This window comes from Leisingera sp. JC1, assembly GCF_001679925.1.
Taxonomy (GTDB): Bacteria; Pseudomonadota; Alphaproteobacteria; order Rhodobacterales; family Rhodobacteraceae; genus Leisingera.
In genome coordinates this window covers 1-57,010 of sequence record NZ_LYUZ01000035.1, presented here as the reverse complement: position 1 = coordinate 57,010, position 57,010 = coordinate 1, and the positions used below count along the sequence as shown (strand labels likewise).

Below are 57,010 nucleotides of genomic sequence, written 5' to 3'. Positions count from 1 at the left end.
GGCGAGCTCGCCGGGCGTTTCCACGTCCCAGACCGCCAGATCGGCACGCATGCCGGCAGCAATCTGGCCGCGGTCCGTCAGACCCAGCGCGCGGGCCGCGTTGCGGGTGACGCCTGCCAGCGCTTCCTCCGGCGTCATCCGGAACAGGGTGCAGCCCATGTTCATCGTCAGCAGCAGCGAGGTCAGCGGCGAAGAGCCGGGATTGCAGTCGGTCGCCAATGCCATCGGCACGCCATGGGTGCGGAAGTGGTCAATCGGCGGCATCTGTGTTTCGCGGATGGTGTAGAACGCACCGGGCAGGATCACCGCAACGGAGCCAGCGGCCGCCATCGCCCTGGCGTCGTCTTCGGTGGCGTATTCCACGTGATCGATCGACAGCGCGCCGTACTGCGCCGCCAGTGCGGTGCCGCCTTGATGGCTCAGCTGCTCGGCATGCAGTTTCACCGGCAAGCCCAGCTCCTGCGCGACCTTGAACACCCGTTCGATCTGCGCAGGCGCAAAGGCGATGTTTTCGCAGAAGCCATCGACCGCATCCACCAGCCCCTCCGCATGGGCCGCGCGCAGGGCGGGAATGCAGACTTCGTCGATGTATTCATCGTCGCGGCCCTTGTATTCTCCGGGGGTGGCATGGGCGCCGAGGAAGGTGGTTTTCACCGTCACCGGGCGCAGTTCACCGAGGCGGCGGGCAGCGCGCAGCATGTTCAGCTCGGTATTCAGATCCAGCCCGTAGCCGGATTTCACCTCCACAACCGTTGCGCCCTCGGCGATCAGCGCATCCAGGCGCTGCAGCGCATCCTGCACCAGCTGTTCAAGCGATGCCTGGCGGGTGGCCGACACGGTGGAGACGATGCCGCCCCCTGCCCTAGCGACTTCCTCATATGACGCGCCATTGAGGCGCATCTCGAACTCCATCGCCCGGTTACCGCCGAATACGATATGGGTGTGGCAGTCGATCAGGCCCGGCGTGACCAGCCGCCCGTTCAGATCAACATGCTTCCAGGGAAAATTGTCAGCTGACAATTTCTGCCGCAGCCCGGCCCAGACGATTTTCCCGTCGGAAACCGCAACAGCGCCGTCTTCAATCAGCCCGTAAGGCGTGTCCGTTCCGGCCATCGTGGCCAGCCGCGCGCCTGTCAGAACATAGTTTCCCGTCACGGAATCCCCCCGAGTCGCTTCATTACCGGTTTGGCAATAAGCTACTCATTTAGGCGATTATGTCTAGTCATAAAATGAATAAGCTGCGGCTTGGCCCAGGGCCCCTAGATCCCCTCTTTCCGCGGGATCCGGGGGTGCAGATCGTCGATGATGATCGGATGCGCATGCGGGTGGCCGCCCTGCAAATGCGGATGATCCGGCGGCAAGTCCGGGTGGCTGTGTGCCACCGGCGCGGCACTGTCCGCGGGCCACAGGCGCTGCGCCACGATCAGCCCGGCAGCAGCCAGCAGCGCCAGCACCAGCATCGCCGGCCCTGCCCCCCAGACCGCCATCAGCCAGGCCGACAGCGGATAGAAGACCAGCCAGCAGGCATGCGAAAGGGTGAACTGCGCAGCAAAGACTGCAGGCCGGTCCTCTGCATGGGCCGAGCGCGCCAGCAGCCGCCCCGAGGGCGTCATCACGGCGGAATAGCCGAGGCCGATAACAAACCAGGCAATTGCCAGCCGTGCAAAGCTCAGCGGCAGTGCCAGTGCTGCCAGCGCCAGCAGCCCCAATGCGGCAGTCCCCAGCACGCCGCCCGCCAGCATCACGCTGCGGTCAGGAGCACGCTCCAGCAGCCGCGGCAGCAGCATCGCCGACAGCATCGAGCCACCGCCGAAACAGGCCAAGGCCAGCGCCACTGCGCTTTCGCCCCGCCCCAGCCCGGCGCGCACCAGCACCACTGTATTGACCAGCACCATCGCCGCCATCGCCGAGACCACCCAGTTCATTGCCAGCAGCCCGCGCAGCCGCGGTGTGCGCAGATAATTCCGGATGCCGCGGGTGGTGCGCTGCCAGATCGGCCGCGGCGCCTTGGGCGCTGGCGACGGCAGAACGATGGAGACGAGCAGCAAGGCTGAGGCTGCAAACCCCGCCGCAGTGCCCCAGAACAGTGTCGAGGAGCTGACCAGAACCAGCAGAGCCGCGGCCAGCATTGGGCTGATGAGGCTTTCCAGTTCATACGCCATCCGCGACAGCGACAAAGCCTGGGTATAATCCTTCTCCTCCGTCAGCACGTCGGGGATCGAGGCCTGGAAGGCAGGCGTGAAACCAGCTGAGGCCGATTGCAGCACGAAGATCAGCAGATAGACTTGCCAGACCTCCGTGACGAACGGCAGGCAAACCGCAACCGCCATCCGCACCATGTCCAGCGCGATCAGCATCCTGCCCCGGTCCACCTGTTCGGCCCAGGCGGCGGCAATCGGGGACACGGTGACATAGGCCACCATCTTGATCGTCAATGCGGTGCCCAGCACCACACCGGCACGCTCCCCGGCCAGATCATAGGCCAGAAGGCCAAGCGCCACTGTCGCCAGTCCGGTGCCGCTGAGCGCCACGATCTGGGCTAGGAACAGATGCCGGTAGGTCCGGTTCTTGAGGATGGAGAGCATGAAAACCTTGCCTTCTGGCTGGGAATCTTTCCGCCACTGTGGCCGCGGCGTGGCGCTGAAAGCAATGGTCCAATGCGGCCGGAGCCCCAGGCAAAAGAAAGAATTGTCAGCTGACAATTTCAGTCAAAAGAGGCCTTTGCCGGGAGGTGCCGCGGGTGATTTTCAGCCTCAAACTCTGCGCCGGTCCACATCCGTTTCCCGATGGAAACCGGCTTCATGCACAGGGCGGGTTTCGCTGTGTTCCTAATAGTTGCCAGCTGACAATTCACCTCTGGACCCTGTTTTGAAGAAGCTGAAGTCCAGTGCTCACCGGGCCAAACTGGTCTCTGAAACCCGGCAGCTTGCTAAAATTGGCAGCTGACAATCTCCGCCCGGTTCCCCGCCTGCAGCAGTGCGTTCAGCATCGGTGCCGTGGAAAACTGGCCCGCACGCGCCTTCTGCGCCAAGCGTCTGAGGTAAGCGCCGGGGCTGCGGATGGAGCCGAGTTTCTCCAGCATGCACATGACAGCCGTTGCCGCCTCCTTGCGGCCCATGGCAGCACGTGCATCGCTCAGAACCGGCATTTCGATCCCCATCATCGGTGACAGGGTTTCGGCAATGCGGTCGGCATCCTGCCAGCTGCGCAGCGCACCGGGGTAATAGGTTTGCACTTCGGGGCAGGCGCGCAAGACGGTGGCGAGATCACCGGCATTCTCTGCATTGCCAGACGTTGCACCTGAATGCTGAGGTTCGGGGCAGGGCGTTTTGGGCTGCGCCTCTTCAGAGTCAGAATCTTTTTTTACTGAATCCTGTATGTGCCGCTCATTCTGGCTGTCAGGGGCGCTCAGTTTGGGTGCAGAGGGCAGGGAGCCTTGCGGGGGCTCCTCTGGTGTCCGGCTGGCAATTTCCGCGCGCAGCAGATTGCTCATCGCGGACAATTCGGCTTCGCAGGGTTTGCGGCGCAGCAGTTTACGGGCGGTTTCCAGCAGCGTTTCGCAGGGCTCATCCGCCAGCTCCAGCAATTCCTGCCGCAGCACGGCAACCCGGTCGCGCAGCACCGCCAGACGCTCGGCACGGGCCTTGGCTTCCAGCGCGGCATCAAAGATCTGGCTTGCGTGGCGGGCGAGGGGAGAGAGGTCAAAACCGAAGGCCAGGGCCATGTCATTACCGCTGCGGCGCGCGTAACGCTTGCGGTTGGGGCTGTTCTTCCGGCTGACAATACCGATGCGGGTGAGGGCGGCCAGATGGCGGCGCAGGGTGCTTTCGGGCATCCCGTTCAGCCGTTCCATCAGCTTGCGGTTCGACGGGAACACAATGGCGCTGTCCGGTTCGGCTGGCAATGCGCGCTCCGGGAAAAACGTCAGCAGCGCCTTCAGGACGCCGAGGGTGCGGTGGCTCAGTTCAAATTCCGCGGCGGCGTGCGTCAGTGCAGCCAGAAGGTCCCACTTGTCGTGAGTACCCGCCAGCCGGCCGCACGGATCCTGCCGCCCAAATGCGATTTGGGACGCCTGTTCCATGATTTTTTCACGAAAGACAAAAATACCCGCCCCTGTGCGGCGCACAGAGTTGACACTGACGAGTCTGAGAGGCTATTCCAAAGGTGCTAAATCTGAGAACGGCCTTCTGGGATGTAATGTCCTGGGGGGCTTTTCTTTTGCCTGCTTACGTGCCTCCTGTCCTGTTTTCTCTGCTCTTGCTCAGTCTTCCGGCTGCTCGGGCTGGTCTTGCTGCCAGCGGCCGTGAAGCTCTGCCATGATCTCTTCGGCGTTTTCGTCGAACCAGGCGTCAAAGCCGGGCGCGTGCTTGCCGGAGATCGTCAGGGTGATGCCCTTGGCGGTTGTCTTGATGCCTGCGACCTCAGCGCCGTTGCTGCCGGGCAGGGCGCGGGTCTTTGGCGGGGCAGGGGGGGCTTTCACCTCCTGGCTCACGCCCTGAGCATGGGTCAGAACCGCCTCGAACCGCCCGTCGGAGTCAAAAGTGGTGAAATCGGGCCGGTTGGTCCGGGTGATTGCCCGGGCCCGAGCGGCGGGGTCCTGAAACAGCTTGACCAGCAGCATCCAGCGGTCGCGGCCGATCCCGGGGGCGGAGCCGATTGCCCGCAGGAACGGCAGTTCAAACGCCGTGCCGACCTTCAGCATCCGTGAGACCATCGGCAGGTCGATTGACAGCGCCGCGGCAATTGTCTGCCGGTCATAGCCGCCGTCCTGCAGTTGTGCCGCAAAGGACGCCTTTTCGATAAAGCTGAGGTCCAGGCGCGAGGTATTTTCCTGCCCCTGCGCCATCACCAGCGCGTGGTCGTCCAGCTGCCGCACCATCGCCTTTACGGCCATGCCAAGTTCCCGCAGCGCCATCAGGCGGCGGCGTCCGTAGACGATTTCGAACCGCCCCGGCGCCTTGGGGTGGGGGCGCAGCAGCACCGGCACCTGCTGGCCATAGGTCCGCAGGCTCTCCTTCAACTGGTTATGCGCGGCGCCGTCCAGACCCAGCCGGTCTTCGTAGCCCGCGTCATCGATCAGCGCGGCGTCAATTTCCTGCACCGCGCTTTCCTGCAGCTTGCTGAGCGAGGATTGCAGCGCCCCGACCGCACCGCGGGGCATCATTTTGGGTTTCGGCCCGCCAGCGGATGCTGCCGGGCTGCTGAGTGCCGTGCTGAGAATGCCTTTGCGTGCCATCAACGCCTCCATGCTTGTTGAAGGAGCGATTCTATTTCATCGTTAACTTGATTCAGTGAATCGACCGCACGGTCGTAGGTTGACCTGTGAAACATGGACCTTTCGACCTCATAGACGGTTTGCTGGGTCAGGCCCGCGTCGGAAATCGCGGTGGATTTCAGCATCGGGGCGACCATCACTTCCTCGCCGAACAGCTGCCGCAGAAATGCAACCACTTGTTGCTGCGGGCCGTCGTTTGGCTCGTAACGGTTGATGAGGAAGCGCAGGAAATCGAATTCCAGCGCGGCGCCTGCGTTGGAGACCACGTCCAGAAGTTCGGCTGACATCTGCAGGAACTGCGACATCGAGGCGATGTCGAGCATGTTCGGCACCACGGTGATGATCACCCCGGTGGAGGCGCAGAGCGCCGACATCGTCAGATAGCCCAGCTGCGGCGGGCAGTCGAAGATGATGACGTCGTAATCCTTCTCGACCTCCTCCAGCGCCGCCGCCATGCGCGAGAAAAACGCGGGCTGCACGTTGTTGATCAGCGCCTGCGGGGTCTCGTGTTCGAATTCCTGCAGGATCAGCCCGCCGGGAGCGAGGTCCAGATTGGCGAAATAGGTTTCCTGGATGATGTCGCGCAGGGGCAGGGGGTCATCATAGCGGATTGCGTCATAAATCGTCCCTGTTTCGAGGAAATCGACCTCTGGACGGTAGCCGAAAAGCGTCGTCAGCGAGGCCTGCGGGTCGATATCCACCGCCAGCACCCGGTAGCCCTTGAGCGCCAGCCGCTGCGCGGTGTGAATGGACGAGGTGGTCTTGCCCGATCCGCCCTTGAAGTTCAGGAACGACAGCACCTGCACCTTGTCGCCCTCACGGCGGCCGCGCAGGTAGGTGCCGGGGGTTTTGGCCGCGGCATCCAGGATCTTGCGCATCTCCATCAGGTCGGCGGCGGAATAATGGCGGCGGCCGCCCGGCGTGGTGTGCACCTCGGGGAATTTGCCGTCAAAATGCAGCTTGCGCAGGAAGCTGGGAGAGATCCCCAGCATCTCGGCCGCTTCGCCCGCGCTGAACAGGCGCAATTCCTTCCTTGCATCCGGCGCAAAACTGGCCAGCATGTGGCTGTTGAGGGCCGCACTGAGGTTCTCCGCGTTCTCGCGGATACGCTGATTGATGTGGAGTGCTACTGCCACCTGCTGCCCTCTCGATAGTAACGCTGTTTTGCGTCAGCGCTTTATTTATCGTTTCTATACGCAATGCGAACGCAGTTGTGCAATAGATTCCTTCAGTTAGAGGTTGCAGACGGGCTAGCCGGTTCCCCGCCTTGCATGGTGTTTTTCGAATGAAACTACCGCAAGTCATTGAAATTGCAAGTAGTGTGATCCTTCGGACGAGGTTTCACGGCCTGTGGATAATTTTTCGCTGCGGTATGCATGATGCGCAAGACCGGTGCGGCCGGCGAGTCGTTAAGGCAGGGAGATTCCCGGAAAATCTGCAGGTTTAGGGTCTGTTTGCATGTTCTGCGCCTTGTGCGGGATTCACGGGTCCTGACCTAAGGCCGGTTCCGCCGGACAGAGTGTCGGTTTCTGCAACCGGATTTCGCAATCCTGCAGGTGAAACCCGATTCATTTGGTGAAACTCACTGTCAAAGGAGACCCCTGCCATGACTGAGCAAGCCACTGCCACCCGCGCACGCTCCGGCGGACGCAACGCCCGCCGCGCCCTGCGCACCGCCCCCAAGTTCGACATGCTGCCGGGCCTGACCCGCAACATCCCGCTGTGCGAGGTGATGGACGGCGGCCAGGTCGAAAAGATCGACAATGCCTCGATGGATATCCTGGAGAACGTCGGCGTCCAGTTCCGCGACCCCATCGCGCTGGAGGACTGGAAACGCGCCGGCGCCAAGGTCGTGGGCGAACTGGTTTACCTCGACCGCGGCCTGGTGCGGGAATTGATCAAAACCATTCCCAGCGATTTCACTTATCACGCGCGTGATCCGAAAAAGAACGTGCGCCTGGGCGGCAAGCATTCGATCTTTGTGCCGATGACCGGCGCGCCGTTCCTGCGCGACCTGGACGATGTGCGCCGCAACCCGATGCTGGACGACCTGGCGATGTTCCACAAGCTGGCGCATATGATGCCGGCCCTGCATTCCTCGGCACACCACATCGTCGAGCCGTATGACCATCCGATCAGCCAGCGCCACCTGCGGATCACCTATTCGTCGATGAAATACTCCGACAAGACGTTCATGGGCATGACCACCAGCCCCAAGAACGCCGAGGACGTGATGGACATGTGCGCCATCCTGTTCGGGGAAGAGTTCATCATGAACAATCCCGTAACCACCGGTAACTGCAACGGCAACTCGCCGCTGGTCTGGGATGAGACCATGCTGGGCGCCATGCGTGCCTTTGGCGCCCGCCGCCAGCCGGTGCTGTGCTCACCCTTTGTTCTGGGCGGCGCCAATACCCCCGCTTCTGTTGCAGCCTCGGTTGCGCAGCTGAACGCAGAGGCGCTGTCGGCGCTGGCCTATACCCAGGTCTGCAACCCGGGCACCCCGGCGATCTATGGCCACTACCTGTCGACCGTCAGCATGAAGTCCGGCGCGCCGATGGCGGGCACGCCCGAGATCAGCCTGATGAACTTCATGATCGGCCAGATGGCGCGCTACTACGATGTGCCGTGGCGGACCTCCAACACGCTGGGCGGTGCCAAGACGTTCGACGCGCAGGCGGGGTATGAATCCGCCACCACCCTGTCGGCAGTGATCCATGCGGGCGCAAACTACATCTGGCACTCGGCGGGCTGGAACGAGGCCGGGATGCATTGCTCTGTCGCCAAGTTCATCGTCGATGCAGAGCAATGCGCGATGGCCTACCGGATGGCGGAAGGCCCCAAGTGGGACGATTTCGACCAGGCCATTGCCGCGGTGCCGGATGTCGGCCCCGGCGGCCACTACCTAGGCCACCCGCATACGCAGGAGAACTTCCAGGAGGCGTTCTTCATGCCGGAGCTGTTCGACAACAACTCAATCGAGCAATGGCAGGCCGAAGGCAGCGTCGAGATCACCGAACGCGCCCTGACCCGCGCCAAGAAGCTGCTGGCGGAATACCAGGAACCGAAGCTGGACGAGGCCAAGAACGAAGAATTGCTGGATTACATCGCACGGCGCGAGAGGGAAATTCCTGCCGCCGACGAGTTGAACCAGAGCTATTGATCTCTCCTCCCCGACTGGCCCGCCCCAATGAATATGGGCGGGCCTTTTTTCTTCAGGTGCATAAATGAAAATCGCGGAAATCCATATCTACAAGCACGATCTGCCGGTGAAAAACGGCCCCTATACCATGGCAAATGCCGAGGTCTGGGCCTTGGACACGACGCTGGTGAAGCTGGTGGCGGAGAACGGCCAGGCGGGCTGGGGCGAGACCTGCCCGGTTGGCCCCACCTATGCCGAGGCCCATGCCGCCGGCGCCCGTGCGGCGCTGATTGCGATGGCGGAGGGGCTGATTGGCGCCGAGGTGGCGCCCGTGACCCTGCACCGGCGCATGGACGGGCTGCTGAACGGTCACAACTATGCCAAGGCCGCCATTGATATTGCCGCGCATGACCTTCTGGGCAGGCAGCTGGGCGTCAGCGTCTCAACCCTGCTGGGCGGCGCGGCCACAGACAGGGTGCCGTCCTACTATGCCACCGGTGTTGGAGCGCCGGATGAGATCGCGCGGCTGGCGGCAGAGAAGCTGGCGGAGGGCTATCCCCGCCTGCAAGTGAAGGTCGGCGGGCGGCCGGTGGAGCTGGACATCGAAACCATCCGCAAGGTCTGGGAGAAGATCGGCGGCTCGGGAATGCGTCTGGCGGTGGACGGCAACCGCGGCTGGACCACGCGCGATGCGCTGCGCGTCAGCCGGGAATGCCTCGATGTGCCCTTTATCATGGAGCAGCCCTGCAACACGCTGGAAGATTTGCAAAAAATCCGGCCGCAGATCAGCCACGGCCTGTATATGGATGAAAACAGCACCAGCCTGAACACGGTGATCACCGCGGCGGGCACCGGGCTGGTGGATGGTTTCGGGATGAAGGTCACCCGGATCGGCGGGCTGCATCCGATGCGCGCCTTTCGCGACATCTGCGAGGCCCGCAACCTGCCGCATACTTGCGATGACAGCTGGGGCGGCGACATCATCGCGGCGGCCTGCACCCAGATCGGCGCCACCGTGAAGCCGGGCCTTTTGGAGGGCGTCTGGCTGGCGGCGCCATACATCGAGGGCAACTACGACACGCAAAACGGCATCCGCATCGAGGGCGGCCATATCGCGGTTCCGCAGGGGCCGGGCCTGGGCATCACCCCGGATGAAAGCCGGTTCGGCGCGCCGGTGGCATCATTCTGATTTCGGGAGGAAATATGGATTTTCAGGGAAAATGCGCGCTGGTCACCGGCGCGGCGGGAGGTATTGGTGCCTCTATCGTTCAGCGCCTGCAGGCAGCGGGGGCAAAGGTGGCGGTTGCCGACCGGGATACCAGCGCAATCGAGGCTGAGGCGCATCTGCCCGGCGATCTGCTGGATGCCGAATACGCCAACGCACTGCCGCAAGCCGCGCATCTGGCGCTTGGGCGTTTGGACATCGTCATCAACAACGCAGGCGTCATCACCCGCGGCCCGGTGACCGAGACCTCGGACGCTGATTGGGACCTGTCGATGGGAGTGAACGTGGAGGCGCCGTTCCGCATCTGCCGCGCGGCGATCCCGATCATGGCGCGCAATGGCGGCGGCGCCATCGTCAACACCGCGTCCTGCTGGGGCGGCAGGAACCCGGGGCCGAACCATGCGCTTTACTGCATGACCAAGGCGGCAATTGCCTCGCTGACGCAGTGCATGGGGATGGACCACGCGCATCAGGGCATCCGCATCAACGCGGTTTGCCCGAATGAGGTGAACACGCCGATGCTGCGGACCGGTTTTGCCAAGCGGGGCTTTGATCCGGAGACCGCGGTGGCGGAGCTGGGCAGGAGCGTTCCGCTGGGCCGGATCGCCGAGCCGGAGGATATCGCCGATGTGGTGATGTTCCTGGCCTCGGACGCGGCGCGCTACATGTGCGGCGCGCTGGTGGAGGTGAATGGCGGGAAACCGGTGTCATGATGCGGTTTCAGGGCAAGGTTGCGCTGGTCACCGGCGGGCGCAGCGGCATCGGTTTGGCGATTGCCCGGCGGCTGCGGGACGAGGGCGCGCGGGTGTTCACCGCGCAGCGCGGCGCGGATGCGGAGTTCGAGGCAATCCCGGCGGATTTCACCGGCCCGGACAGCCCGGCGCAGGTGGTGGCGGAGGTTGCCGGCAGGGCAGGGGGGCTGGATGTGCTGGTCAACAACGCCGGCATGATGCAGGAGGCGCGCGTCGAGGACATGACCCTCGCCGACTGGCAGCGCAATCTGACGGTGAACCTGACCGCGCCGTTCCTGATGATCCAGGCAGCGCTGCCGCATCTGCGTATTTCCCGCGGCAGCATCGTCAACACAGGCTCTATCGAGGGGCTGGGCTGCAACCCCGGCCACGCCGCCTATTGCGCCTCCAAGGCTGGGCTGCACGGGCTCACCCGCGCGGTGGCGGTGGATCACGGGCACGAGGGCATTCGTTGCAACGCGGTGGCGCCGGGCTGGATCGACACCGAGCTCAACATGGATTTCATCGAAGGGATGCCGGATCCGGAGGCCTTCCGCCGCGATATTGCCGGCATTCACCCGGTGGCGCGCACCGGCAAGCCGGAAGAGGTGGCGGCGCTGGTGGCCTTCCTGGCGTCAGAGGATGCGGGCTTCATAACCGGCCAGGTCTATACCGTCGACGGCGGGCGGATGGCCAAGCTGAGCCTGCCCTGAACCGAAGGTGGCTGGAGATAGAAAGCCGGCCCCCCTGTTCACCTTTGCAAAAATACTCCGGGGGAGCCGCCGCAGGCGGGGGGGGCAGAGCCCCCAGCCATTATTCCTTGCCGGACCGCCATTCCTTCCACATCAGGTAGGTATTGGCGCCGAGCGAGGCAAAGGGCTCAGGCGGCAGTTTGGGCGGCATCGGCTGGGCCAGGAAATGGCTGGCGATCTGTGATCCGCCCTGCAGCACCAATTCGGCAATGCCCATGCCTTGCAGCGTGCCGCGGGCGATGCCGAGGCCGTTCTGGCAGCAGGCGGAGTAGACGCCCTGGTCCAGCTCGCCGAACGCGGCGGAGCCGTTACGGCTGAGGCAGAGCATCCCGGCCCAGCGGTGTTCCATCTTGACACCTTGCAGCTGCGGGAAGCGTTCTTTGAACTTGCGGTCCTGCACCCAGCCGGCGTTGCGCAGGCGCATGTCGCTGGTCTCGATTGTCGGGTGGAAGCTGGAGCAGGTGCGGACCAGGATGCGGTCGCCGTAAGAGCCGGAAATCCGCCGGACGGAGGTGCCCATCGGGTCCGCAGGCGTGACCGACCAGCGCGGTGTGCCTCCCAGGCGTTTGATCTGCTCCGGCGTCAGCCGCTCGGTCATCGAGGCATAAAGGCAGATGTGCATCAGGCGGCGCTGGTAGAAGCCGAAGCTTTCCAGGTGGCCGTTGTTGGCGAGGATAATTCTGCCGGTGCTGATGCGCCCCTTGGGGGTGCTGACGCACCAGCCATCCGCCTGTTTTTCAAACCCGGTGGCGGGGGTGTTTTCAAAGACGCTGATCTGCCCGGCCAGATGTGCCGAAAGGGCGCGGATATAGGCGGCGGGCTGGATCATCACCGTGCCGGGCGCATAGAGGCCGGAGGTGTAGTGCGGGCTGCCTGTGCGCTCCTGCATGTCCTGCTGGCTGAGCAGCTGATGCGGCTCGCCCAGCCGCTCCAGATGGGCGGCGAAATCACGGTTGTGCTGGTCGCCGGCGCGGGTGGCGGCGGCGTTGATCTTGCCTGCGGGGTCGAACATCTCCTGCGGCAGGGCGCAGTCCTCCGCCACGCCCTTGGCGAACCCGATGGCCCTGCGGTTAAAGGCAATCGCGGCCTTGTCCGCCTCCAGCCCCGATCCGGCGTAATTGTCGGAGGCCAGATCATGCGGCAGGTCGATCATGAAACCGGAATTGCGCCCGGCGGAGCTCTCGGCAAAGCGCCCGGCCTCCAGCAAAGCCACCTTCAGCGAGGGGTCCAGCTGGTGCAGGCGGCGGGCGGCGGACAGGCCCGCAAATCCGCCGCCGATGATGGTCACATCGGCGGTCAGATCACTTTCCAGCACCGGCAGCGCGGCCTGCGGCGGCAGGATGGCATTCCATCCCGCCGCGCCGGTCTGCCGGGGCAGGCGTTTGGCGGTGTAGGCGGTCAATCCACGGCCTCGTCTGCGTCGTCGGCCAGGTCGATCCAGATGGTTTTCAGCTGGGTGTACTGGTCGTGGGCGTGAACCGAGTTGTCGCGGCCGCCAAAGCCCGACTGTTTGTAGCCGCCGAAGGGGGTGGAGATGTCGCCCTCGCCAAAGCTGTTCACGGTCACCGTGCCTGCCCGGATGGCGCGGGCGCCGCGGATGGCGCGTTTGGCGTTGGCGGTGAAGATCGACGCGCAGAGGCCGTACTCGGTGTCATTGGCGATGCGGATGGCCTCGTCAAAGCCGGTAATCTCGATCACCGACAGGACGGGGCCGAAGATTTCCTCGCGCGCCAGCACCGCGTCATTGCCCGGCACTTCGACCACGGTTGCCTCGACAAAGGCGCCGTCATGCGCCTTGCCGCCCAGCACCACGTTTTCGGCCTGCTCCAGATAGCTGCAGACCTTGTCGAAATGCGCCTTGGACACCAGTGCGCCCATGCGGGTTTCCGGGTCCAGCGGATCGCCCACGTTCCAAGCCTTGGCGTGATGGGCGATGCGCTCCAGCAGCTCTGCCTTGACGTCCTTGTGCACGATCAGGCGGGAGGAGGCGGAGCAGTTTTCGCCCATGTTCCAGAAGGCGCCGTTGACGATATGCGATGCCACCCGGTCCAGGTTCTCGGCGTCGTCCATGACGATGGCGGGGTTCTTGCCGCCCATCTCCAGCACCACTTCCTTGGCGTTCGACTCCGCCGAATAGGTGAGGAAGCGCTTGCCGGTCACGGTGGAGCCGGTGAAGGAGACCATGTCGATATCCATGTGGCGGCCGATGGGTTCCCCCACATCGGCACCGCCGCCGGGCACGATGTTCAAGACACCGCGGGGCAGGCCGGCTTCCATCGCCAGCTCGGCCACGCGCAGCGCGGTCAGGGTGGTTTCCGCCGCCGGTTTCACAACCAGGGAGCAGCCTGCGGCCAGAGCCGGGCCGATTTTCCAGGCCAGCATCAGCAGCGGGAAGTTCCAGGGCAGCACCAGGCCGACCACGCCGATGGGCTCGCGCACCACCATGGCGATGTGATCGTCCGACGCTGGCGCCACCTGGTCATAGATCTTGTCGATCGCCTCCGCGTGCCATTTCAGGCAGTGGATGGTCTCCGGCACATCGACGGTTTCGCAGTCATAGATGGTCTTGCCGCTGTCGAGGCTTTCCATCACCGCCAGTTCATGGGCGTTGCGGGTCATCAGCTTGCAGAGACGGATCAGCACGTCCTTGCGCTCTGACGGGTGCAGGCGGGACCAGCGGCCATCGTCGAAGGCCTCGCGCGCCTTTTCAACCGCGAAATCAACGTCCGCGGCACCGCAGGAGGCGATATCCGCCAGCTTTTCGCCGGTGGCCGGGTTCACGGTTTCAAAGGTCTTGCCGGACGCGGTCGGGCAGAACTTGCCGTCGATGAACGCGCCCGTGGGCAGGTCCAGATTGGCGGCGATGGATTTGTATTCGTCCTGAGTAAGCAAAGTCATTCCTTAACCCTCCGCCTCGATATCTGCGATTTTCTGTTTCAGCACCCGTACGACCTGTTCCAGCGCGCGTTTGTCGTCCTTGTTCAGCCCCTTCAGCGGCGCGCGCATGGCACCGGCTTCGATGCCGTTCATGGTGACGCCGTGCTTGATGGTCTGGATGAACTTGCCGCCCTGTTCGAGGACGCGCATCAAGGGCATCATCGCCGACATGATGCGGCGGCCCTTGGCAAAGTTGCCCTCGATCACGCAGGCATTGTAGAGCGCGACGTGTTCCTTGGGCAGGAAGTTCGAGCCGCCGCAGACCCAGAAGGGCGCGCCCCAGGCAAAGAATTCCAGCGCCTGGTCGTCCATGCCGCAGCCCAGCTGGATATGCGGGTAGTCGCGGGCCAGCAGGTGCACCCGGTTGATATCGCCGGAGCTTTCCTTGATGCCGCAGAAGTTGCGGGAACGGCCGACCCGGTCGAGGAACTCCTCGCCCATCATGGTGCCGGTGCGGTGCGGGTAGTTGTAGAGCATCACCGGCAGATCGGCGGCCTTGTCAATGGCCAGCGCGTTCAGCGCGTTTTCGCGGTCGGTCGGGACCGAGTAGGGGGGCGAGGCCAGCAGGATCGAATCCGCGCCGATTTCCTTGGCGCCCTGCGCCAGCGCGATGGAGTCGCTGGTCAGCATCGCGCCGGTGCCCACCACCAGCGGCAGGCGGCCCGCCAGCCGTTCATGGGTGAAGCGGGCAAGCGCGATGCGCTCCTCCACGGTCTGGGCGTAGTTTTCGCCGGTGGAGCCGCCGGATATTAGCCCGTGCACGCCGGCGTCAATCAGGTATTCGATGACGTCAGCCAGCGCGTCCCAATTGACACTGCCGTCCTCGAAATGGGGCGTCACGACGGGGGTGTATATCCCCTCAAACCGGAATATTGGGGTCATCTGGGTCCTCATGCAGGGGTTTTGCGCGCCACCGTCCCCAGCGGCACGTCAAGCCCGGCGGGCATGACGAACAGCTCGATCTGGTCGCGCGACAGGTTCCAATGGTCAATCGCCAGCTGCCCCGCCGCCGCCTCGTCGCCGGCCTCGATGGCCGCGATGATGGCGTCGTGCTGGGTGCTGGCCTCGCCCAGGTTGTCCGCCATCTGGCGGTCCTGGGGGCGGTAGAAGGTCATGCCGATGCGGGCATGGTCGATCAGCAGACGCTGAAAGGAGGGGGCGAGATAGATGTTGTCGGCCATCTCGCCGGTGATCTCGTGAAAGCGGTTGTTGGCCATCGCCCGGTCAGCGCCGGAACCGGTGCGCAGCGCCGCTTTGAAATCCTCCTGCGCCGCCTTCAGCGCGGCGATCTGCACCTCGGTGGCGTTTTTGGCCGCCAGCTGCAGCACCGCGCCGTAGATCATCGGCGCCGCCAGGAAGAAATCGCGCAGGGTCATGTGCGACATCTCGCTGACCCGCGCGCCGCGGTTTTCCCGCAGATCGACATAGCCTTCGCCCGCCAGTTGGCGCAGCACTTCGCGCAGCGGGGTGCGCGACAGCTGGAACTCCTCCGACAGTTTCGATTCGTCGAGATCGGCGCCCGGCCGCAGGGCAAGCGTCATGATGGCCGTTTTCAGGTGGCCATAAAGCTCTGCTTTCCTGTTTTTGGACGCGTCCTTCATCTCAGTCTCCATCGTTGCATCTGAACCTGTGCCGGCAGGATGGCCCGGCGGCACAGGTCTGTGCAACCTGATTGCTCATTCTGTGTTATGAGAAAATACAAATTGTGTACAGAGAAAAAATGTGCTGTATGTCATGAAAGTTTTCTGGAGGAGGGGAACAGGTGACGACGCAACCTGATGAGGCCGTGATTGACTGCCGGAATCTGTGGAAGATCTTTGGCCGCCGCGCTGATGAGGCAATGAAAGCCGTGCAGGAACAGGGGCTTGGCAAGCTTGAGGTGCGCGACCGCTTCGACTGTGTGGTGGGGGTGCAGGATGCGACCTTCACCGTCGGGCGGGGCGAGATTTTTTGCATCATGGGCCTGTCGGGGTCGGGCAAGTCGACCCTGATTCGCCACGTGAACCGGCTGATCGAGCCGACCTCGGGCCAGCTATTCATCGAAGGTCAGGACGTGAATCAGCTGTCCGCCAAGGACCTGCGCGAGGTGCGGGCGGAGAAGATCGGCATGGTGTTCCAGAACATGGCGCTGATGCCGCACCGCACCGTGCTAGAAAACGTCTCCTTCAGCCAGGAGGTGCGCGGCCACGATGTGCGCGAACGCCGCGAGAATGCGATGCGCGCCATCGACGCGGTGGACCTCAACGGCTGGGACCAGAAATACCCCGATGAGCTGTCGGGCGGGATGCAGCAGCGGGTGGGGCTGGCGCGCGCCATTGCCGCCGACCCGTCGATCCTGCTGATGGATGAACCGTTTTCGGCGCTCGACCCGCTGATCCGCCGCCAGCTGCAGGACAAGTTCATGTCGCTGTCGGCGGAGATGAAGAAGACCACCCTGTTCATCACCCACGACCTGGACGAGGCGATCCGCATCGGCGACCGCATCGCCATCATGAAGGACGGGGCGCTGGTGCAAGTCGGCACGCCGGAGGACATCGTGACTAACCCGGCGGACGACTACGTCGCCGATTTCGTCGCGGGCATTTCCAAGCTGGAGCTGATTTCCGCGGGCAAGATCATGGAGCCGGTCGCCGCCTTCGAACAGCGGCAGGGGCCGATCGACCTCGGCAGCTGGCCGGAAGCGCACCCCGACCATTCGCTGGACGATCTGGTCAACCTGTCGATCACCACCCAGCACCCGGTGGTGGTCAAGGCGGATGGCAAGCCCATCGGCATCGTTACCAAGAACGCCCTGCTGCGCGGCATCCAGGGCCACGCCGGCGACGACGGCAGCCAAGCGATCTGAGGAGGCAAGACCATGGCAGAAAACACCAACAGCATCCTCGACCCGTTTTCCGCGGTTGATCTGGGGCTGGCTGAATCGGCGGATGGGGTCAAGCAGTGGGCAATTGCCAACCGTGCGTTGATCCAGCCGGTGAAGAAGTTCTTCAACGAGATGATCGTCGGCATCGACACTGCGCTGAATGCGGTGCCGCCGCTAATTATGCTGGCGCTGCTGGTGCTGATCGCCTGGCAGGCCGCGGGCCGCCGGGTGGCTATTCTGGTCGGCGTGTCGATGCTGGCGCTTGGCTTTTTGTCGCCGAACGCCTGGGGGCTGGCGATGACCACACTGGCGATTGTGGTGTCGGCGGTGATCCTGTGCTTCATCATCGGCCTGCCGCTTGGGGTGCTGGCGGGCAAGAACGACCGGTTCGAAGCGGCGATGCGGCCGGTGCTGGACACCATGCAGACGATCCCGGCCTTTGTGTATCTGGTGCCCGTTGTGATGCTGATTGGCATCGGCAATGTCTCCGGCGTGATCGTGACGATCATCTTTGCGCTGCCGCCGCTGATCCGCCTCACCAGCCTTGGCATCCGCGGCGTCAATGCCTCTGTGGTGGAGGCCGCGCGCGCCTTTGGCGCCAGCCCGCGCCAGATTCTGTTCAAGGTCGAACTGCCGCTGGCCACGCCAACCATCCTGGCCGGCGTCAACCAGACCATCATGCTGTCGCTGTCGATGGTGGTGATCGCCTCGATGATCTCGGTCAAGGGGCTGGGCAACGAGGTGCTGCGCGCCATGGGCCGCCTGGATGCGGGCAAGGCGCTGGTTGGCGGCCTCGGCATCGTGATCCTGGCCATCGTGCTGGACCGCATCACGCAAGGAATGGGCCAGTCGGGTCGTGACCGCGGCCACCGCCACTGGTGGCAGGGCGGTCCGGTCGGCGCGGTGCTGCGCCTGGCCGGCAAAAACTGACTTTCACTTTCATCTGAACACCCAAGGGAGGACCTATTCATGTTCAGGAAGACCGCACTGGCTGCGCTGGCAGCCTCGACCATGCTGGCAGGCGCTGTGTTTGCCAGCGAGAAACCCGGCGAAGGCGTCACCGTGCGCCCGGTGATCCAGTCCTATCTGGAGGAGTTCTTCCAGCACCGCATCCTGTTCCGCGCGCTGGAGGATCTGGGCTATGAGGTGGCCGAGCCGCAGGAAGTCGAGGCGCAGACCGTGCATCTGGCGCTGGGAACCGGCGACGCCGATTTCACCGCGGTGCACTGGAATACCCTGCACCATACCTTCTTTGAGGAGTCCGGCGGCGACGCGGTGCTGGAGAAGGTCGGCACCCTGATCGAGGGCGCGCTGCAGGGCTATCTGGTCAACAAGTCGGCCTATGATGCAGGGGTCCAGAACCTGGGCGACCTGACCGACCCGGAAAAGGCCAAAATGTTCGACGCCGATGGCGACGGCAAGGCCGATCTGGCCGGCTGCGTGCCGGGCTGGGGCTGCGAGCGGGTGATCGAGCATCAGCTGAGTGAATTCGGCCTGCGCGACACCGTGAACCACAACCAGGGGGCCTATAACGCCATCATCGCCGACACCATCGCCCGCAACGCAGCCGGCGAAAACGTGCTCTACTACACTTGGACGCCCTACTGGGTCTCCGGCGCCCTGGTGCCGGGCAAGGATGTGGAGTTCCTGGCGGTGCCCTATTCCTCGCTGCCCGACGGTGCCGCCGGCGACACCACCTTCAATGGCAAGGACCTGGGTTTCGCCGTGGACAGCATCCGCGTTGTTGCCACCGATGAGTTCCTGGCCGCCAACCCGGCCGCGACCAAGCTGTTCGAACTGGCCAAGATCGACATCAACGACATCTCGGCCCAGAACAAGCTGATTGCGGATGGCGAGGACAGCTCGGACGACATCGACCGCCACGTGGACGCATGGATCGAGGCCAACCGCGAAACTTACGACAGCTGGCTGGACGCGGCCCGCGCGGCAGCGGAATAATAGCAGGCACACCCGTGCCACCGGGCTGCGCGGGGCAACCCCCTCGCGCAGTCCCTCTTTTCTGGGGCAAGCCATGACCAAGACACAGCATTTTGCCTTTCTCCTAGTGGAGGAGTTCTCGCATCTGGCGTTTTCCTGCGCGGTGGAGCCGCTCAGGATCGCCAACCTTGTCAGCGGCGAGGACTTGTACGAATGGTCGTTCGGATCGGAAAACGGCGAGACCGCGACCTGCTCCAATGGATCTGTGACGCTGGTGCACTACGGGTTTGACGCGACTCCGAAAAGCGACCGCCTGTTTGCCCTTTCGGGCATCCATATGCGCAATCATGTGACAAAACCGCTGCTGGCGGCATTGAGGCGGGAAAAGGCGCGCGGCGTTGCGGTGGGCGCGCTGTGCTCCGGCGCCTGGGTGCTGGCGGAGGCCGGGTTTCTGGATGGTATGCAGGCAGCGATCCACTGGGAGTACCACGACAGCTTCATGGAGGCGTTCCCGGAGGTGAACCTGGTGCGCAGCGTGTTTGTGGCCGACGAAAAACACGTTACCGCCTCCGGCGGTACTGCCACGGCGGATCTGATGCTGCACCTGATTGAGCGGGAACACGGCTATGACCTGGCGGTCGCGGTTGCCGACCAGATGGTCTATAACGCGGTGCGCAATGCCACGGCTGAACAGAAGGTTTCGCTGCAATCGCGCAACGGCATGCGCAACGCGCATCTGGCCCGCGCCATCCAGATGATGCATGACCACATCAGCGATCCCATCTCCCCCGCCCGCATTGCAGAGGAGATCGGCATCTCCACCCGCCAGCTGGAGCGGCTGTTCGGCAAATACCTGAACACTTCGCCGAAAAAGTACTCGATGGAGATGCGGCTGGAACGCGCCCGCAACCTGCTGATCCAGACCGAGGCCTCGGTCACAGACGTGGCACTGTCCTGCGGGTTCGACAGCCCAGGGCACTTTTCACGGGTCTACAAGGCCGCCTTCAACGTGACCCCGATGCTGCAACGCAGCCGGATCGAGTGAGGCAGCCGGAAACCGGCGCGGTTTCCGGCCATGAAAAATCGATTTTTCATGGCCGGTTTCATCGTATGAAAACGGCTCCCGCCTGAAATTTCCGGTCTGGCCTTCAAAGATGTTTTCCTCATATTGAAATGAGGATCACTCACCCGAGCCATATGCCAGGAGCCGCAGATGTCCCGCCGCCATTACAACCTGCCGCCGCTGACCACCCTGGCCGCGTTCGAGGCCGCGGCAAGGCATCTGAGCTTCAAGAACGCGGCGCAGGAACTGTCCGTCACCCCCGGTGCGGTCAGCCACCAGGTCAAGGCGCTGGAGGCGGAGCTGCAGGCGCCGCTGTTTCAGCGCAAGCACCGGGGCGTGGAGCTGACAGAAGAGGGCGAGGCGCTGTTTGAAACCCTCGCCTCGTCGTTTTCCAAGATTTCCCTCAGCCTCAAGACCATCCGCGACCGGCAGACCGGCGATACCGTCACCATCGGCTCCACATCGGCGGTGGCCTCGCTGTGGCTGTCGCCCTCAGTGGTGCGGTTCTGGCGGCAGAACCCGGATGTGAACGTCAACCAGATCGTCAACGACCGGCCGCTGCGCAGCATGCCGGATGTGGATTTCTACATCCGCTACGGGCGCGAGCGCGATACCCGTCTGGAACAGACGGAGCTTTACCGCGACCATCTGGTGCCGGTCGGCAACCGGGAACTGGCGGAGCGGCTGACCGGCTGCCCGCTGGAGGATCTGGCGCAAGAGCGGCTGTTGCATCTGGAGTCCGACGACAAGAGCTGGACCACCTGGGCGGACTGGTTCCAGCAGCTGGGCTATGACGGCCCCATCGCGCCCGGTGTGCGGGTCAACAACTACGCCGTAGCGCTGCAGGCGGCGCAGGACGGGGTGGGGCTGGTCTTAGGTTGGCAGCGGCTGCTGCACCCACTGCTGACCACCGGCCAGCTGGTGCCGATCGGCCCGCATGTTCTGGCGGCGCCGCACGGCTTCCATCTGGTCGGACGGCCGGACGCGGAATTGTCGGAATCCGCCCGTTTGCTTCGCAAATGGGTGATTGGCGAGGTCAATCGAAGCTCGGATGAGCTCAGCTAACCTCAGCGCGAAAATTCCTGATATTGAGTGAATCTGGTCTCTGCCTTCAATGGCGCAGAACGCGCACATCTTTTTCCTGCCTTGGAGAGACCCCAGATGAACAAGCATGACTCGCTTGCCCCGGTGATGGCTCCGGTCAACGTTGCCAACGGCCTGCCGAACGCCCATTACATCGACCCCGCCGTCTTTGCCGAAGAAAAACGTTCGGTGCTGTTTGCCAACTGGTCCGGTATCGGCTTTGGCAAGGACGTGCCGGAGCCGGGCTATGCGAAGCCGGTGAATTTCCTGGGCATGCCGCTGTTGATCGTGCGCGACAAGGACGGCGAGATCGGCGTTTTCCAGAATACCTGCCGCCACCGGGGCATGATCCTGGTCGAGAAGGCCGGCAAGATCCGCGGCGCGATCCGCTGCGCCTATCACAGCTGGTGCTATGGCCTGGATGGCCGCCTGGTCTCCACCCCGCATGTGGGCGGCCCCGGCAACAACAAGCATGAAGACATCAAGCTGGACGAGCTGGGCCTGGTCCGCATCCGCTCCTACGTCTGGCGCGACGTGGTGTTTGTGAACGTTGACGGCTCCGCGCCGGAGTTCGAGGAGGCCCATGCCGACCTGCTGGAGCGCTGGAAGGAATTCGACACCCCGGTGCATCACGGCGGCGAAGACTCCGGCTTCAAGCTGGAAGTCAAAACCAACTGGAAGCTGGCAGTGGAGAACTACTGCGAGAGCTATCATCTGCCGTGGGTGCATCCGGGCCTCAACAGCTATTCCCGGCTGGAAGACCACTACAACATTGAGGTGCCGGGCAAGTATTCCGGCCAGGGCACCCTGGTTTACCGCCAGCTGAAGGGCGAAAACGACGAAGTGTTCCCGGATTTCGAGGGCCTCAGCAGCAAGTGGGACGAGGGCGGCGAATACACTGCGGTTTACCCCAACGTCCTGCTGGGTGTGCAGCGCGACCATGCCTTTGCGATTATCCTGGAACCGGTCGACACCGAAAACACCGTCGAGCATATCGAGCTCTACTACTCCAAATCGCCGGAAGAGACCCCGGAGCTGGAAGAGCTGCGCACCGAGAACGCCAAGCTGTGGAAGACCGTGTTCGAAGAAGACGTCTTTGTTGTCGAGGGCATGCAGAAGGGCCGCCATGGCGAGCTGTTCGACGGCGGCCGTTTCTCGCCGGCGATGGACGGGCCGACCCACAACTTCCACGCCTGGGTGGCCGATCAGGTGACCAAGGGCCGCGAGGCATGAGTTCTTTCCTGAACGACGGGCTGGCCAGGAATTTCCTGGCCGGTTCCTGGGTCGAAGGCGACGGCGGTGCACGCATGGCCGTCGAGGATCCGGGCAACGGCAGCCACGTGGGTGACTGCGCGCTGGCGGGTGAGGAGTCCCTAGCCAAAGCGCTGGAGGCAGCACGGGCAAGTTTCGAGCGCGGCGATCTGGCCGCGATGAAACCCGCCAAACGCGGCCAGCTGATGCAGCGTATCGCGGCTGAAATCCGCGGCATCGCGGACGAAGGCGCGGAGCTGTTGTGCCGGGAAAGCGGCAAGAGCCTCAGCGCGGCGCATGATGAATTCGAAGAGGCCGCGCAGTATTTCGAATATTACGGCGGCATGGCCGACAAGATCGAAGGCAAGTCGATCCCGCTTGGCCCTGATTACGCTGACTATACGGTCTATGAGCCCTACGGTGTTTCCGCCCAGATCGTGCCGTGGAACTTTCCGGTGTCGATCGCGGCGCGGTCGCTGGCGCCTGCGATGGCTGCGGGCAATTCGGTGATCATCAAATCGCCGGAGCTGGACCCGATGGCGCTGGCGATGCTGGGCGTGGCGCTGGAACGCGCTGAGGTTCCGGCCGGGGCGGTGTCGATCCTGAACGGCATCGGCGCAGAACTGGGCGCGCGGCTGGTGGAAAGCACCGCCGTTGACCAGATCGTCTTCACCGGATCAGTTCCGACCGGTCAGGCGATCCTGCGCGCGGCCGCCAACCCGGTGACGCCTGCACTGATGGAGCTGGGTGGAAAATCTGCCGCGGTGGCGTTTGAGGACGCCAATCTGGACACGCTGATGTCCTCCCTGCAAAGCGGCATCTTCTACAACGCCGGGCAGGTCTGTTCCGCCATGTCGCGGGTGCTGGTGCACCGCTCGATCTACGACGAAGCAGTCGAACGTGCCGCCGCGCTGGCAAATGGCCTGAGCGTCGGACACGGGCTGGAAAACCCTGGCCTCACGCCGGTGATCTCTGCCCGCCAGCTGGATGGCATCGAAACCTTGGCTGCCACCGCCCGCCAAAGCGGCGCCCGCGCGGCATCCGGCGGTGCCCGGCTGGAGCGGGAGGGCTATTTCATGGCGCCGACCATTCTGGCGGATGTGGACCCCGCATCCCGTGTCGCGCAGGAGGAGATTTTCGGCCCCGTCACCTGCTTTACGCCGTTTGACACCGAAGCCGAGGCGATTGCCATGGCCAACGGCACCGAGTTCGGGCTGGTGGCCGGCGTCTTCACCCGCGACCTGGCGCGCGCGCATCGCGTCGCGAACCGTCTGCGCGCCGGTCAGGTGTTCGTGAACGAATGGTTCGCGGGCGGCATCTCCACCCCGTTCGGCGGGGTCGGCAAATCCGGTTTCGGGCGCGAGAAGGGTTTGGAGGCGCTGTATAACTACGTGCGCACCAAGAACATCGCGATCTCGCTGAAGGGCTGAGGGATGGAGCGCGTAGACCTCGACCGTGCACTTCTGAAGGCGCATGAAGACAAGGACAGCGCAGAGCTGGTCCGGCTGTACACGCTGGCCGGTGACCAGGCGGAGGCGGCGGGCAAAATTGACGCGGCCTGCTTCTACCTGACCCACGCCTTTGTCTTTGCGCTGGAGGCCGGATTGCCGGAAGCGAAGGTACTGAACCGCCGCCTGGCGGACCGAGGCCGCGCGCATCCGCTGGAGCTGTGAGACAAGTTTCAGGGCGCTGCCTCCGCGGGGGAGGCGCCCTGTTTTGGCCGGCAGGGGAGGGCCGGCCAATCTAATTCCAAGGCCTGTGCCGCATTCATTTGCATGCACGGGGTACAGGCCTGAGCTTTTGAATTTGCATGTTCGAGTAGCCCAAAACCGGTCCCCGCATTTGGGCAGCATGCTTGCAGGGAGGACGGGACATGATTCCGGAAAAAATGGCGGCAGTTCTTTTGACCGGCCACGGCGGCATCGAAAAACTGGAATACCGCACAGATGTGCCGGTGCCGCAGCCCGGCCCTGGCGAGGTGCTGATCCGCGTGGCGGCGGCAGGCATCAATAACACCGACATCAACACCCGCATCGGCTGGTACTCCAAGGCGGTCGATGCCGACACCAACGCGGGCGGCGCCAGCGGGTTTGACAGCGTCAACGACGATGACGCCAGCTGGTCCGGCAAGCCGCTKGAATTCCCGCGCATCCAAGGCGCCGACGCTTGCGGGCATATCGCCGCGGTGGGGGAGGGGGTTGATCCTGTCCGCAYCGGCGAGCGGGTGCTGGTGCGCAACATGCTGCGAACCTATGTGGATTACCGTCCCTATGAATGCTGGACCTTCGGCAGCGAATGCGACGGCGGTTTTGCCCAGTTTGCGATGGCCCCTGCGCGCGAAACCCATGCGGTGAACTGCGATTGGTCCGATGCCGAGCTGGCCTCAATCCCCTGTGCATACTCCACCGCGGAGAACATGCTGCACCGTGTTGGCCTGGGCGCGGAAACCGTGCTGATTTCCGGCGCCTCCGGCGGTGTCGGCTCTGCCGCCGTGCAGCTGGCCAAGCGCCGCGGTGCCACGGTGATTGCGCTGTCCTCTGCCGCCAAGGCGGATGAAGTTCTGGCGCTTGGCGCCGACCAGGTGGTGGACCGCAACGCGGATCTGGTCAAGGAACTGGGCGAAGGCTCCATTGACGTGGTGGTTGACCTGGTGGCGGGTCCGCAATGGCCGTCGTTCCTCGATGTGCTGCGCCGGGGCGGGCGATACACCACCGCCGGGGCCATCGCCGGGCCGATCAGCGAGATCGACGTGCGCACGCTCTACCTCAAGGACCTGACCCTGATGGGCTGCACCTTCCAGGAGGATGAGGTGTTCACCAATCTGATCTCTTACATTGAAGCAGGTGAAATCCGCCCGCTGGTCGCCAAGACCTATCCGCTGAGCGAGATCGCCACCGCGCAGGAGGACTTCCTGAGCAAGAAGCATACCGGCAAGCTGGTTCTGATGGTCCCGGAGGTGTCCGGGTGAAAATCAAGAAGATCGAGCTGTACCAGCTGGACCTGCCCTATTCCGGCGGCGTCTACACCCTGTCGGGCGGGCGGGAGTACCGCAGCTTTGATGCGTCCTTCGTGCGCATTACCACCGATACGGGGCTTGAGGGCTGGGGCGAAAGCACGCCGTTCGGCTCCACCTATATTGCGTCGCATGCCTTGGGCACGCGGGCCGGGATTGCCGAGATTGCGCCGTATCTCTTGGGCCGCGACCCGCGGCAGATGGACCGCATCAACGAGGCGATGGATGAGGCGCTGCTGGGCCACAACCACGCCAAGTCGGCAATTGACCTCGCGTGCTGGGACCTGTTCGGCAAATCGGTGAACCTGCCGGTCTGCGAGTTGCTGGGCGGCTCGACGGGCAAACGCCTGCCGGTGATCTCCTCGATCTATGCGGGCAGCCCCGAGGACATGCGCGCCCGCGTCGCGCAGCACCGGGAGATGGGCTATCTGGGTCATTCGGTGAAAATCGGCGCGCTGGATGCAGAGGGCGGTCCGGCGCTGGATGCCGAACGCATCCGCGCGTCGCTGGCCGACCGGCAGCCGGGTGAGTTCTTTCTGGTGGATGCCAATGGCGGGCTGACGCCGGAAACCGCGCTGCGGATGCTGCAGATGCTGCCGGAGGGGCTGGATTTCGTGCTGGAGGCGCCCTGCAAGACCTGGCGTGAGACCATGTCGCTGCGCAAGCGCTGCAACGTGCCGATCATTCTGGATGAACTGGTGCAGCAGGATGAGGACATCGCCCTGATGCTGGCGGAGGACGTGGCCGACGGTATCGGCCTCAAGATCTCCAAGGCGGGCGGGCTGACCCACGGGCGGCGGCACCGCGACATGTGCCTGGCCGCGGGCGCGACCGTCAGCGTGCAGGACACTGTCGGGTCTGTGGTGGCGTTCTCCGCCATCGCCCATCTGGGCGCGACGGTGCCGGAGCGCAGTCTCCGCTGCATCCTGGACTGCCGCGATATGGTGACGCTGAAAACGGCAGAGTTCGACGCGCCGGTGCGGGATGGCGGCGTGCTGGTGCCGGACGCGCCCGGACTGGGGATCACCGTGGACCGGGATCTGATGGGCGCGCCGCAGGCTGTCTGGGAGGCCTGAATACGCAGTATTTGGTAGAATCAGTTTCAACCGCGTGTTGAGACTGGCTGCCGGACTGGCCCGCCCCGGCGGAGCCTGCGGGAACGGCGTTGCCGTTTCCGCCTGTCTGCTTTGACGGTTTCCCGAAGTGCGTGAGCGCCAACAATCTGATAAAAGCGCGCAGTACACAGGAAATTGGGAAACAGGCAGGGGCACAGCCTTGCCATTCGGTGCCGAATTTGATTCGAGTGCGCCGGAAAATCAGGACAGGCTGTGCGGATGTGCGGAAAACGGCGTTTTGTGCGTTTTCTTTGCCGCCGCTGCCGGAACGGGGTAAGAACCGCCACGGGATTCGGCCTTGGAGGGACGTAGCGCAAATATGAAGACATTTAACTTGAGAAAGGGGCTGGATCTGCCGGTGACAGGCGCACCGGAGCAGGTGATCCACGACGGCCCCTCCATCACCTCGGTGGCCGTGCTGGGCCCCGACTACATGGGCCTGAAACCCCGCATGCTGGTGCAGGAAGGCGAGGAGGTCCAGCGCGGCACTCCGCTGTTCTGCCACAAGGATGCCGAGGCCGCGCTTATGGTCGCGCCGGTGACCGGCAAGGTCGTGGCGATCAACCGCGGCGCGCGCCGGGTTCTGGAAAGCGTGGTGATCGCGGTGTCCGATGCCGAGGATACCGGCGTTGATTTCTCGGCCACCGGCAATGCTGACACCGCCGAGGGCCTGACCGAGAAGCTGTGCGCCGCGGGCCTCTGGACCTCCTTCCGCACCCGTCCCTATTCCAAGATGCCGCAGCCGGGGAGCAAGCCCGCCGCGATCTTCGTGACCGCGATGGACAGTGAGCCGCTGGCCGCTGATGCCGCCGTGATCATCAATGATGCGGCTGAGGCGTTTGAGGCAGGCCTGAAGGCCGTGACCCTGCTGACCGACGGCACCACCTATCTGTGCCAGAAGACGGGCGACAGCATTCCGGGCGCCAACCTTGCCGGTGTCGAGGCTGCAGGTTTCTCCGGCCCGCATCCCTCGGGCCTGGCTGGCACCCACATCCATTTTCTGCATCCCGTCCGCGCGGACGATCAGGTCTGGACCGTCTCATATCAGGACGTGATCGCCATCGGCCGCCTGCTGCTGACCGGCCACCTGGATCCCTCCACCGTGGTTGCCGTCTCTGGTCCCGCCGCGCGCAGCCCCCGTCTGGTCCGCACCGTCACCGGTGCCTCCACCGATGAGCTGACCCGTGGCGAGATTGCCTCGGACGGTCCGGTGCGGGTGATCTCCGGCTCGATCCTGTCGGGCCGCCAGGCGGCTGGTTCGCTGGCGTTCCTGGGCCGCTTTGCCCGCCAGGTTGCGATCATCGAAGAAGACCGCAAGCAGCACACCCTGGGCTGGATTCGCCCGATGGGCGGCAAATACGCGGTGCAGCCGGTGCTGGGCTCTGCCCTCAGCCGCAAACTGTTCAACCTCACCAGTAACCTCAACGGCGGCCGCCGGGCGATGGTGCCCACCGGCACCTTTGAGCAGTTGATGCCGCAGGACTACCTGCCGACGCAATTGCTGCGCGCGCTGCTGGTGATGGACACCGACACCGCACAAGCGCTGGGTGCGCTGGAGCTCGACGAAGAGGACATGGGCCTCGTCGGCTTTGCCTGCCCGGCCAAGTACGAATACGGGCTGGCGCTGCGCGACTGCCTGACCAAGATTGAAAAGGAGGGCTGAGCCGGATGGGATTGCGCAGCTTCTTTGACAGGATCGAGCCGCATTTCGAGAAGGGGGGCAAATACGAAAAGCTCTTCCCCGTCTACGAGATGGTGGAGTCCTTCCTTTATACCCCGAAAACCGTCACCACCGTGGCGCCGCATGCCCGTTCATACGTCGATATGAAGCGGATCATGACCTATGTGGTGATCGCCACCATCCCCTGCATTCTGTGGGGCATGTGGAACACCGGCTATCAGGCGAACTCGGCAATTGCCGCGCTTGGAGCTGATGCGGCCACCGGCTGGCGGATTGCGCTGCTGCAGATGTTCGGCATCTCGCTGGACGCGGCGAACCCGATGGCCAACATCGCGCACGGGTTCCTCTACTTCCTGCCGATCTACATCGTGACGCTGGTTGCGGGCGGCATCTTTGAAGTCATCTTTGCCACCGTGCGCGGCCATGAGGTGAACGAGGGCTTCCTGGTGACCTCGATGCTTTACACCCTGATCATGCCGGCCTCCGCGCCGCTGTGGCAGGTGGCGCTTGGTATCATCTTCGGCGTGGTGATCGGCAAGGAAGTCTTTGGCGGCACCGGCAAGAACTTCCTGAACCCGGCTCTGGTGGGCCGTGCGTTCCTGTATTTTGCCTATCCGGCAAACATGTCGGGCGACGCTGTCTGGACCCCGGTTGACGGATTCTCCGGCGCGACCGCGCTGGGTGTGACTGCCGCCGACGGCGTGCAGGCGCTGGCTGCCAAGGGCATTGAATGGTCGGATGCGTTCTTTGGCACCATCCAGGGCAGCTTTGGCGAGACCTCGACGCTGGCTTGTGCCATCGGCCTCTGCTTCCTGCTGTTCACCAAGATCGCCAACTGGCGCCTGATCGTGGGCTGCCTGGCGGGCATGATCGCCTTCTCGATGCTGCTGAACCTGATCGGTTCCGACAGCAACCCGATGTTTGCGATGCCGTGGTACTGGCACCTGGTACTGGGCGGCTATGCATTCGGCCTGGTGTTCATGGTGACCGAACCCGTGTCCGCATCCCACACCAACGCGGGCCGCTACATCTACGGTGCCCTCATCGGCGTGATGGTGGTGCTGATCCGGGTGCTGAACCCGGCCTTCCCCGAAGGCATGATGCTGGCGATCCTGTTCGGCAACGTCTTTGCACCGCTGATCGACTACTTCGTCGTGCAGGCCAACATCAAACGGAGGGCGCGCCGCCATGGCTGATACCCAAAGCAAGGGCCTGATTGGCCGCTTCCTGGCCGCATCGCCGGATTCCGTCGGCAAGACTTTGTTCATCGCTGTTGCCGTCTGCCTGGTGGCCTCGATGATCGTGTCCACCGCCGCGGTGTCTCTGCGCCCGGTGCAGGAAGTGAACCGCAAACGCGACAAGCAGCTGAACGTTCTGCAGGTGGCCGGCCTTTATGAGCCGGGCATCAAAGTGGCGGAGGCCTTCGCTGCCTTTGAGCCGCAGGTGCTGGATCTGGAAACCGGTGAGTTCACCGACCAGTTCGACGCTGCCAATTTCGACGATCTGGCCGCCGCGCAGGATCCGGAGCTGAGCCGTGCGCTTGACAACGACCCGGCAGGCATCGGCCGCCAGTCGCGCTACAAGACCGTGTACCTGCTGCGCGAGGAAAACGGCGATCTGGACAAGGTGATCCTGCCGGTTCACGGCTACGGCCTGTGGTCGACCCTCTACGGCTTCATCGCGGTTGAGGAAAACGGCAACGACATCTTTGGCCTGCAGTTCTATCAGCACGGCGAAACCCCGGGCCTCGGCGCCGAGGTGGACAACCCGCGCTGGAAGTCCCTGTGGAGCGGCAAGAAGCTGCATGACGAAAGCGGCGAATTGCAGATCAGCGTTGCCAAGGCGCAAGGCCCGGCTGGCCCCGACCACCACATTGATGCGCTGGCTGGTGCGACGCTGACCTCTGTCGGCGTGGACAACCTGGTGAAATTCTGGATGGGCGAAGAGGGCTACGCACCCTTCCTGGCCGCCCTTAAAGCGGGAGAGCTCTGATGGCGCAGACCAAGAAAGACATGCTGGTCGACCCATTGGTCGACAACAACCCGATCACGCTGCAGGTTCTGGGCATCTGCTCGGCGCTGGCTGTGACGTCATCCCTGCAGGTGGCCTTTGTGATGACCCTGGCGGTGACCTTCGTGACCGCGTTCTCATCGATGTTCATCTCGATGCTGCGGAACCAGATCCCCAGTTCGATCCGGATCATCGTGCAGATGGTGATCATCGCCTCGCTGGTGATCCTGGTGGACCAGGTGCTGAAGGCCTATGCCTTTGAGATCTCCAAGACCCTGTCGGTCTTCGTCGGCCTGATCATCACAAACTGTATTGTGATGGGCCGCGCCGAGGCGTTTGCCATGAGCAACCCGCCGGTGGCGTCGTTTGTCGACGGTATCGGCAATGGCCTGGGCTATGGCCTGATCCTGATGCTGGTCGGTATCATCCGCGAGCTGTTTGGCTCCGGCTCTCTGTTCGGCATCACCATCCTGGAAACCGTGAACAACGGCGGCTGGTATGTGCCGAACGGCATGCTGCTGCTGCCGCCCTCGGCGTTCTTCGTGATCGGCCTGCTGATCTGGGGCTTCCGCACCTGGAAGCCGCAGCAGGTGGAAGAGCGTGAATATAAAATCCAGAATGTGGAGGCGCACTGATGGAAGGGCTGATTTCACTCGCCGTTAAGGCCATCTTTGTCGAGAACCTCGCGCTCTCCTTCTTCCTGGGCATGTGCACCTTCATCGCGGTGTCCAAGAAGATCTCCACCGCGCTGGGGCTGGGGATTTCGGTCATGGTCGTGCAGGCCATCACCGTGCCGGCCAACAACCTGCTGCTGACCTACCTGCTTAAGCCGGGCGCGCTGGCCTGGGCGGGCTTCCCGGATGTGGATCTGACCTTCCTCGGCCTGATCTCCTATATCGGGGTGATTGCGGCGATGGTGCAGATCCTGGAGATGATCCTCGATAAGTATTTCCCGCCGCTCTACAACGCGCTGGGGGTCTTCCTGCCGCTGATCACGGTGAACTGCGCCATCCTGGGCGGCTCGCTGTTCATGGTGGAACGCGATTACAACTTCGCGGAAGCAACCACTTACGGCCTCTCCTCCGGCTTTGGCTGGGCGCTGGCGATCACCGCGATGGCGGGCGTGCGCGAGAAGCTGAAGTATTCCGACGTGCCGGACGGCCTGCAGGGCCTGGGCATCACCTTTATCACCGCGGGTCTGATGGCGATGGCCTTCATGTCCTTCAGCGGCGTCAAACTGTAAGGGAGCGCCTGAAGTTATGGAAACTTTCTCGCTCGGCGTTGTCCTGTTCACGTTGATCGTGCTGGCGCTGGTGGCCATCATCCTGGCCGCCCGCTCCCGCCTGGTCGCGTCCGGCAACGTCAACATCACCATCAACGGTGAAAAAACCATCTCGGTGCCTGCGGGCGGCAAGCTGCTGCAGACGCTGGCGGCAGAGAAACTGTTCGTCCCCTCCGCCTGCGGCGGCGGCGGCACCTGCGCCCAGTGCCGGGTGCGTGTGCATTCCGGCGGCGGCTCGATCCTGCCGACCGAGGAAAGCCACATCACCAAACGCGAGGCCGCCTGCGGCGACCGCCTGTCCTGTCAGGTTGCGGTCAAGCAGGACATGGRAGTCGAAGTTCCCGAAGAGGTCTTCGGCGTCAAGAAATGGCGCTGCAAGGTGCGCTCCAACGACAACGTGGCGACCTTCATCAAGGCGCTGGTGCTGGAGCTGCCCGAAGGCGAGGATGTGAACTTCCGCGCCGGCGGCTACATCCAGATCGAGGCGCCCGCCCACCAGCTGTCCTACACTGATTTCGACGTGCAGGAAGAATACCGCGAGGACTGGGACCGGTTTAACCTGTGGCAGTACAAATCTGTTGTGGATGAGCCGGTTGAGCGCGCCTATTCGATGGCGAACTACCCGGACGAGAAGGGCATCATCATGCTGAACGTCCGCGTCGCCTCTCCTCCGCCGGGCAGCAGCGACATTCCGGCAGGCAAGATGTCGTCCTACATCTTCAACCTGAAACCGGGCGACGAGGTCACCATCTCCGGCCCGTTCGGCGAATTCTTCGCCCGCGAGACCGACAAGGAAATGGTTTTCATCGGCGGCGGCGCCGGCATGGCGCCGATGCGCTCGCACATCTTCGACCAGCTGAAACGGCTGGAGAACCGCAACCGCAAAATCAGCTTCTGGTACGGCGCGCGTTCGAAAAAGGAGATGTTCTTTGTCGAGGATTTCGACCAGCTGGCCGAGGAGTTCGACAACTTCGAATGGCACGTCGCCCTGTCCGACGCGCAGCCGGAGGACGACTGGAAAGGCTACACCGGCTTTATCCATAACGTTCTGTTCGAGGAATACCTCAAGAACCACCCGGCGCCGGAAGACTGCGAGTTCTACATGTGCGGCCCGCCGATCATGAACCAGTCGGTGATCAACATGCTGCTGGATCTGGGCGTGGACCGCGAGGACATCATGCTGGACGACTTCGGCGGCTGAGCCGGAGAGACCGCAAAAACAGGAAGCCCCGGATGGATACATCCGGGGCTTTTTGCTGTCTTCAAATCCGGGCCGGGGAGGGGGGTGGCATCTGTGCACCCCCTGTACACCCCCTGTGCACCACTTGGTGCACCCAAGGCTGATTGTGTCCGCTTCGACCAATGCTGCATCCAACCCGAACGGCGGATCTAAGAAATCTGGGTGAGTACCTACAAAACCCATTGACCCTGACGTTAGTGTCAACGCGCTAGGCGTGACTTCTATCGACATCAATTGAGACGCGTATAGGAGATCACACCAGATGCCAGAAAAGACTACAGACGCACTGCATGCCAAGGTCCAGGACCTGATGAAGTACGGCACAAGTGCAAACATGAAAGAACTGGATCGAATCTATCACGAAGATATCGTTGTGATGGACTTGAGCATCGACGGGCGCCTCGTCACTCTGCAAAAGCAAGGCTTTATGGCTATGCTGGCGGAAGCATTCAAAGACAAAATCCCGGAAGAGCATATGTGGTCCAAGATTCACAGCCTCACCGTGCAGGGTGATCGCGGCCATGTGCTCATTTCCCGGAAAATTCCGGTGGGCGGGCCCAAGATGCATATCGAGCTTAGCATTGATTTCATTTTCGAGGACGGGCGCTGGCAGGTAACCCGTGAAGTCAATTTCAGCCGGCCGGACACAGAGGCGGCCTGATCTGTCCGGGACCGGGCGGTTGAGGTCACCCGCCCGGTCCTCCCTTGATTGCCACCAGCAACATTTCCATATGTGTCAGGGTTCGAGGAGGTTAATCTAATGCAGGTGAAGGAAGCTGCGGAGCGGCTGGGGATCACGCAACGCATGTTGCGCCACTATGAAAATGAAGGCCTGATGGACGTAGGGCGAACGGAGAATGGATACCGCAGTTACAGCGAAACTGATCTGCGGCGTGCGGGCCGCATCCGCGATTTCATCGCGACGGGTTTCTCAACCCGCGAAATCCGTTCCATGAGTGCTTGCCTTTCCGACGATGGTGCTGGCCCATGTGAGGGCGGCATAGAAAAGCTGACCGAGAAGCTGCAGCACATTGACCGGCTCAGAGCGGAGCTTGAGGCGAAACGCAGGGCTGTTCTGGACAGGCTTCAGGCCCTGCGGGATGGCCTTTCTGACCAAAGCAGTCACTGAACCGCGCTGTGGCCAGGGCAAAACTCACAGACCCTTTGATCGCTGGCTGGCAGGCTATTCAGGGGTGAACCGGGCCTTCAGAACGGGACATGCCAGAAATTGAGTGCGGACGTTGCGGACCTCCGCGACGATCCAACGAAGGTCGGCTTTGTTCAAATTCTTAGTTTTTGTGAACCAATCGTTGCCACTGACCCGGTGAAATCCCGTAGCCTGCTTTGAATTGCCGCGTCATGTGCGGCTGGTCACTGAAACCTGCCCGCATAGCTGCTTCAACCAAGGGTACGCCGTCTGCAATGTCACCACGCGCCTGATCTAGTCGGCGCATCGTCAGATACCGATACGGGCTTGTTCCAAATGCCCTTCGAAACTGGCGCGACAGCGCATAGCGGTCTAAGCCAGAGACTTTTTCCAGCTCTTTCGATTGAACAACCTGATCAAGGTTGCCGTCCAAATATTCTTTCGCGCGATTGGTTGCATTGAAGTCAATCAAATGCCGAGTTGTTCGCCGAGCGGAATCGTCATTGGCAAGCAATCCATCCGCCAGCAACACTGTCAGTTCGTCAATCGCTACTGCCTCAAGAGAAGTATCCATATCAGTAAACGCGGCGTGGATAGCTTGCATCAAAAGCGGATCGGTTAAAACAGCGTCACGCAGAAACGGAAGTGCACAGGCTCGCTCCCCTAGCGCTTCACGCACCAACGAAGGTTCAACATACAGCATGCGATAGTGAAATCCGGCTTCTGTTCCGGCCTCACCCGTATGAATCTCGTCGGGGTGAAGAACAATCACCTGCCCTGCAACACTGTCGGTACGCGCACCGCGATAGTCAAAGCTCTGGACGCCCTTGATTGTGTATCCAATCGAATAGGTATCATGGCGATGTGGTGCGTAGGCCTCTCCAGAGAAATACGCCTCGATCCTCTGAATGCCGGTTTGCCAAGGAGCAGCCACTACCCAATCATTCGCGCACGATCGTTCAAGACCTGGTGTCAGGTCTTGTGATCTTGCTTCCTTGGATCGTTGTTCGTTGTGGATGAAAAATCTCCCAATAGCTTCGAAGATATACCAGAACCATTACAAAGAAGGAAATCGCCAATGAAATCAGTAAATCTTGCGGAGAAGTTGTCTCATTTTTCAACGCATTGGGATCCGCATGTTGTCGCTGACTACAACGAAAACGAGGTTATGGTGGTAAAGTTCATGGGTGAGTATCCATTCCACAAACACGATACCACCGATGACTTTTTCTATGTTTTGGAAGGTGAGATGCAGATGGACATTGAAGGGGAACAATCGCGCACCATCAAGGCGGGCGAATTGTTCGTCGTGCCGAAGGGCGTGGTTCATCGGCCAAGGGCGGAAACCGAAGTGAAGGTGCTTCTGATCGAACCAAAAGGAGAACCCAATTCGGGTGACTCAGATCGCGAAGCAGCGCCAAAGACCCGTATCTGATAAATTCTGGCGGCGGGATAGCCGACGTCCGTCCCCGCCGCAGTATCAGTCAAAGTGAGCTCAAACCGGTGCTCTACTGCATCACGTGAGAATGGCGGCAAGAGGCAGCAAAGCCTGCTTCCAGAAGTGATCCGCCCGAAGGCGGACCACTTGGTATAAGCCTCAGCCGACGATCATCTGCTTCATGCGCAGGGCTTCGTATTCCAGCTCCTTCAGGCGGAAGTTCACCACGTCGCCGACGGTGATCATGCCGGCCAGTTTGCCGTCTTTCAGAACCGGGAGGTGGCGGAAGCGGCCCTCGTTCATCACCTTGGCCACATCAATCAGCAGGTCGTCCGGCGCGCAGGTCTTGACTTCGCGGGTCATGATCTCCTCAACCAGCTGCGGCAGGGTGTGGCCTGGGGTGTCCGCCAGGCGGCGCACGATGTCACGTTCAGACAGGATACCCTGCAGCGCGCCGTTCTGGTCGGTGACCACCAGCGCGCCGATGCGTTTCTCCTTCAGCGCCTCGACCGCGTGGCCGACCGTGTCATTGGGGCGGATCGCAAAGATCGCGTCGCCCTTTGCCTCCAGCAGACTGGCGACTGTCGATTGGCCGTGCGACAAATTCGACTCGGCCGACTGGCTGTGGCTTTCCTGCCCGGCCTTGTCGCCCCGGGTGGGAGGCTGGTATGAGAACGGTGCCATGCGCGGGGTCTCCTCCTGTATCCTGCATCAGGTCATACCCCCATCTTAACGGCGGATTATGATCCGGGAAGGGGCGAAATGACGCGAGCGCTAACAACGGCGGGAAAACAACATGTTCGAAACCCTCTACCTGACCCCCGTGACCGGCGCGCTGACCGTGTTCCTGGTGGTGGTCTGCGGCCATCTGTACCGGCAGAACTGGAAGAGTGAAGCACCCAACACGCGGTTCCGGGCCTGGCTGTACGGGCTGCCGGCCGCGGCAGGTCTGCTGGCGCTGGCCTTTCTGCCCTTGAAGTTCTGAGGCCTGCCCCGGCGCTCCGTTTGACTCTGCGGCGGGGCAGGGGCATAGCTGCGCCAGTTTTGCTGCCGGAGGTTGCTGAATGCCCAGCCTGATGCCCAGAAAGTTCCTGATCGCCCTGACACTGCCCGCGGTGCTGGCCGTGTCCGGCTGCTGGTTCGGCTCTGAGCCGGAAGAGGTGCGGCTGACGGGTGAAACCATGGGCACCACGTACAGCGTGATTGCGGTTGGCGAGGATCTGGACGCCGGGGCGCTGGGATCCGCGGTGGAGGGCACCCTGGCGGCGGTCAATGCCAAGATGTCGAACTGGGATCCGGCATCCGAGGTCTCCACCTTCTCAGCTGAGCGCAGCACGGCGCCGGTGCGGGTGTCGCCGGAGTTTGCCCATGTGCTGGCCGCGGCGGGTGACGTGCATGCCAAGACCGGCGGCAAGTTCGATGTGACCCTGGGCCCGCTGATCGAGCTGTGGGGTTTCGGCCCGCGCAAACCGGAGGACCCGGTGCCCTCGGACGCGGCCATTGCCAAGGCGCTGGAGGGCGTCGGGCAGGCGCGGCTGCTGGTGCTGGATGCAGAGGCGGGCACGCTCAGGAAATCCGCGCCGGAGACCGGCATCAACCTGTCGGCCATCGCCAAAGGCTATGGCGTGGATGCGGTGGCAGAGGCGCTGAAGGGTTTTGGCGTCGAGCATTACATGGTCGAGATCGGCGGCGATCTGGTGACCAAAGGCGAAAACGCCAAGGGCGAGGCCTGGCGCATCGGCATCGAGAAACCGGATGCGGCGGCGCAGACGGTGCAGCTGATCGTGCCGGTCAGCGATCACGGGCTGGCGACCTCGGGCGATTACCGCAATTACTTCGAGCATGAGGGGAAGCGCTATTCCCATATCCTCGATCCCGTTGCCGGGCGGCCGGTGACCCATGCCACAACTTCGGTCACGGTGATTGCGGAAAACGCGATGCTGGCGGATGCCTGGGCAACCGCAATGCTGGTTCTGGGCCGCGAAAACGGGCTGAAGCTTGCGGAGGAGCATAAACTTGCCGTGTTTTTCATTGATCGGGACGTGCAAGCCGGGCCGGATGCCTATATGACAGCGGCAAGCAGCGCGTTCGAGGCGCTGACCGCCAACTGACGCCGCGTACTGAGCGAGACCGCGAGGGACACCACATGAGCACCTTTCTTCTGGCCTTCATCCTGCTGCTGATTGTCACCCTGGGCATGTCGCTGGGGGTGATCCTGATGGGCAAGAAGATCAAGGGCAGCTGCGGCGGCCTGAACGCGATCTCGGGTGCCGACAAATGCGTGGTCTGCTCCAAGGACATTGATCCCGACAGCCCGCTGCGCGACAAGCTGCAGTGCAAGCGCGCCCGCAAGATGGTCGAGCAGATGGAGCGCGAGGCGCAGCAGGCCTGAGCCTGGCAGCGCGGGGTCCGGTTCCCGCTTATTCCGAAGGTTTCACCGCCACAACGGCGCTGCCCGGATCCTGGTGCGGCGCCCATCCCTTGCCCAGGGAAATCTGCAGGCTGGACCAGGCCAGCGCCAGGTCGCGCCGTGCAGTGATCAGGGCCAGTTCGTTGTCACGCAGCGCCTCTTCGGTGTTCAGAAGGTCGAACAGGGTGATTTCGCTGGCCCTGAAGGTTTCACGCGCAAGATCGGCAACCTTGGCTCCCAGATTGACGGCACGGGTCTGGGCGGCGGTGCGCTCACGGGCGGCGCGGAGGCTGCTTTGCTGCGACTGGACCTCCTCAACCGCGGACCTGACTGCTGTGCGGTAGTCGTACTCGGTCGCCTTGGCCTCGGCGATGGCGCTTTTGTGGAAGGCACGCAGCACCGGGCGGTTGAACAGCGGCAGATTCAGCGCCGGCCCGATCTGGTAGAGCGCGCCGGCGCCGCGGGTGGCGCGGACCGAGCCCGAGACTTCCAGCGACGGATAAAGCTCCGCCTCGGTGATGCCGATATCGGCGGCGGCTCCCCGCAGCTGGGCTTCGGCCAGCAGCACATCAGGCCGGTTGCGCAGCAGGGTAGCGGGCACGCCCAGTTCCGGCTGGCTGGCGGGGTAAGGCTGCGAATAGCTGCCCTGCATCATCGCAAAGATTTCTGCCGCGTCGCGGTCGAGAAGCGTCGCCAGCGCAAAGACAGAGGATTCGTAGCTGGCGATAAAGCCGGGCAGATCCGCCTTGGCGCTGGCGACCTGCAGCTTGGTGCGCTCCACGTCCAGGGCCAGAAGGGTACGGGCCGCCTGCAGTTCTTCCACCGTTGCCAGGATCTGCTGGCGCAGCTGGATCGTCTTGCGGGTCACGGCAGCGCCGCGCTGGAAGAACCGCGCCTGAATATAGGTGCGGGTGATGGCGTCGATGAGGGCCAGCCGGGCGGTGGCCATCTGGTAAAACGCCGCGTCGCGGTCGGCCACTGCCCGTTCGGAGCGGCGCTGGAATTCGCCGAACAGGTCAAAGACATAGGTGGCGCCGACCTCGGCGGTGTCGGTGCTGGTGGAGCCGTTCTGGGATTCGCGGCGCGAAAAGACGGAACTGCCTTCGAGGTCGCCGTTGACCTGCTGCGGCCGGCCTGTCCCGCGGCGCAGAACCTCTGCCGAGATCAGCCGCTCCTTCGCGGCCTTAAGCTCCAGGTTCTGTTGCAGCCCTGCGGCAACCAGCCGGTTCAGGGTGGCATCGTTCAGCCCCTGCCACCAGGTTTCCGAGGCGCCTTTGGCGGTGGCATAGCTGCGGGACTGGTAATAGCTGGCAGGCACCGCGAAATCGGGGCGGTGGTAGTCAATGCCGGCAATGGTGCAGCCGCACAGGACTGTGCCTGCGAGCAGCACGGAACGGGCTGTCCAACGGGGTTTACTCATAACTTGCCTCAAGACGCCCTTTTTCATGGGCTTTCCTGCAGGATAGGCACGGCAGCGGCCGTCCGCGAAGCGGTTCAGGTGCTGCGGAACGGGATTACTTGCCACTGATGCGCCCAACCCACAGCATGGAATTGTCGAAAACGGACCCGCCAAGTGACGGTTTTGGCCTATTCTGCAGCCGAAAAGGCGGGCAGGCTGCCGGATCAAATGCGCCGTCGTGATCCTCTGGCAGTTGCTGCGGCATGCTTGTGTGATGCACCTCCGCCCAACCCAAGCCGCATATGCGGTGCAAAAGTGAGAACAGTCTGATGGACCTGCAAAAATTCTATATCGGCGGTGCCTGGGTGACGCCGCATTCCAGCCGTGAATTTCCCGTTTTGAACCCGGCCACGGAAGAGCAGATCGGCACCATCATCCTCGGCGATGAGACAGATGTGAACGCCGCAGTTGCGGCGGCTAAAGGCGCGTTTGAGAGTTTTTCCCAGACTTCCCGCGCTGAGCGGATTGCGCTTTTGGAGCGGCTGCTGGAGATCAGCAGGGAACGGCGCGAAGAGCTGGCACAGGCCATGTCTGCCGAAATGGGGGCGCCGGTATCGATGGCGCGGGACGCCCAGGCTGATTCGGGAATCGGGCATCTGGAGGGCATTCTGGACGCGCTGAAATCCCAGGAACTGCGTGAAACCCTGCCCAACGGCGACATCCTGGTGCGCGAGCCGATCGGGGTTTGCGGGCTGATCACGCCCTGGAACTGGCCGGTGAACCAGATTGCGCTCAAGGTACTGCCGGCGCTGGCGACGGGCTGCACCTGCGTGCTGAAGCCATCAGAGCACACGCCAATGTCCGCAGCCGTTTATGCGCAGATGATCCATGACGCGGGCTATCCGGCAGGGGTGTTCAACCTGATCCACGGCGACGGGCCGACAGTGGGTGCGGGCCTGTCGCGGCACAAGGACGTGGACATGATGTCCTTCACCGGCTCGACCCGGGCCGGCATCGCGGTTTCCAAGGATGCCGCCGATACGGTGAAGCGGGTGACGCTGGAACTGGGCGGCAAGTCTCCGAACCTGGTGTTTGGTGATGCCGATCTGGAGGAGAAGGTCACCGCCTCGGTGCTGGAATGCATGTATAATACGGGGCAGAGCTGCGACGCGCCGACCCGGATGCTGGTGGAGCGGAGCTGTTACGACCGGGTGCTGGAGATTGCCAAGGCAGCCGCGGAGGGCCAGGCCGTGGGCGACCCGAGCCAGGAGGGCGATCACATCGGACCGATGTTCGACCGCATCCAGTACGACCGGGTGCAGGCCATGATCCAAAAGGGGATCGACGAAGGCGCCACCCTGCTGGCAGGCGGCCTTGGCCGGCCCGAGGGGCTGGGCAAGGGCTGGTATGTGCGTCCCACCGTCTTTGCCGATGTGACCAACGACATGGCGATTGCGCAGCAGGAAATCTTCGGGCCGGTGCTGGTGATCATCCCGTTCGAGGACGAGGAAGAGGCCATCCGCATTGCCAATGACACGCCCTATGGTCTGGCGGCCTATCTGCAGACCGGCGATCCGGAGCGGGCCGAGCGTGTCGCCGCCCGGCTGCGGGCGGGCGCGGTGCATATCAATGGCGGCGGTTTCAACTACGGCTCGCCCTTTGGCGGCTACAAGCAGTCCGGCAATGGCCGCGAAGGCGGCATGCTGGGGCTGGAGGATTATCAGGAAGTGAAAACCCTGCATTTCGGCTGAGAAGCCTTTCCTCCCGGCGGGAAACTGCCGGGAGGGATGCCGCCATTGGCCTGTCAAATGCCGCTATCTGACTTTCTGCGTGTCGCAATCCGCCAAGCGTGCTGCTCAGCGGCTCTTCAGGATGGGGGCATGACACAGAGCTTCATTCCAAAACGCATGGACCGCCGCGCAACCGGGTGCGACCTGGTTGCTGCCTGAGTTCCGCCGCCCTTTGCGGGCTTTGACGGTTTCTCAACGGCGGACATTGGAATGACACATGACAGCATCACAGGCGCTGCGCCTTGCCATTGATATTGGCGGCACATTCACCGACACCGTTCTGGTGGCGGGCGAAGATACTATTCTGGCCTCTACCAAGACCCTGACCACGCATCAGAACCCCGGCATTGGCGCAATGGAGGGCGCCGCGCGGGGGATGGCGCAGGCGGGGCGGTCCCTGGCGGACGTGACGGGGTTTATTCACGGCACCACCCTGGCGACCAACGCGCTGATTGAGCGGCGCGGGGCGCGGGTGGCGACGGTCACCACCGAGGGGTTCCGCGACATCCTGGAGATCGCCTATGAACGCCGGTATTCCCAGTATGACATCAACCTGGAGAAGCCGGACCTCTTGGTGCCGCGGGAGCGGTCGCTGACAATTCGGGAGCGGATGTCTGCAACGGGAGAAGTGCTGATCCCCATGGAGGACAGCGCGATTGAGGCGCTGATTGCGGAGCTGGATGCCAGCGGGGCAGAAGCGGTGGCGGTCTGCCTGATGCACGCCTATGCCAACCCGGACCATGAGCGGCGGCTGCGGGACATTCTGGCGGAGCGGCGGCCCGGGCTGACGGTCTCGGTCTCCTCGGAGGTCAGCCCCGAGGCGCGGGAGTTCGACCGGCTCTGCACCACGGTTGCCAATGCCTATATCCAGCCGCTGATGGAGACCTATCTGGCGCGGTTTGCCGAGCGCTTTGCGGCGGAAGGGGTCAAATGCCCGATCCTGATGATGACCGCGGGCGGCGGCATGTGCACCATTCAGACCGCGGCGCGGTTCCCGATCCGGCTGGTGGAAAGCGGTCCGGCGGGCGGCGCCATTCTGGCGGCGCGGATTGCAGCGCAGGCAGGGCTGGAGCAGGTGCTGTCCTTTGATGTGGGCGGCACCACGGCGAAGCTGTGCCTGATTGACAATGCCCGCCCGCAGACCTCGCGCCAGTTCGAGATCGCCCGCGCGGCGCGGTTCATCAAAGGGTCGGGGATGCCGGTGCGGATCCCGGTGATCGAGATGATCGAGATCGGGGCCGGGGGCGGCTCCATCGCCGGGGTGGACCGGCTGGGGCGGCTGACCGTGGGGCCGAAATCGGCGGGGTCCGAGCCGGGTCCGGTGGCCTTCGGGCGCGGCGGCACGGAGCCGACCGTGACCGACAGCGACATCACGCTGGGCTATATCGTGCCGGAGACCTTTGCCGAGGGGCATATCCGGATTGACCCGGAGGCTTCTAAGGAAGCGCTTAGCCGGGTGATTGGTTCGCGGCTGGAACTGGATGGCACTGGCGCTGCCGACGGCGTCAGCCGGATCGTGGATGAGAGCATGGCGAGCGCCGGGCGGATGCACGCGGTGGAGTCGGGCAAGGATCTGGGCGCGCGCACGATGATTGCCTTTGGCGGCAACGGGCCGCTGCACGCAACCCGGGTCGCGCGTTCCGCCGGGGTGGCGCGTATCGTGATCCCACCCAATCCGGGCGTGGGTTCGGCGGTGGGCTTCCTGTTTGCGCCGGTCAGTTTTGAAATCGTGCGCTCGCGTTATTCGCTGCTGGAGGACCTGGATCTGGACGGCATCAATACACTGTTTGCCCAGATGATCGACGAGGCGCAATCGGTGGTGGCGCAGGGCGCGGGCGATGCTGAAACGCTGGTGCAGCGCACCGCCTTCACGCGCTATAGCGGGCAGGGCCATGAGATCGAGATTGCCCTGCCGGACCGTGATCTGACTGCACAGGATCTTGGCCCGCTCACGGCGGCGTTTGAGGCGGAATACGCAAGGCAGTTTTCGCGCCCCGTGCCGGGGATGAAGATCGAAATCCTGAACTGGGCGGTGCGGGTGGCAACGCCGGATGCAAAGGTGCCGCCGGTGCCGGAGGTGCCGGAGCTGCGGACAATCACGCCCGGGGCCTTCCGGCCAATCATTTGCGACGTGGATGGCCGCGAAAAGCAGGCGGCATTTGTGCCGCGGGATAGTCTGAAACCCGGCGACCGCATCCCAGGCCCGGCGCTGATCACCGAGCCGCAGACCACCACGCTGGTCTCGGCGGATTTCTCCGCCCATGCGGATGCAATTGGAAACCTCGTCCTGACTCAGGACCAGAAAGGAGGCGCATGATGGCTGCCGATCTTTCCCCCGCCCGCCTGCAAGTGATGTGGAACCGGTTGCTGGCCGTGGTCGAGGAGCAAGGGCAGACCCTGATCCGCGCGGCCTTTTCGCCCATCGTGCGCGAATGCGGCGATATCTCTGCCGGGATTTTCGACGCACAGGGGCAGATGCTGGCGCAGGCGGTCACCGGCACGCCGGGCCATATCAACACCATGGCAGAGGCAGTGATGCACCTGCGCGAACGCTTCCCGGCGGGAACTATGAAGCCCGGCGATATCTACATGACCAACGATCCCTGGCTCGCCTCAGGGCATTTGAATGATTTCCTGCTGATGATGCCGGTGTTCAAGGGCGGCAGGGTGGTTGGCTTCACCTCCTGCACCTCGCATCTGGTCGATCTGGGCGGCCTTGGCATGGGGCCGGAGGGGTCTGACATCTATGACGAGGGGCTGCTGATCCCGCCCTGCAAGCTGGTGGAGGAGGGCGAGCCGAACGCGCTGCTGCTGGACATTGTCCGCGCCAACAGCCGTGAGCCGATTGCCAATGAGGGTGATATTTATGCGCTGATTGCCTGCTGCGAGGCCGGGGCGGCACGGCTGGCAGGGATGATGGAGGAGTTTGGCCTCAGCGATCTGAATGCGCTCGGGGCCTATATCATCGAGACCTCCCGCCGGGGCACATTGCAGGCCATCGCGGAGGTGCCGGAGGGGGTCTACCGCAATGTGCTGAAAATGGACGGCTACGAGAATGAGCTGGAGCTGCATGCGGCGCTGACCGTTTCCAAGGGCGGTATGCATGTGGATTTCACCGGCACCTCGGGCTGTTCCAGCAAGGGCATCAACGTGCCGCTGAACTATGCCACCGCCTATACGGTGTTTGCGCTGCGCTGCATTGTGGGGCCGGATATTCCAAACAATGCGGGGAGTTTGGCGCCCTTTACCGTGGATGGCCCCAAAGGCTGCATCCTGAATGCGCAGCGCCCGGTGCCGGTGGCGATGCGGCATACGCTGGGGCAGGTAGCGCCGGATCTGGTGCTGGGCTGCCTGCATCAGGCGCTGCCGGACCAGGTTCCGGCGGAGGGTGCCAGCTGCATGTTTGACCTGCCGATGCGGCACGCGCCGGAAGTGGCCCGCGACGGCGGGCGGGAGTTTGCCATCGAGCCGGTCCACAACGGCGGCACCGGCGCCCGGCCCCATGCGGATGGCTTGTCGGCAACCGCCTATCCCTCGGGCGTTTATGGCAGCCAGGTGGAGATCACCGAGGCGGTGGCGCCTGTCGTTATGTGGCGGCGCGAGTTGCGGCCCGACTCGGGCGGCGCAGGCAAATACCGCGGCGGGCTGGGGCAGCGGATCGAGATGACATCCTCCAACGGCGCGCCATTTATCGTGTTCCTGTCGGTGGAGCGGCTGAAGTTCCCGGCCTTGGGGCGCATGGGCGGCTTGCCCGGCGCGCCGGGGCGTATCCGGTTCCGCGATGGGGGGCAGGACATTGCGGGCAAGGGCGAGCTGCGGGTGGAGGCGGGCGACTATCTGATCTTTGAAACCCCCGGCGGCGGCGGCTTTGGCGACCCGGCGGAACGCGATCCGGATGCTCTGGCGCTGGATCTGAAACGCGGGTTGGTGACGGAAGAAGGCGCAAGCGCCTATGGGGGTGGCACATGATCCGCGCGGTGCCGCATGTGGCGGCCATGGCGCCTTATGCGCTGGCGGATCTGGGGGGCGAGGGGGTGGTTTCCCTTGCCCAGAATGAAAGTGCGTTCCCTGCCAGTCCGGCTGCACTTGCGGCGGGACGGTCGGTGCTGGAGCAGATGCCGCTCTATCCTGATCCGGAATGGCCGGATTTGCGCGCCGCGGTGGCAGAGGTGCATGGGCTGGATCCGGCCCAAGTGCTGTGCGGGGCCGGGTCGATGGAGCTGATTGGCTGCCTGATCCGTGCCTTTGCCGGGCCGGGGGACCGCGTGCTGGGGACCGATTACGGTTATGCCTTCGTGGCGTCTGCGTCGGCCCAGGTGCAGGCGGACTACGTCAAGGCGCGGGAGCGAGACCTGACGGTGTCGGTGGAGGATATCCTGGCGGCGGTGACGCCTGAGGTGCGGATTGTCTTTGTCTGCAATCCGGGCAATCCCACTGGCACGCTGATCCCCAATGCCGAGATCCTGCGGTTGCGGGCGGGGCTGCCTGCGGATGTGCTGCTGGTGGTCGATCAGGCCTATGCCGAATTTGCTGATGCGGACGATGATCCGGGCGAGATCTTCGCGCTGGCAGAGCGCGGCGATACCGTGGTGCTGCGGACGCTCTCCAAGGCCTATGGGTTGGCTGGGGCGCGGGCCGGCTGGGGGTATTTCCCGCCGGAGATCGCGGGGGAAGTGCGCAAGCTGTTGAACCCAAACAATATCTCCATCCCGTCGCAAGCAATGGCGGCGGCGGCGATGCGGGATCAGGCGAATATGCGGGACGTGGTGTCCCAAACCGCTGCCATCCGGGACCGCTTTGCCGAAGACTGCCGCGCGCTGGGGCTGGAGGTGCCGCAGAGCCATACCAATTTCGTGCTGATCCGCTTTACCTCCGCCAGCCAGGCGCAGGCGGCTGATGCGGCGCTGCGTGCGGAGAAACTGCTGATGCGGGGCATGGGAGGTTACGGGCTGGGCGATTGCCTGCGCGCCACCATTTGCAGCCAGCCTGTAATGGACCGGGCGCTGGCGGTGCTGAAAGGAGTTGTCAAATGACCCATGAAACCCGCAGCCGCGCCAGGATCGGCGTGCTGGTGCCCTTCACCAACACCAACCTCGAAGCCGACATGGTGCTGATGCGCGCACCCGGCACCACGGTGCATTTCCAGCGCATGGGCGGTTACGACGCGGAGGAGATCCCCGGGGCCGGCCAGATGGCGGGCTTGGGGGCTTCCGACATCAGCCATGACCTGCGGATGATTGCGGGCGTGCGGCCCGATGTTGTGCTCTACGGCTGCACGTCTGCGACGCTGACCCACGGGCCTTCTTTCGATGCGGACCTGGCGGCGCGGATCAAAGCGGGGTCGGGTGCGGTTTCCCTGACTGCCGCCGGGTCGCTGGTGGCGGGGATCAAGGCCCTTGGGGCTGCCAAAGTCGGCTTCTCCTCCCCTTACCTCGGGGAGATCAACATCCAGGCGATGGAGTTTCTGGCCGCGAACGGAATCGAAACGGTCAAATGCGCCGATGTGGGCCGCGAGCTTGGCAACTACGGGCAGGGTGAGCTGACCCCGGAGGAGGTGTTTGATCTCGCCTGCCAGGCCGACCACCCGGAGGCTGAGGCCATTGTGCTCAGTTGCACCGACATGCGGTCGGTTGAAGCGGTGGAGCGGATCGAGGCCCATCTGGACAAGCCGGTTGTCACTTCAAACCAGGCGATGATGTTCTGCCTGATGCGGGCACTTGGGCTGCCGCGGCATGGCGGGCTGCCGGGGCGGCTGATTGATCGGCTCTGAACAGGCGTCTGTTTCATCTTTGCAAAAAAACTCCGGGGAGCGCGAGGAGCTGGCCCCTCGCACCCGTCCCATCACGGCTCGCCGGACCCGATTTCTTGCTTCCGCCTGGCGACATAGGCGTCCAGTTCCTCGCGGACGGCGGGGTCCATCGCAGGTTCCTCGTAGTCGCGCAGCGCCTGTTGCCAGATGCCGGTGGCACGTTGCAGTGCGTCCTTGGCACCTGCTGCCTCCCAATTCTCGTAGTTCTGCCAGTCGGACAGCAGCGGGCGGTAGAACGCGGTCTCATAGCGCGCCATCGTATGTTCAGCGCCAAAGAAATGGCCGCCGGTGGGCACTGACTGGATGGCGTCAAAGCCTAGTTCATCCGTGTTGAATTTCATCGGCTTCAGGAACTCGATCATGTTCTGGATGATTTCCACATCCAGGATGAATTTCTCGTAGGACGCGGTCAGCCCGCCCTCAAGCCAGCCGGCTGCGTGGTAGATGATATTGGCGCCGCCCAGCACCGCACCCCAGGTCGCCATCATGGTCTCATACGCCGCCTGCAGGTCGACCGCGTTGGAGGCATTGGCGTTGGAGGTCCGGTAGGGGATGCCATAGCGCCGCGCCAGTTGGCCGCCAACGATATTGGCCTTGGCGTTTTCCGGCGTGCCGAAGGCGGGCGCGCCGCTGCGCATGTCGACGTTGGAGGTGAAGGAGCCGTACATCACCGGCGTGCCGGGATTGACCAGCTGGGTCAGCACCACGCCGAACAGCGCCTCGGCGTTCTGCTGGGCAAGCGCGGCGGGCAGGGTAACTGGCGTCATCGCCCCCATCAGGGTAAAGGGTGTCACCGTCACCGGCTGGCCGTATTCGGCCATGGCAATCAGACCGTCGCCCATCGCGTCGTCAAACAGCCGCGGCGAGTTGACCGAGATGATAGTGATCACGCCGGGGTCGCCTTTCATCTCCTCAGGCGTCTGGCCGCGGGAGATTGCCATCATGTTGATGCCGTCCAGCGCCCTGCCGCGGCCGATAGCGGAGCAGTGGAAGCTGAGGTCGGCATAGGTGATATTCGCCAGGTAGGTGTCCAGATGGCGGTTGTTGGCGGGCAGTTCCAGCGGCGCGGTGACCTGGTTGCCGATCAGGTGGATGGCGTTGAAGTGATGCGCCAGCTTGATGAAGTTCTGGTAGTCGGGAAGGTTGCCGGAGCGGCGCCCATTGATGCAGTCATGCACGTTGGGCGGGCCGGCCACCAAGCCAAAGGTCACGTTGTTGCCGCCGAGCGTGATCCGCTTGTCCCGGTTTCGGCCGGTCAGGGTGAACTCCGCCGGGACTGTCTTCAGCGCTTCAGTGACGATGCTTTCGTCGATGCGGATGGTTTTGGTGTCGCGGTCAACAATGGCGCCCGCGGCCTCGAAGATACCCATCACGTTCTCGCCCATCACCCGGATGCCCGCCTCTGACAGGATCCGCATCGAGGTGGCGTGCAGCTGGTCCATCTGATCCGGGTTCAGGAGCTCAAACGCCGGGTAGGTGTTTTTCACCTGGCTCCAGGGGAGCTGGTCGATACTGCCGCCGGAGCGGGAGGATTTGCCGCGGCGCCCGCCGCCGCGTCTGTCGCGTGCCATGTGTCTGTCTTTCTGGTCAGGTTGGTGGCTTAGTTTTCGGGCGCGTCATAGATGAGACGGCCAAGATCGGAGAATTTGCTGCCTTCTTTGGTGAAGCCCAGCACCGCATCGCGAATGGCGCCGGCCCGGGCCTCGCCCAAGGAAGGCGCGGCGAATTCCATGAATTTCCGCACGATGTCCTCCTGCGAAAACGGCGCTTCGGGGCCGCCGCGGGCGTGAACGTCGCCGGTCTCGAACACGCGCCCGTCGGTCAGCGTCACTACCACATCGGCGACCCGGCAGGCCGGGAAGCGGGCGGAGTGGCGCGCGGCCTCCGCCACGGTGATGCGTTCGTGGATCGAGGCCACCAGCGGGTCGGCGAGGCCATCGCCGGAGATATGCTCGACCCCGATCCGCCCGTATGCGGCCTGAATGGCAACGGCAAAGCCCAGTGAATACTGTGCCTGGCTGGTGGTGGAGGGGATGCCTGGATAGAGACAGGCGCTTTCGCGGAAAGTGTTGATGTGGATCTTGGCGATCTGCTCATGGCTCAGCCCGTGTTCCAGCATCACCTGCCGCACCGCGTCGATCGGCGCATGGGCCCAGCGGCAGATCGGGTATGGCTTCACATACTGGTGTTCCATCTGCCAGAAGCTGCCGAGGTCCTGCCAATACTCCGCTACCCGGTCTTCCTCGATGGTGATTGCGGGCGCGCCGGTGAAGCCCTTTTCTGCCAGCACCGCCGCCGACATGCCTGCCATCGCACCCCAGCCGGAGCCGTCATGCAGCATCGAGGGGTTGGCGATCTCGCGCATCATCTGGCTGCGGGGGCCGTGGAATTCGGCGATCCCCAGCGCCTGACGCAGCTGGCCGCGGCTGAGGCCGCGCATCCGGGCGGCCATCGCCGCCACCCCCAGCGCGTTCCAGGCGCCGGAGGTGTGGTAGTCGCTGACGGTGGCGTGCAGCGACAGGGCGGCGCGGCCTGCCAGCTCATAGCCCAGGGTGGTGATGGCCAGCGCCTCGGGGCCCGAAAAGTCCGGCACGGTTTCCGCAAGAGCGGCGATGGCCGGGATAACCACCACGCCGATATGGCCCTTGGTCGGGTAATAGCCGTCGTGGCCGTCCAGGTTGTCGGTGGCGGTGGCGGCGGCATAGGCGGCGCCCGCGACGCTCACCCTGCGGCCGTCGAACATCATGCGGGCATCGAGACCCTCCTCGCCGCAGCCGTAGAGCGCCATGGCGGAGTCGCGGGCGATGCGGCCGGCCTCCATCGGGGTGGCGCCGATGGTGATGCCCAGGGTGTCGAGGAACATCAGCGCCGCCGCCGCGCGGGTGGTTTCCGGCAGGGCGGCGGGGGTGAGGCCGAAGGTGAAGTCGGCGGCGCGGTCGAAGGTGGCGGTCATGGCGGTTCTCTCGCMGGGGCGTTTTCCGCGTCAGGCTAGGGTGTCCGGGGGCCGGTGACCCGCAAATAAACCGGGGTCATAGGCCTGCTTTATTTCGTGAAATGCGTGCTAGACGTCGTTTTCCGACCATTCCGGGCCGCTAACCCTTGGGAATTGCGGCGCATTCCAAAGCATGTGAACATGGCCCCGAAACCGCCAGCGGACCGCGTGATGAAGAATCTCCCCCACCTGACATTCCTGCGCTCATTCGAGGCCGCCGCGCGCTATCTGAGCTTCACCTCGGCGGCGGATGAGCTGAACTGCACCCAGTCTGCGGTCTCCAACCATGTGCGCAGCCTGGAGGAATTCATCGGCCGGCCGCTGTTTGTGCGCCACCCGCGGTCGCTGTCGCTGACCGATGTTGGGGAGGCCTATCTGCCGTCGGTCCGCCATGCGCTGCAGGAGATTGATTCAGCTACGCAACTCTTGATCTCGCAAAGCCACAAGCGGGAGGTGGTGATCTCCTGCCCGGTCAGCCTGGCCGAGAAATGGCTGATCAACGTGATCGAGGAATTCACCAAGGCGCATCCGGATATCGATCTGACCATTCACAGCACCATCTGGGTGGACGTGGAAACCAACGTCTCCGACATCTCGATCACCATCAACCATGTGGATGACGTGATGGGGCCCGCGGTGAAGCTGTGGGACGAGAAGCTGGCGCTGGTCTGCGCGCCGGACTACTGGGTGGGCGGCGAGGCGCTGACCCGGCCGGAACAGCTGGCGGATGCCAAGCTGATCCACATCCTGGGCCGCCCGGTCTATTGGGAGAAGATCGCGAAGCATTACGGGCTGACCGGGATCGAGCATAAGGGCGGGCTGCAGACCAATTCCTCCAACATGGGGCTGGAATTTGCGGTCAACGCGCTGGGTTGCGTGGTGCTGCCGAAATCGCTGGTGCGCCAGCAGGTGGCCAGCGGGCGGCTGGTGGAGCCGTTCGCGTTCGACCTTGACTGCCCGTGGACCTATTTCGCCACCTTCAAGGACAAGGCGGCGACGCCCTCGGTCAAGCATTTCAAGGCCTGGCTGCTGAAGGCGGCGGCCGAGATGGAGCTGTAGGGCCATACCGCTTGTGCAGCGGACATTGAAATTCGGCGTCCCTTGCCGTATATACGGGTATATATACATGAGGCCTGCCAATGATTGAGACCAAGATCAGGAAAGTCGGAAACTCTGCCGTCATCACGCTGACGACGGAGATGCTGACGATGCTGGACGCCAAGGAAGGCGATACGCTGTTTGTGGTGCGCGGCGATGACGGCAGCCTGCGGGTGATGGCGCATGACCCTTCGGTGGCCGAGGCGCTGGCCGCGGCTGAAATCGTGATGGATGAGAACCGCGATCTGCTTCAGGCCCTGGCGTGAGCACCTACAAATGGGTGCCGCTGGCAGCCGTTACTGTTATTCATGACCGGCAGATTGCCCGCCACGGCGGCGCGGCGGGGATGCGTGACAGGGCATTGCTGGAGATGGGTTGCGCGCGGGCGATGAACCTTGCGGCCTATTCGGATGCAGGTGTGGCGGAGGTTGCCGCAGCGTATGCGTTCGGGATCGCCAAGGCGCATGCCTTTGTCGATGGCAACAAGCGCACGGCCTTTGTGACCGCTGTCACGTTTCTGCGGCTGAATGGATACCAGTTCCGCCCGGACCCGGTGGAGGGCGTGCGGATGATGGAGGACCTCGCCACCGGTGATGTGGATGAGGCCCGTTTCGCGCAATGGCTGACGGCTGGGATGCAGCCGGTTTAGCTCTGACTCACAGGTAAGTTCCGCCCGGACGAAGGCCGGGCAGCGCCCGACCCTCCCCACGGGAGGGCGCTTTCGCACCCACCCAGGGTCGGGCGCTGCCCTTGGTGTTTCTAGTCGGGCGGTGGAGCCTGCTTAGGCCCGCAACCGTGCGCCCGAAGGATCAAAGGCGGCGGCTTCCAGAATGCGCGCCTTATGCGGTTTGCCCAGGATGAAGACCTCGATCTCGTCACCCGGTTTGGCAACTGCCGGGTTGGCATATCCCAGCGCCAGCGACTTGCCGACCGAGTAGCCGTAGGCACCGGATGTCACCCGGCCCACCGGTTTGCCGTCCGGGGTGAAGACCGGCTCGCCGCCCGAGGCATCGGCATCGTTCACCGCGTCGATCTCGAAGGCTGACAGAACTTCGCGCGGCGCGTTGTCCTTGACCTTCAGATAGGCCTCCTTGTTGAGGAAGTCCTTGTCCAGCTTGATCAGACCGGCCAGGCCAACCTCCTGCGGCCAGTATTCCTGGCTGTATTCGCGGCCCCAGGAGCCGTAGCCCTTCTCGATCCGCAAGCTCCCCAGCGCACGGCCGCCGACCGGGCCGCCATCGAATTCTGCCGCTGCTGCCAGCAACGCGGAATAGAGTTTGACCTGATCTTCCTCCGCGCAGTGCAGTTCCCAGCCCAAGTCGCCGGTGAAGGAGACGCGGATCGCCAGGCACTCCACGCCAGCCACGTCAATGGTGCGGGAGCGCATAAAGCGGAAGTTCTCGTTCGACAGATCCGCGTTGGTCATCCGCTGCAGCATGTCGCGCGACTTGGGACCGGCCACGTTGAAGCCTGCGATACGGTTGGTGGCGACCTCAAATGTGGTGCCTTGCGGCAGTTCGACCATGTTGAAGAAGCGCTGGTGATAGCGTTCCGCCATGCCGGAGCCAACCATCATGTACTCATCATCCGCCACCTTGGTGATGGTGAAGTCGCCCGCGACGCCGCCGCGAACCGAGATCAGCGGGGTCAGGCAGGAGCGGCCCACCTCTGTCGGCACCTTGTTTGCCACCAGCTTGTCCAGCCACTCATACGCGCCCGGGCCTTTGATCACGTAGTTGGCGAAGTTCGAGATGTCGATCACGCCAACGTTTTCACGCAGCATCTTCACTTCGCGGCCCACCGGCTCCCACCAGTTCTGGCGGGTGAAGCTGTTGGTGTCGGTGGTGCCGGGGGTGCCGGAGAACCACAGGGGATGCTCCCAGCCGCAGTTGAGGCCGAAGACGCAGCCCATTTCCTTTTGCATCTCATACGCGGGGCGCACGCGGGCCGGGCGGCCGGCGCTGCGTTCCTCGTTCGGGAAATGGATGGCAAAGCGGTGCGCGTATTGATCCTCGACGCGGGCTTTGGTGAATTTCTTGTCGGTCCAGTCGCCAAAGCGGGCGAGGTCCCAGGCGAACATGTCGTACTGCGGCTCGCCCTCGATCATCCACTGGGCTGCCAGCAGGCCAAGGCCGCCGGATTGCGAGAAGCCGGGGATGATGCCGGTGCAGCAGAAGTAGTTTTTAAGCTCCGGCACCGGGCCCCAGATGGCGTTAGAGTCGGGCGACCAGATCATCGGGCCGTTGATCACACGCTTGACGCCCGCGGTCTCGGCGCAGGGCACCCGCTCGGTGGCGCGGATCACGTTCTCCATGATCCGGTCCAGATCGTCGGGGAACAGCTCATGCGCAAAGTCCAGCGGGGTGCCGTCCTCGGCCCAGAACCGCATGTCCTTTTCATAGGCGCCGATCAGGAAGCCGTTGCCTTCCTGGCGGAAGTAGTATTCGCCGTCGCGGTCGGCGATCGAGGGCAGGCGGCGGCCCAGCTTGGCAACCTCGTCGATTGACTCCGTCACGAAATACTGGTGCTCGGTCGGCTGCAGCGGCAGGGTGAGGCCCGCCATCGCGGCGACTTCGCGGCCCCAAAGGCCGCCAGCATTCACCACCCACTGGGTGTGGATGTCGCCCTTTTCGGTCTTCACGATCCAGCTGCCGTCGGGCTGCTGTTCGGTGCCGATCACCGGGCAGAAGCGTTCGATCTGGGCACCCATGGCACGGGCGCCGGCGGCATAGGCCATGGTCACGCCCGAAGGGTCGACGTTGCCGCCATCGGGTTCGAACATGATGCAGCGGATGTCGTCGAACTGGGCCAGCGGGTGCAGTTCCTTGGCCTGCTCGCGGCTGACCTCATAGAAGTTGAGGCCATAGTATTTCGCCTTGGCTTCCTGCAGGCGCAGCTGGTGCTCGCGCTCTTCGGTCTTGGCCAGATACAGCGAGCCCGGCTGGAACACGCCGCAGCCCTGGCCGGTTTCCTTCTCCAGCTCCTTATAGAGGTTCATCGTGTAGTGCTGGATGCGGGTCACGTTGTTGTTGTCGTGCAGCCCGTGGATGTTGGCCGCCGCGTGCCAGGTTGACCCGGCGGTCAGCTCGTCGCGTTCCAGCAGCACCACATCGGTCCAGCCGAGTTTCGCCAGGTGGTAGAGGATCGAGCAGCCGACCAGCCCGCCGCCGATGACAACTGCCTGTGCATGGGTTTTCATGCGTCTATTCCCTTGCCTGCGCCTCTGGCACGGCACGCCCCGCAGGCTAGGGAGGGCCGCCAATTCCTTCCTGGAGACCCTAGCGGCAGCAGGGCTGGATGACCCGTGAAGAATTCAGACCCAATGGCCCCGGATTCGATGGGTCATCCGGCCATCACCCGGTGATCTCTTTCATCACGCCCAGAAACTTCTGTCGGACCCAAGAAATAACTGCCATTGATGGGGGTTTTCTGCCACTCTGACACGAGGTTAATTGCCACCGGCCGATCTTCGGTCGGTGGTTTTGTTTTAATACAATGGCTTAGACGAATTCCGCCTATTGCCTGTTGCGGGGGCGCGTGTCCCCCTCGGAGATCAGCTCCAACTGTTGACTGAAATGGCCGTATTGAGCAGGACTGAAGCTCAAACCTGGCCAGGTTCTTTCCTTCATTTTCCCGAACGCACCGTGTGCAATCGGGTGCCAGACGGCGCGGCGCGCCGGGAAAGGGCCAGCTATGTCCAAGATCAAGTTCATCGAAGCAGAGTTCCACAATGCCGACAAAGACCGGCGGGAAATACGGCAGCGCCTGGAACGGTTTCTGAAGACGCGCCGCGCCCTCGAGCGCGGTATCGTTCCTCCGGACCCCGAGGATCGTGATGACCGCCTTCGCTGGGAAAACGAATTGATGCAGGTTGGTCTCGGGCGCGAAGGTCAGGACCGCGTCGACCGCCGGGTGGGCAGGCTGGCGGAACGGCGGGCTGCGGCCGCAGGCCTTTCCCACCTCAAACTCGACGACCGGAGAGCCTTGGAGGTTCTGCGCAACGGTGTGGAGCTGATCCGGATCCGGACAGAGCATCAGGCGGATGAAATCGCCGCCGGAATTCATGCCGACATGCCCTGGATGGCGCCCGCGACAGATCTTCTATGGAAGGCGATGCGGCGTTCAGTCCGCAACGGTGACGCGGGCTTTTGCCTGCCGCCTGTGCTGCTGGACGGGCCGCCGGGCATCGGCAAAAGCATGTGGGCCCGTCAGCTGAGCACCGCACTTGGCTTGCCCCGATGTGGTGTGGAGGCGACGGCGGAACAGGCGTCGTTCGGTATTGTGGGTTCTCAGCGCGGCTGGTCCAACGCGCACCCGGGACGCCCTTTGATGACAATCCTGAAGCACCTGATTGCGAACCCGGTGGTCGTTGTTGACGAAGTGGAAAAGGCCGGGGTTGCAACTTCGACCAAAGGAAACAGCTTCGGCCTGACCGAGGGGCTGCTGTCCCTTCTGGAGCCATCTTCCGCGGCTTCGTGGCAGTGCCCCTTTTACCAGGTGGGTTTCGACATGTCTTGGATCAGCTGGGTGCTGACCTCCAATACCTTGGTCACTCTACCAGCCCCACTGCTAAGTCGCATAGAGGTCGTCCGCCTCCCGCCAGTTTCAGTTTCCGAGCTGTCCGCCTTTGCCCGTCGTGAGGGCGGCAGGCGTGGACTGACCCAGGCATCTGTTGAAGCTGTGGCGGAGACGCTGGAAATTGCCGGGCGGGGTGCGGAGTTGAACCTGAGGCATGTAATCCGGATGCTGACACGGGGCGAAGCGATGGAGGCTGCTGAAGTCCGTCATTGAGCAAGTGGCCTCTCCGACCGCTAAACTCTATTGAAAGGAACCGCATGTGCCGGACTAAAACCATGGCATTGCCGGTTATCATATGTGCTTCCCCATTTGTGGAGGCCCAAATGATTGGGCGCCTTTCAGCCGCAAGTTCAGCCAGATTTAGATGTTCCCTATTTGTGCGCCTTGGCATAAAGTTTTCCAAAAACAGGATGCGAGGCATGGCACAGAAATCTGAAATTGAATGGACGGATGCAACGTGGAACCCGGTGACGGGATGCACAAAGATCGGTCCTGGTTGCGACAACTGCTATGCAGAGCGGTTCGCGGAACGCTGGCGTGGCATTGAAGGCCACCCGTATGAGCAGGGTTTTGACTTACGTCTTTGGCCTTCGCGGTTAGGGCAACCTGCCCGATGGAAGAAGCCTCGAATGATCTTTGTCAATTCGATGAGCGACTTGTTCCACAAGGATATTCCGACTGAACATATAGACGCCGTATTCGATGCGATGGAGGCGGCGAACTGGCATGTTTATCAGGTGTTGACCAAACGATCATCACTGATGCGTAATTATGTCAAACGCCGGTATGATGGTGGGCGTGTGCCGTCTCATATCTGGTTGGGTGTGTCGGTCGAGGACAGCGCACACAAAAGCCGCATCGAACACCTTCGTCAGATCAACTCCGATGCGCGGTTCATATCATTTGAACCGCTTTTGGGGCCTATTGGCGAAGTTGATTTGACGGGTATTGCTTGGGCTATTGTAGGTGGTGAAAGCGGGCCGCGGGCGCGACCAATGGAACCTGCGTGGGCTACAGAGCTGCGGCTGGCTTGCGAACGGTTTGATGTCGCATTCTTCTTTAAGCAATGGGGGGGGCTCGCCCGAAATCAGGAGGGCGGCTGCTTGAAGGCGAAGAGTGGAACGGTTTTCCCTGGCAGATTGTGCCGGAAGCGATAATGGCTGAGTTAACAGGTTAGGTTTTTTATGGCGAAGAATTTCATTTGGGGACCGGACCGTAGACTGCCGCGTATAGAGGAACATACCAAACGTAAACTCGACGTTCTTAAAAGCTACCTTGACGTCTACTTTGACACAGTCGTGCGCAACCCAGCGCAAGATCGGTTGAACATCACATTGGTCGACGGTTTTAGCGGTGGCGGCGCATACGCGGATGGTGCAGAGACACGGGCGGGCAGTCCGCTAGTATTGCTCAACGCGGTTGAGGAAGCAGCGGTTAGATTAAACGAAGGGCGCGAGAAGCCGCTGGAAATTAAGGCCCGTTTCATCTTTGTCGATGATGGGGACTATCCTGAATTTTGTGCCCCGGCGTGGTAGCTCACTTTTGAGGAGACCCACGTATGAGCATAGACAAAGACCTGTTGGACCGGCTGATGGAAGGGCGTTCGCCCGGCGACCTTTTCGGCAAGGAGGGCATTCTTTCCGAACTGACCAAGGCGCTTGCGGAACGTGCGCTGAGCACCGAGTTGGACGAACATCTCAGCGAAGAGCGCGCGCAGGAGCCGCCTGAAGGCCAGAACCAGCCCGCCA

The 57,010-nt window shown here is 63.2% G+C and carries 52 protein-coding genes and 1 pseudogene (1 of these 53 cut by a window edge); 38 read left to right on the top strand and 15 right to left on the bottom strand.

The features are described from left to right. From hutI to repA, 5 genes are all read right to left on the bottom strand, one after another. A protein-coding gene (hutI, locus tag A9D60_RS04585; protein WP_065266514.1) for an imidazolonepropionase crosses the window boundary here: on the bottom strand, positions 1-1,155 show its 5' portion. Its footprint begins 54 nt before the window's first position; 1,155 of the gene's 1,209 nt are visible here — the first part of the coding sequence; the start codon lies at positions 1,153-1,155; the stop codon falls past the left edge of the window. Between the two features lie 104 nt (positions 1,156-1,259). Further along, entirely contained in the window at positions 1,260-2,585 is a 1,326-nt protein-coding gene (locus A9D60_RS04580; protein ID WP_065266570.1) for an MFS transporter, read from the bottom strand. 344 nt (positions 2,586-2,929) lie between these two features. Continuing rightward, the gene (repC, locus tag A9D60_RS04575) at positions 2,930-4,081 is read right to left on the bottom strand and encodes a plasmid replication protein RepC (RefSeq protein ID WP_065266513.1); all 1,152 of its coding nucleotides are present in this window, start codon (positions 4,079-4,081) and stop codon (positions 2,930-2,932) included. 180 nt (positions 4,082-4,261) lie between these two features. Then, positions 4,262-5,236: a plasmid partitioning protein RepB gene (gene repB, locus A9D60_RS04570; protein ID WP_065266512.1), complete on the bottom strand. Its 975-nt coding sequence runs from the start codon at positions 5,234-5,236 to the stop codon at positions 4,262-4,264. Next, positions 5,236-6,411 carry a plasmid partitioning protein RepA gene (gene repA, locus A9D60_RS04565; RefSeq protein WP_065266511.1) on the bottom strand — a complete coding sequence of 392 codons (1,176 nt, stop codon included), beginning with the start codon at positions 6,409-6,411 and terminating at the stop codon, positions 5,236-5,238. The genes repB and repA overlap by 1 nt, the downstream gene beginning before the upstream one ends. A gap of 470 nt (positions 6,412-6,881) precedes the next feature. Here repA and A9D60_RS04560 point away from each other — a divergent pair, with 470 nt between their 5' ends. The 4 genes from A9D60_RS04560 (at position 6,882) to A9D60_RS04545 (ending at position 11,086) form a co-directional block, all read left to right on the top strand. Then, on the top strand, positions 6,882-8,438 hold the full coding sequence (locus A9D60_RS04560; RefSeq protein ID WP_065266510.1) for a trimethylamine methyltransferase family protein: 1,557 nt from the start codon (positions 6,882-6,884) through the stop codon (positions 8,436-8,438). 64 nt (positions 8,439-8,502) lie between these two features. Next, positions 8,503-9,606 carry a mandelate racemase/muconate lactonizing enzyme family protein gene (locus tag A9D60_RS04555; protein ID WP_065266509.1) on the top strand — a complete coding sequence of 368 codons (1,104 nt, stop codon included), beginning with the start codon at positions 8,503-8,505 and terminating at the stop codon, positions 9,604-9,606. A gap of 14 nt (positions 9,607-9,620) precedes the next feature. Beyond that, positions 9,621-10,355: an SDR family NAD(P)-dependent oxidoreductase gene (locus A9D60_RS04550; protein ID WP_065266508.1), complete on the top strand. Its 735-nt coding sequence runs from the start codon at positions 9,621-9,623 to the stop codon at positions 10,353-10,355. After that, positions 10,352-11,086, top strand: coding sequence for an SDR family NAD(P)-dependent oxidoreductase (locus A9D60_RS04545; RefSeq protein WP_065266507.1), 735 nt, complete (start codon positions 10,352-10,354; stop codon positions 11,084-11,086). Before A9D60_RS04550 ends, A9D60_RS04545 begins: the two co-directional genes overlap by 4 nt. A 100-nt stretch (positions 11,087-11,186) precedes the next feature. Here the strand turns inward: A9D60_RS04545 and A9D60_RS04540 are convergent, their stop codons facing one another. From A9D60_RS04540 to A9D60_RS04525, 4 genes are read right to left on the bottom strand one after another with little or no spacing between them, the layout of a single operon-like run. Next, positions 11,187-12,527 carry an NAD(P)/FAD-dependent oxidoreductase gene (locus A9D60_RS04540; RefSeq protein WP_065266506.1) on the bottom strand — a complete coding sequence of 447 codons (1,341 nt, stop codon included), beginning with the start codon at positions 12,525-12,527 and terminating at the stop codon, positions 11,187-11,189. Then, complete coding sequence (locus A9D60_RS04535) at positions 12,524-14,023, bottom strand: aldehyde dehydrogenase (protein ID WP_065266505.1); 1,500 nt, start codon at positions 14,021-14,023, stop codon at positions 12,524-12,526. Before A9D60_RS04535 ends, A9D60_RS04540 begins: the two co-directional genes overlap by 4 nt. Positions 14,024-14,026: 3 nt before the next feature. Then, entirely contained in the window at positions 14,027-14,944 is a 918-nt protein-coding gene (locus A9D60_RS04530) for a dihydrodipicolinate synthase family protein (RefSeq protein ID WP_065266569.1), read from the bottom strand. A gap of 8 nt (positions 14,945-14,952) precedes the next feature. Further along, positions 14,953-15,663 (bottom strand): GntR family transcriptional regulator, encoded by a 711-nt coding sequence (locus A9D60_RS04525; RefSeq protein ID WP_065266504.1) that lies wholly within the window; start codon positions 15,661-15,663, stop codon positions 14,953-14,955. A gap of 161 nt (positions 15,664-15,824) precedes the next feature. Between A9D60_RS04525 and A9D60_RS04520 the strand changes: the two genes are divergently transcribed. From A9D60_RS04520 to A9D60_RS04435, 18 genes are all read left to right on the top strand, one after another. Further along, complete coding sequence (locus A9D60_RS04520) at positions 15,825-16,907, top strand: quaternary amine ABC transporter ATP-binding protein (protein ID WP_083194101.1); 1,083 nt, start codon at positions 15,825-15,827, stop codon at positions 16,905-16,907. 12 nt (positions 16,908-16,919) lie between these two features. Next, positions 16,920-17,855, top strand: coding sequence for an ABC transporter permease (locus A9D60_RS04515; RefSeq protein WP_065266503.1), 936 nt, complete (start codon positions 16,920-16,922; stop codon positions 17,853-17,855). Positions 17,856-17,894: 39 nt separating this feature from the next. Further along, a complete protein-coding gene (gene proX, locus A9D60_RS04510) occupies positions 17,895-18,884 on the top strand; it encodes a glycine betaine/L-proline ABC transporter substrate-binding protein ProX (RefSeq protein ID WP_065266502.1) in 990 nt (329 codons plus the stop codon). Between the two features lie 73 nt (positions 18,885-18,957). Next, the gene (locus tag A9D60_RS04505) at positions 18,958-19,908 is read left to right on the top strand and encodes a GlxA family transcriptional regulator (RefSeq protein ID WP_065266501.1); all 951 of its coding nucleotides are present in this window, start codon (positions 18,958-18,960) and stop codon (positions 19,906-19,908) included. A gap of 168 nt (positions 19,909-20,076) precedes the next feature. Next, positions 20,077-20,991 (top strand): LysR substrate-binding domain-containing protein, encoded by a 915-nt coding sequence (locus A9D60_RS04500; protein ID WP_065266500.1) that lies wholly within the window; start codon positions 20,077-20,079, stop codon positions 20,989-20,991. Between the two features lie 96 nt (positions 20,992-21,087). Then, the gene (locus A9D60_RS04495) at positions 21,088-22,242 is read left to right on the top strand and encodes an aromatic ring-hydroxylating oxygenase subunit alpha (RefSeq protein WP_065266499.1); all 1,155 of its coding nucleotides are present in this window, start codon (positions 21,088-21,090) and stop codon (positions 22,240-22,242) included. Next, positions 22,239-23,690, top strand: coding sequence for an aldehyde dehydrogenase family protein (locus tag A9D60_RS04490; protein ID WP_065266498.1), 1,452 nt, complete (start codon positions 22,239-22,241; stop codon positions 23,688-23,690). Before A9D60_RS04495 ends, A9D60_RS04490 begins: the two co-directional genes overlap by 4 nt. 3 nt (positions 23,691-23,693) lie before the next feature. After that, positions 23,694-23,933, top strand: coding sequence for a hypothetical protein (locus A9D60_RS04485; protein WP_065266497.1), 240 nt, complete (start codon positions 23,694-23,696; stop codon positions 23,931-23,933). 200 nt (positions 23,934-24,133) lie between these two features. Further along, positions 24,134-25,228: an alcohol dehydrogenase family protein gene (locus A9D60_RS04480; protein ID WP_065266496.1), complete on the top strand. Its 1,095-nt coding sequence runs from the start codon at positions 24,134-24,136 to the stop codon at positions 25,226-25,228. After that, positions 25,225-26,349 carry a mandelate racemase/muconate lactonizing enzyme family protein gene (locus tag A9D60_RS04475; protein ID WP_065266495.1) on the top strand — a complete coding sequence of 375 codons (1,125 nt, stop codon included), beginning with the start codon at positions 25,225-25,227 and terminating at the stop codon, positions 26,347-26,349. The genes A9D60_RS04480 and A9D60_RS04475 overlap by 4 nt, the downstream gene beginning before the upstream one ends. A 358-nt stretch (positions 26,350-26,707) precedes the next feature. Then, on the top strand, positions 26,708-28,051 hold the full coding sequence (locus A9D60_RS04470; protein ID WP_065266494.1) for a Na(+)-translocating NADH-quinone reductase subunit A: 1,344 nt from the start codon (positions 26,708-26,710) through the stop codon (positions 28,049-28,051). Between the two features lie 5 nt (positions 28,052-28,056). Further along, a complete protein-coding gene (locus tag A9D60_RS04465; RefSeq protein WP_065266493.1) occupies positions 28,057-29,265 on the top strand; it encodes an NADH:ubiquinone reductase (Na(+)-transporting) subunit B in 1,209 nt (402 codons plus the stop codon). After that, the gene (locus A9D60_RS04460; protein ID WP_065266492.1) at positions 29,258-30,061 is read left to right on the top strand and encodes a Na(+)-translocating NADH-quinone reductase subunit C; all 804 of its coding nucleotides are present in this window, start codon (positions 29,258-29,260) and stop codon (positions 30,059-30,061) included. Before A9D60_RS04465 ends, A9D60_RS04460 begins: the two co-directional genes overlap by 8 nt. Beyond that, positions 30,061-30,714 carry an NADH:ubiquinone reductase (Na(+)-transporting) subunit D gene (locus A9D60_RS04455; RefSeq protein WP_065266491.1) on the top strand — a complete coding sequence of 218 codons (654 nt, stop codon included), beginning with the start codon at positions 30,061-30,063 and terminating at the stop codon, positions 30,712-30,714. The genes A9D60_RS04460 and A9D60_RS04455 overlap by 1 nt, the downstream gene beginning before the upstream one ends. After that, complete coding sequence (gene nqrE / locus A9D60_RS04450) at positions 30,714-31,322, top strand: NADH:ubiquinone reductase (Na(+)-transporting) subunit E (RefSeq protein WP_065266490.1); 609 nt, start codon at positions 30,714-30,716, stop codon at positions 31,320-31,322. The genes A9D60_RS04455 and nqrE overlap by 1 nt, the downstream gene beginning before the upstream one ends. A gap of 16 nt (positions 31,323-31,338) precedes the next feature. Beyond that, positions 31,339-32,562 (top strand): NADH:ubiquinone reductase (Na(+)-transporting) subunit F, encoded by a 1,224-nt coding sequence (nqrF, locus tag A9D60_RS04445; RefSeq protein ID WP_065266489.1) that lies wholly within the window; start codon positions 31,339-31,341, stop codon positions 32,560-32,562. Between the two features lie 301 nt (positions 32,563-32,863). Continuing rightward, on the top strand, positions 32,864-33,262 hold the full coding sequence (locus tag A9D60_RS04440) for a nuclear transport factor 2 family protein (RefSeq protein ID WP_065266488.1): 399 nt from the start codon (positions 32,864-32,866) through the stop codon (positions 33,260-33,262). A gap of 99 nt (positions 33,263-33,361) precedes the next feature. Continuing rightward, complete coding sequence (locus tag A9D60_RS04435) at positions 33,362-33,730, top strand: MerR family transcriptional regulator (RefSeq protein WP_065266487.1); 369 nt, start codon at positions 33,362-33,364, stop codon at positions 33,728-33,730. A 160-nt stretch (positions 33,731-33,890) separates the two neighbouring features. On the opposite strand, the gene A9D60_RS04430 is transcribed toward A9D60_RS04435, so the two are convergent. Continuing rightward, positions 33,891-34,682 (bottom strand): AraC family transcriptional regulator, encoded by a 792-nt coding sequence (locus A9D60_RS04430; RefSeq protein WP_254656626.1) that lies wholly within the window; start codon positions 34,680-34,682, stop codon positions 33,891-33,893. A 144-nt stretch (positions 34,683-34,826) separates the two neighbouring features. On the opposite strand from A9D60_RS04430, the gene A9D60_RS04425 reads away from it, so the two are divergent. Beyond that, the gene (locus A9D60_RS04425; RefSeq protein WP_065266485.1) at positions 34,827-35,183 is read left to right on the top strand and encodes a cupin domain-containing protein; all 357 of its coding nucleotides are present in this window, start codon (positions 34,827-34,829) and stop codon (positions 35,181-35,183) included. A 162-nt stretch (positions 35,184-35,345) separates the two neighbouring features. On the opposite strand, the gene A9D60_RS04420 is transcribed toward A9D60_RS04425, so the two are convergent. Further along, the gene (locus tag A9D60_RS04420; RefSeq protein WP_065266484.1) at positions 35,346-35,870 is read right to left on the bottom strand and encodes a CBS domain-containing protein; all 525 of its coding nucleotides are present in this window, start codon (positions 35,868-35,870) and stop codon (positions 35,346-35,348) included. Positions 35,871-35,982: 112 nt separating this feature from the next. Here A9D60_RS04420 and A9D60_RS04415 point away from each other — a divergent pair, with 112 nt between their 5' ends. From A9D60_RS04415 to nqrM, 3 genes are all read left to right on the top strand, one after another. Next, positions 35,983-36,171, top strand: coding sequence for a hypothetical protein (locus A9D60_RS04415; protein WP_065266483.1), 189 nt, complete (start codon positions 35,983-35,985; stop codon positions 36,169-36,171). 79 nt (positions 36,172-36,250) lie between these two features. Next, complete coding sequence (locus A9D60_RS04410) at positions 36,251-37,297, top strand: FAD:protein FMN transferase (RefSeq protein WP_083194100.1); 1,047 nt, start codon at positions 36,251-36,253, stop codon at positions 37,295-37,297. Positions 37,298-37,332: 35 nt separating this feature from the next. Beyond that, the gene (gene nqrM, locus A9D60_RS04405) at positions 37,333-37,578 is read left to right on the top strand and encodes a (Na+)-NQR maturation NqrM (protein ID WP_019296967.1); all 246 of its coding nucleotides are present in this window, start codon (positions 37,333-37,335) and stop codon (positions 37,576-37,578) included. Between the two features lie 28 nt (positions 37,579-37,606). Here the strand turns inward: nqrM and A9D60_RS04400 are convergent, their stop codons facing one another. Then, complete coding sequence (locus tag A9D60_RS04400) at positions 37,607-39,016, bottom strand: efflux transporter outer membrane subunit (RefSeq protein ID WP_065266482.1); 1,410 nt, start codon at positions 39,014-39,016, stop codon at positions 37,607-37,609. Between the two features lie 308 nt (positions 39,017-39,324). Between A9D60_RS04400 and A9D60_RS04395 the strand changes: the two genes are divergently transcribed. The 5 genes from A9D60_RS04395 to A9D60_RS04375 all read left to right on the top strand — a co-directional run bounded on the left by A9D60_RS04395 (position 39,325) and on the right by A9D60_RS04375 (position 46,555). Then, complete coding sequence (locus tag A9D60_RS04395; protein ID WP_065266481.1) at positions 39,325-40,746, top strand: aldehyde dehydrogenase family protein; 1,422 nt, start codon at positions 39,325-39,327, stop codon at positions 40,744-40,746. 256 nt (positions 40,747-41,002) lie between these two features. Beyond that, the gene (locus A9D60_RS04390) at positions 41,003-43,102 is read left to right on the top strand and encodes a hydantoinase/oxoprolinase family protein (protein WP_065266480.1); all 2,100 of its coding nucleotides are present in this window, start codon (positions 41,003-41,005) and stop codon (positions 43,100-43,102) included. Continuing rightward, positions 43,102-44,754, top strand: a complete 1,653-nt coding sequence (locus A9D60_RS04385; RefSeq protein ID WP_175392890.1) for a hydantoinase B/oxoprolinase family protein — start codon at positions 43,102-43,104, stop codon at positions 44,752-44,754. The genes A9D60_RS04390 and A9D60_RS04385 overlap by 1 nt, the downstream gene beginning before the upstream one ends. Next, on the top strand, positions 44,751-45,818 hold the full coding sequence (locus tag A9D60_RS04380; RefSeq protein ID WP_065266478.1) for a pyridoxal phosphate-dependent aminotransferase: 1,068 nt from the start codon (positions 44,751-44,753) through the stop codon (positions 45,816-45,818). Before A9D60_RS04385 ends, A9D60_RS04380 begins: the two co-directional genes overlap by 4 nt. Then, positions 45,815-46,555, top strand: coding sequence for a maleate cis-trans isomerase family protein (locus tag A9D60_RS04375; RefSeq protein WP_065266477.1), 741 nt, complete (start codon positions 45,815-45,817; stop codon positions 46,553-46,555). The genes A9D60_RS04380 and A9D60_RS04375 overlap by 4 nt, the downstream gene beginning before the upstream one ends. A gap of 71 nt (positions 46,556-46,626) precedes the next feature. On the opposite strand, the gene A9D60_RS04370 is transcribed toward A9D60_RS04375, so the two are convergent. Both A9D60_RS04370 and A9D60_RS04365 read right to left on the bottom strand, forming a co-directional pair. Next, a complete protein-coding gene (locus A9D60_RS04370) occupies positions 46,627-48,165 on the bottom strand; it encodes a trimethylamine methyltransferase family protein (protein ID WP_065266476.1) in 1,539 nt (512 codons plus the stop codon). 29 nt (positions 48,166-48,194) lie between these two features. After that, a complete protein-coding gene (locus A9D60_RS04365; protein WP_065266475.1) occupies positions 48,195-49,547 on the bottom strand; it encodes an MmgE/PrpD family protein in 1,353 nt (450 codons plus the stop codon). 210 nt (positions 49,548-49,757) lie between these two features. Between A9D60_RS04365 and A9D60_RS04360 the strand changes: the two genes are divergently transcribed. The 3 genes from A9D60_RS04360 to A9D60_RS04350 all read left to right on the top strand — a co-directional run bounded on the left by A9D60_RS04360 (position 49,758) and on the right by A9D60_RS04350 (position 51,333). After that, positions 49,758-50,645 (top strand): LysR substrate-binding domain-containing protein, encoded by an 888-nt coding sequence (locus A9D60_RS04360; RefSeq protein ID WP_065266566.1) that lies wholly within the window; start codon positions 49,758-49,760, stop codon positions 50,643-50,645. Positions 50,646-50,725: 80 nt separating this feature from the next. Further along, the gene (locus A9D60_RS04355; RefSeq protein WP_024092785.1) at positions 50,726-50,950 is read left to right on the top strand and encodes an AbrB/MazE/SpoVT family DNA-binding domain-containing protein; all 225 of its coding nucleotides are present in this window, start codon (positions 50,726-50,728) and stop codon (positions 50,948-50,950) included. Then, positions 50,947-51,333 carry a type II toxin-antitoxin system death-on-curing family toxin gene (locus A9D60_RS04350; protein WP_065266474.1) on the top strand — a complete coding sequence of 129 codons (387 nt, stop codon included), beginning with the start codon at positions 50,947-50,949 and terminating at the stop codon, positions 51,331-51,333. The genes A9D60_RS04355 and A9D60_RS04350 overlap by 4 nt, the downstream gene beginning before the upstream one ends. A 132-nt stretch (positions 51,334-51,465) precedes the next feature. Here A9D60_RS04350 and A9D60_RS04345 read toward each other — a convergent pair whose 3' ends face one another. Continuing rightward, complete coding sequence (locus A9D60_RS04345) at positions 51,466-53,883, bottom strand: GcvT family protein (RefSeq protein WP_065266473.1); 2,418 nt, start codon at positions 53,881-53,883, stop codon at positions 51,466-51,468. 494 nt (positions 53,884-54,377) lie between these two features. On the opposite strand from A9D60_RS04345, the gene A9D60_RS04340 reads away from it, so the two are divergent. From A9D60_RS04340 to A9D60_RS04325, 4 genes and pseudogenes are all read left to right on the top strand, one after another. After that, positions 54,378-55,475: an AAA family ATPase gene (locus A9D60_RS04340; protein WP_065266472.1), complete on the top strand. Its 1,098-nt coding sequence runs from the start codon at positions 54,378-54,380 to the stop codon at positions 55,473-55,475. Positions 55,476-55,681: 206 nt separating this feature from the next. Next, the gene (locus tag A9D60_RS04335) at positions 55,682-56,419 is read left to right on the top strand and encodes a DUF5131 family protein (RefSeq protein WP_175392889.1); all 738 of its coding nucleotides are present in this window, start codon (positions 55,682-55,684) and stop codon (positions 56,417-56,419) included. Between the two features lie 27 nt (positions 56,420-56,446). Continuing rightward, complete coding sequence (tcmP, locus tag A9D60_RS04330; RefSeq protein WP_065266471.1) at positions 56,447-56,797, top strand: three-Cys-motif partner protein TcmP; 351 nt, start codon at positions 56,447-56,449, stop codon at positions 56,795-56,797. Between the two features lie 23 nt (positions 56,798-56,820). Next, positions 56,821-57,010, top strand: a pseudogene (locus A9D60_RS04325) (IS256 family transposase); the annotation flags it as partial.

Coding starts and splice junctions, on each gene's coding strand:
- A9D60_RS04580 (WP_065266570.1), bottom strand. CDS start 2,585: ATGCTCTCCATCCTCAAGAACCGGACCTACCGGCATCTGTTCCTAGCC.
- repC (WP_065266513.1), bottom strand. CDS start 4,081: ATGGAACAGGCGTCCCAAATCGCATTTGGGCGGCAGGATCCGTGCGGC.
- repB (WP_065266512.1), bottom strand. CDS start 5,236: ATGGCACGCAAAGGCATTCTCAGCACGGCACTCAGCAGCCCGGCAGCA.
- A9D60_RS04560 (WP_065266510.1), top strand. CDS start 6,882: ATGACTGAGCAAGCCACTGCCACCCGCGCACGCTCCGGCGGACGCAAC.
- A9D60_RS04555 (WP_065266509.1), top strand. CDS start 8,503: ATGAAAATCGCGGAAATCCATATCTACAAGCACGATCTGCCGGTGAAA.
- A9D60_RS04550 (WP_065266508.1), top strand. CDS start 9,621: ATGGATTTTCAGGGAAAATGCGCGCTGGTCACCGGCGCGGCGGGAGGT.
- A9D60_RS04545 (WP_065266507.1), top strand. CDS start 10,352: ATGATGCGGTTTCAGGGCAAGGTTGCGCTGGTCACCGGCGGGCGCAGC.
- A9D60_RS04535 (WP_065266505.1), bottom strand. CDS start 14,023: ATGACTTTGCTTACTCAGGACGAATACAAATCCATCGCCGCCAATCTG.
- A9D60_RS04530 (WP_065266569.1), bottom strand. CDS start 14,944: ATGACCCCAATATTCCGGTTTGAGGGGATATACACCCCCGTCGTGACG.
- A9D60_RS04525 (WP_065266504.1), bottom strand. CDS start 15,663: ATGAAGGACGCGTCCAAAAACAGGAAAGCAGAGCTTTATGGCCACCTG.
- A9D60_RS04515 (WP_065266503.1), top strand. CDS start 16,920: ATGGCAGAAAACACCAACAGCATCCTCGACCCGTTTTCCGCGGTTGAT.
- proX (WP_065266502.1), top strand. CDS start 17,895: ATGTTCAGGAAGACCGCACTGGCTGCGCTGGCAGCCTCGACCATGCTG.
- A9D60_RS04505 (WP_065266501.1), top strand. CDS start 18,958: ATGACCAAGACACAGCATTTTGCCTTTCTCCTAGTGGAGGAGTTCTCG.
- A9D60_RS04500 (WP_065266500.1), top strand. CDS start 20,077: ATGTCCCGCCGCCATTACAACCTGCCGCCGCTGACCACCCTGGCCGCG.
- A9D60_RS04495 (WP_065266499.1), top strand. CDS start 21,088: ATGAACAAGCATGACTCGCTTGCCCCGGTGATGGCTCCGGTCAACGTT.
- A9D60_RS04490 (WP_065266498.1), top strand. CDS start 22,239: ATGAGTTCTTTCCTGAACGACGGGCTGGCCAGGAATTTCCTGGCCGGT.
- A9D60_RS04485 (WP_065266497.1), top strand. CDS start 23,694: ATGGAGCGCGTAGACCTCGACCGTGCACTTCTGAAGGCGCATGAAGAC.
- A9D60_RS04470 (WP_065266494.1), top strand. CDS start 26,708: ATGAAGACATTTAACTTGAGAAAGGGGCTGGATCTGCCGGTGACAGGC.
- A9D60_RS04465 (WP_065266493.1), top strand. CDS start 28,057: ATGGGATTGCGCAGCTTCTTTGACAGGATCGAGCCGCATTTCGAGAAG.
- A9D60_RS04460 (WP_065266492.1), top strand. CDS start 29,258: ATGGCTGATACCCAAAGCAAGGGCCTGATTGGCCGCTTCCTGGCCGCA.
- A9D60_RS04455 (WP_065266491.1), top strand. CDS start 30,061: ATGGCGCAGACCAAGAAAGACATGCTGGTCGACCCATTGGTCGACAAC.
- nqrE (WP_065266490.1), top strand. CDS start 30,714: ATGGAAGGGCTGATTTCACTCGCCGTTAAGGCCATCTTTGTCGAGAAC.
- A9D60_RS04440 (WP_065266488.1), top strand. CDS start 32,864: ATGCCAGAAAAGACTACAGACGCACTGCATGCCAAGGTCCAGGACCTG.
- A9D60_RS04435 (WP_065266487.1), top strand. CDS start 33,362: ATGCAGGTGAAGGAAGCTGCGGAGCGGCTGGGGATCACGCAACGCATG.
- A9D60_RS04425 (WP_065266485.1), top strand. CDS start 34,827: ATGAAATCAGTAAATCTTGCGGAGAAGTTGTCTCATTTTTCAACGCAT.
- A9D60_RS04420 (WP_065266484.1), bottom strand. CDS start 35,870: ATGGCACCGTTCTCATACCAGCCTCCCACCCGGGGCGACAAGGCCGGG.
- A9D60_RS04415 (WP_065266483.1), top strand. CDS start 35,983: ATGTTCGAAACCCTCTACCTGACCCCCGTGACCGGCGCGCTGACCGTG.
- A9D60_RS04410 (WP_083194100.1), top strand. CDS start 36,251: ATGCCCAGCCTGATGCCCAGAAAGTTCCTGATCGCCCTGACACTGCCC.
- nqrM (WP_019296967.1), top strand. CDS start 37,333: ATGAGCACCTTTCTTCTGGCCTTCATCCTGCTGCTGATTGTCACCCTG.
- A9D60_RS04400 (WP_065266482.1), bottom strand. CDS start 39,016: ATGAGTAAACCCCGTTGGACAGCCCGTTCCGTGCTGCTCGCAGGCACA.
- A9D60_RS04395 (WP_065266481.1), top strand. CDS start 39,325: ATGGACCTGCAAAAATTCTATATCGGCGGTGCCTGGGTGACGCCGCAT.
- A9D60_RS04390 (WP_065266480.1), top strand. CDS start 41,003: ATGACAGCATCACAGGCGCTGCGCCTTGCCATTGATATTGGCGGCACA.
- A9D60_RS04385 (WP_175392890.1), top strand. CDS start 43,102: ATGGCTGCCGATCTTTCCCCCGCCCGCCTGCAAGTGATGTGGAACCGG.
- A9D60_RS04380 (WP_065266478.1), top strand. CDS start 44,751: ATGATCCGCGCGGTGCCGCATGTGGCGGCCATGGCGCCTTATGCGCTG.
- A9D60_RS04375 (WP_065266477.1), top strand. CDS start 45,815: ATGACCCATGAAACCCGCAGCCGCGCCAGGATCGGCGTGCTGGTGCCC.
- A9D60_RS04370 (WP_065266476.1), bottom strand. CDS start 48,165: ATGGCACGCGACAGACGCGGCGGCGGGCGCCGCGGCAAATCCTCCCGC.
- A9D60_RS04365 (WP_065266475.1), bottom strand. CDS start 49,547: ATGACCGCCACCTTCGACCGCGCCGCCGACTTCACCTTCGGCCTCACC.
- A9D60_RS04360 (WP_065266566.1), top strand. CDS start 49,758: ATGAAGAATCTCCCCCACCTGACATTCCTGCGCTCATTCGAGGCCGCC.
- A9D60_RS04355 (WP_024092785.1), top strand. CDS start 50,726: ATGATTGAGACCAAGATCAGGAAAGTCGGAAACTCTGCCGTCATCACG.
- A9D60_RS04345 (WP_065266473.1), bottom strand. CDS start 53,883: ATGAAAACCCATGCACAGGCAGTTGTCATCGGCGGCGGGCTGGTCGGC.
- A9D60_RS04340 (WP_065266472.1), top strand. CDS start 54,378: ATGTCCAAGATCAAGTTCATCGAAGCAGAGTTCCACAATGCCGACAAA.
- A9D60_RS04335 (WP_175392889.1), top strand. CDS start 55,682: ATGGCACAGAAATCTGAAATTGAATGGACGGATGCAACGTGGAACCCG.
- tcmP (WP_065266471.1), top strand. CDS start 56,447: ATGGCGAAGAATTTCATTTGGGGACCGGACCGTAGACTGCCGCGTATA.